42 protein-coding genes (1 of these 42 cut by a window edge) are annotated in these 45,598 nt (G+C 45.7%); 7 read left to right on the forward strand and 35 right to left on the reverse strand.

Annotation, left to right across the window (positions count from 1 at the left end):
- The 4 genes from ACFQ3W_RS06335 to ACFQ3W_RS06350 form a co-directional block, all read right to left on the reverse strand.
- Positions 1-1,013, reverse strand: the 5' portion of a protein-coding gene (locus ACFQ3W_RS06335) for a nitrate reductase subunit alpha (protein WP_379317770.1). It extends 2,662 nt beyond the left edge of the window; only the first 1,013 of its 3,675 coding nucleotides appear in the window; its start codon is at positions 1,011-1,013; its stop codon lies off the left edge, out of view.
- A 202-nt stretch (positions 1,014-1,215) separates the two neighbouring features.
- Positions 1,216-1,599 (reverse strand): DUF488 domain-containing protein, encoded by a 384-nt coding sequence (locus ACFQ3W_RS06340; protein ID WP_379317772.1) that lies wholly within the window; start codon positions 1,597-1,599, stop codon positions 1,216-1,218.
- A 17-nt stretch (positions 1,600-1,616) separates the two neighbouring features.
- Entirely contained in the window at positions 1,617-2,330 is a 714-nt protein-coding gene (locus ACFQ3W_RS06345; RefSeq protein ID WP_379317774.1) for a YwiC-like family protein, read from the reverse strand.
- 141 nt (positions 2,331-2,471) lie between these two features.
- Positions 2,472-2,972: a DinB family protein gene (locus ACFQ3W_RS06350; RefSeq protein ID WP_379317776.1), complete on the reverse strand. Its 501-nt coding sequence runs from the start codon at positions 2,970-2,972 to the stop codon at positions 2,472-2,474.
- A 100-nt stretch (positions 2,973-3,072) separates the two neighbouring features.
- Between ACFQ3W_RS06350 and ACFQ3W_RS06355 the strand changes: the two genes are divergently transcribed.
- Positions 3,073-3,462, forward strand: coding sequence for a hypothetical protein (locus ACFQ3W_RS06355; protein ID WP_379317778.1), 390 nt, complete (start codon positions 3,073-3,075; stop codon positions 3,460-3,462).
- 22 nt (positions 3,463-3,484) lie between these two features.
- Here ACFQ3W_RS06355 and ACFQ3W_RS06360 read toward each other — a convergent pair whose 3' ends face one another.
- From ACFQ3W_RS06360 to ACFQ3W_RS06390, 7 genes are all read right to left on the reverse strand, one after another.
- Positions 3,485-3,907 (reverse strand): hypothetical protein, encoded by a 423-nt coding sequence (locus ACFQ3W_RS06360; RefSeq protein ID WP_379317780.1) that lies wholly within the window; start codon positions 3,905-3,907, stop codon positions 3,485-3,487.
- Positions 3,897-4,697 (reverse strand): hypothetical protein, encoded by an 801-nt coding sequence (locus ACFQ3W_RS06365; RefSeq protein WP_379317782.1) that lies wholly within the window; start codon positions 4,695-4,697, stop codon positions 3,897-3,899. Before ACFQ3W_RS06365 ends, ACFQ3W_RS06360 begins: the two co-directional genes overlap by 11 nt.
- Positions 4,698-4,723: 26 nt before the next feature.
- On the reverse strand, positions 4,724-5,185 hold the full coding sequence (locus tag ACFQ3W_RS06370; RefSeq protein WP_379317784.1) for a GNAT family N-acetyltransferase: 462 nt from the start codon (positions 5,183-5,185) through the stop codon (positions 4,724-4,726).
- Between the two features lie 276 nt (positions 5,186-5,461).
- The gene (locus tag ACFQ3W_RS06375; protein WP_379317786.1) at positions 5,462-6,052 is read right to left on the reverse strand and encodes an AAA family ATPase; all 591 of its coding nucleotides are present in this window, start codon (positions 6,050-6,052) and stop codon (positions 5,462-5,464) included.
- Positions 6,053-6,083: 31 nt separating this feature from the next.
- Positions 6,084-6,551 carry an NUDIX hydrolase gene (locus ACFQ3W_RS06380; protein WP_379317787.1) on the reverse strand — a complete coding sequence of 156 codons (468 nt, stop codon included), beginning with the start codon at positions 6,549-6,551 and terminating at the stop codon, positions 6,084-6,086.
- Positions 6,552-7,116: 565 nt separating this feature from the next.
- A complete protein-coding gene (locus ACFQ3W_RS06385; protein WP_379317789.1) occupies positions 7,117-7,713 on the reverse strand; it encodes a histidine phosphatase family protein in 597 nt (198 codons plus the stop codon).
- 15 nt (positions 7,714-7,728) lie between these two features.
- Positions 7,729-8,040, reverse strand: coding sequence for a GNAT family N-acetyltransferase (locus ACFQ3W_RS06390; protein ID WP_379317964.1), 312 nt, complete (start codon positions 8,038-8,040; stop codon positions 7,729-7,731).
- 139 nt (positions 8,041-8,179) lie between these two features.
- Between ACFQ3W_RS06390 and ACFQ3W_RS06395 the strand changes: the two genes are divergently transcribed.
- Together ACFQ3W_RS06395 and ACFQ3W_RS06400 are read left to right on the forward strand one after the other, a co-directional pair.
- Positions 8,180-8,884 (forward strand): M50 family metallopeptidase, encoded by a 705-nt coding sequence (locus ACFQ3W_RS06395; RefSeq protein WP_379317791.1) that lies wholly within the window; start codon positions 8,180-8,182, stop codon positions 8,882-8,884.
- Positions 8,885-9,154: 270 nt separating this feature from the next.
- Positions 9,155-10,729 carry an FAD-dependent oxidoreductase gene (locus tag ACFQ3W_RS06400; protein WP_379317793.1) on the forward strand — a complete coding sequence of 525 codons (1,575 nt, stop codon included), beginning with the start codon at positions 9,155-9,157 and terminating at the stop codon, positions 10,727-10,729.
- 521 nt (positions 10,730-11,250) lie between these two features.
- On the opposite strand, the gene ACFQ3W_RS06405 is transcribed toward ACFQ3W_RS06400, so the two are convergent.
- The 5 genes from ACFQ3W_RS06405 to ACFQ3W_RS06425 form a co-directional block, all read right to left on the reverse strand.
- Positions 11,251-15,906, reverse strand: coding sequence for an S-layer homology domain-containing protein (locus tag ACFQ3W_RS06405; RefSeq protein ID WP_379317795.1), 4,656 nt, complete (start codon positions 15,904-15,906; stop codon positions 11,251-11,253).
- 100 nt (positions 15,907-16,006) lie between these two features.
- Positions 16,007-17,536, reverse strand: a complete 1,530-nt coding sequence (locus ACFQ3W_RS06410; RefSeq protein ID WP_379317797.1) for an extracellular solute-binding protein — start codon at positions 17,534-17,536, stop codon at positions 16,007-16,009.
- Between the two features lie 72 nt (positions 17,537-17,608).
- Positions 17,609-18,526 carry a carbohydrate ABC transporter permease gene (locus ACFQ3W_RS06415; RefSeq protein ID WP_379317799.1) on the reverse strand — a complete coding sequence of 306 codons (918 nt, stop codon included), beginning with the start codon at positions 18,524-18,526 and terminating at the stop codon, positions 17,609-17,611.
- 18 nt (positions 18,527-18,544) lie between these two features.
- Complete coding sequence (locus ACFQ3W_RS06420) at positions 18,545-19,513, reverse strand: ABC transporter permease (RefSeq protein WP_379317801.1); 969 nt, start codon at positions 19,511-19,513, stop codon at positions 18,545-18,547.
- Positions 19,514-19,754: 241 nt separating this feature from the next.
- On the reverse strand, positions 19,755-21,698 hold the full coding sequence (locus tag ACFQ3W_RS06425) for an FAD-dependent oxidoreductase (protein WP_379317803.1): 1,944 nt from the start codon (positions 21,696-21,698) through the stop codon (positions 19,755-19,757).
- A gap of 154 nt (positions 21,699-21,852) precedes the next feature.
- On the opposite strand from ACFQ3W_RS06425, the gene ACFQ3W_RS06430 reads away from it, so the two are divergent.
- Entirely contained in the window at positions 21,853-22,683 is an 831-nt protein-coding gene (locus tag ACFQ3W_RS06430; RefSeq protein ID WP_379317805.1) for a MerR family transcriptional regulator, read from the forward strand.
- Between the two features lie 209 nt (positions 22,684-22,892).
- On the opposite strand, the gene ACFQ3W_RS06435 is transcribed toward ACFQ3W_RS06430, so the two are convergent.
- The 3 genes from ACFQ3W_RS06435 to ACFQ3W_RS06445 are packed head-to-tail and all read right to left on the reverse strand — an operon-like array spanning position 22,893 to position 27,907.
- Positions 22,893-24,512, reverse strand: a complete 1,620-nt coding sequence (locus ACFQ3W_RS06435) for a response regulator transcription factor (RefSeq protein ID WP_379317807.1) — start codon at positions 24,510-24,512, stop codon at positions 22,893-22,895.
- 18 nt (positions 24,513-24,530) lie between these two features.
- Positions 24,531-26,315: a sensor histidine kinase gene (locus ACFQ3W_RS06440; RefSeq protein WP_379317809.1), complete on the reverse strand. Its 1,785-nt coding sequence runs from the start codon at positions 26,313-26,315 to the stop codon at positions 24,531-24,533.
- Positions 26,316-26,347: 32 nt separating this feature from the next.
- Positions 26,348-27,907 (reverse strand): extracellular solute-binding protein, encoded by a 1,560-nt coding sequence (locus tag ACFQ3W_RS06445; protein WP_379317966.1) that lies wholly within the window; start codon positions 27,905-27,907, stop codon positions 26,348-26,350.
- Positions 27,908-28,185: 278 nt separating this feature from the next.
- Here ACFQ3W_RS06445 and ACFQ3W_RS06450 point away from each other — a divergent pair, with 278 nt between their 5' ends.
- Positions 28,186-28,842 (forward strand): HD domain-containing protein, encoded by a 657-nt coding sequence (locus ACFQ3W_RS06450; protein WP_379317811.1) that lies wholly within the window; start codon positions 28,186-28,188, stop codon positions 28,840-28,842.
- An 86-nt stretch (positions 28,843-28,928) separates the two neighbouring features.
- On the opposite strand, the gene ACFQ3W_RS06455 is transcribed toward ACFQ3W_RS06450, so the two are convergent.
- The 15 genes from ACFQ3W_RS06455 to ACFQ3W_RS06525 form a co-directional block, all read right to left on the reverse strand.
- Entirely contained in the window at positions 28,929-29,897 is a 969-nt protein-coding gene (locus ACFQ3W_RS06455) for an ABC transporter permease (protein WP_379317813.1), read from the reverse strand.
- Between the two features lie 219 nt (positions 29,898-30,116).
- A complete protein-coding gene (locus ACFQ3W_RS06460; protein WP_379317815.1) occupies positions 30,117-30,932 on the reverse strand; it encodes an ABC transporter permease in 816 nt (271 codons plus the stop codon).
- Positions 30,929-31,951, reverse strand: a complete 1,023-nt coding sequence (locus ACFQ3W_RS06465) for an ATP-binding cassette domain-containing protein (protein ID WP_379317817.1) — start codon at positions 31,949-31,951, stop codon at positions 30,929-30,931. The genes ACFQ3W_RS06460 and ACFQ3W_RS06465 overlap by 4 nt, the downstream gene beginning before the upstream one ends.
- Positions 31,952-32,184: 233 nt before the next feature.
- Complete coding sequence (locus tag ACFQ3W_RS06470; protein WP_379317819.1) at positions 32,185-33,222, reverse strand: Gfo/Idh/MocA family protein; 1,038 nt, start codon at positions 33,220-33,222, stop codon at positions 32,185-32,187.
- A gap of 16 nt (positions 33,223-33,238) precedes the next feature.
- Complete coding sequence (locus ACFQ3W_RS06475) at positions 33,239-34,207, reverse strand: sugar phosphate isomerase/epimerase family protein (protein ID WP_379317821.1); 969 nt, start codon at positions 34,205-34,207, stop codon at positions 33,239-33,241.
- 16 nt (positions 34,208-34,223) lie between these two features.
- Positions 34,224-34,934 (reverse strand): ThuA domain-containing protein, encoded by a 711-nt coding sequence (locus ACFQ3W_RS06480; protein ID WP_379317823.1) that lies wholly within the window; start codon positions 34,932-34,934, stop codon positions 34,224-34,226.
- Entirely contained in the window at positions 34,931-35,680 is a 750-nt protein-coding gene (locus ACFQ3W_RS06485) for a sugar phosphate isomerase/epimerase family protein (RefSeq protein ID WP_379317825.1), read from the reverse strand. The genes ACFQ3W_RS06480 and ACFQ3W_RS06485 overlap by 4 nt, the downstream gene beginning before the upstream one ends.
- An 11-nt stretch (positions 35,681-35,691) precedes the next feature.
- Complete coding sequence (locus tag ACFQ3W_RS06490) at positions 35,692-36,765, reverse strand: Gfo/Idh/MocA family protein (protein WP_379317968.1); 1,074 nt, start codon at positions 36,763-36,765, stop codon at positions 35,692-35,694.
- Between the two features lie 161 nt (positions 36,766-36,926).
- Positions 36,927-37,793 carry an AraC family transcriptional regulator gene (locus tag ACFQ3W_RS06495; protein ID WP_379317827.1) on the reverse strand — a complete coding sequence of 289 codons (867 nt, stop codon included), beginning with the start codon at positions 37,791-37,793 and terminating at the stop codon, positions 36,927-36,929.
- A 177-nt stretch (positions 37,794-37,970) separates the two neighbouring features.
- Positions 37,971-38,165 carry a hypothetical protein gene (locus ACFQ3W_RS06500; RefSeq protein ID WP_379317829.1) on the reverse strand — a complete coding sequence of 65 codons (195 nt, stop codon included), beginning with the start codon at positions 38,163-38,165 and terminating at the stop codon, positions 37,971-37,973.
- A gap of 54 nt (positions 38,166-38,219) precedes the next feature.
- Positions 38,220-38,879 (reverse strand): hypothetical protein, encoded by a 660-nt coding sequence (locus ACFQ3W_RS06505; protein WP_379317831.1) that lies wholly within the window; start codon positions 38,877-38,879, stop codon positions 38,220-38,222.
- 372 nt (positions 38,880-39,251) lie between these two features.
- Positions 39,252-41,561: an FtsX-like permease family protein gene (locus tag ACFQ3W_RS06510; protein WP_379317833.1), complete on the reverse strand. Its 2,310-nt coding sequence runs from the start codon at positions 41,559-41,561 to the stop codon at positions 39,252-39,254.
- Positions 41,558-42,241 carry an ABC transporter ATP-binding protein gene (locus ACFQ3W_RS06515; protein ID WP_379317835.1) on the reverse strand — a complete coding sequence of 228 codons (684 nt, stop codon included), beginning with the start codon at positions 42,239-42,241 and terminating at the stop codon, positions 41,558-41,560. Before ACFQ3W_RS06515 ends, ACFQ3W_RS06510 begins: the two co-directional genes overlap by 4 nt.
- 64 nt (positions 42,242-42,305) lie before the next feature.
- Positions 42,306-43,343 carry a sensor histidine kinase gene (locus ACFQ3W_RS06520; RefSeq protein ID WP_379317837.1) on the reverse strand — a complete coding sequence of 346 codons (1,038 nt, stop codon included), beginning with the start codon at positions 43,341-43,343 and terminating at the stop codon, positions 42,306-42,308.
- Positions 43,344-43,352: 9 nt separating this feature from the next.
- Positions 43,353-44,051, reverse strand: a complete 699-nt coding sequence (locus ACFQ3W_RS06525) for a response regulator transcription factor (protein ID WP_379317839.1) — start codon at positions 44,049-44,051, stop codon at positions 43,353-43,355.
- A gap of 142 nt (positions 44,052-44,193) precedes the next feature.
- On the opposite strand from ACFQ3W_RS06525, the gene ACFQ3W_RS06530 reads away from it, so the two are divergent.
- Together ACFQ3W_RS06530 and ACFQ3W_RS06535 are read left to right on the forward strand one after the other, a co-directional pair.
- Complete coding sequence (locus ACFQ3W_RS06530; protein ID WP_379317841.1) at positions 44,194-44,436, forward strand: hypothetical protein; 243 nt, start codon at positions 44,194-44,196, stop codon at positions 44,434-44,436.
- Between the two features lies 1 nt (position 44,437).
- The gene (locus ACFQ3W_RS06535; RefSeq protein ID WP_379317976.1) at positions 44,438-44,590 is read left to right on the forward strand and encodes a hypothetical protein; all 153 of its coding nucleotides are present in this window, start codon (positions 44,438-44,440) and stop codon (positions 44,588-44,590) included.
- Here ACFQ3W_RS06535 and tnpA read toward each other — a convergent pair.
- A complete protein-coding gene (gene tnpA, locus ACFQ3W_RS06540; RefSeq protein WP_379317843.1) occupies positions 44,519-44,941 on the reverse strand; it encodes an IS200/IS605 family transposase in 423 nt (140 codons plus the stop codon). The genes ACFQ3W_RS06535 and tnpA overlap by 72 nt on opposite strands.
- Positions 44,942-45,598 lie beyond the last annotated feature (657 nt).

Below are 45,598 nucleotides of genomic sequence, written 5' to 3' on the forward strand. Positions count from 1 at the left end.
AGAAACGGCATGTCCGTATACTGTTTGGCATAGTTCAGGAACATCGGTTCCTTGCGGTCCTGATAAAATTCATCCAGAATGACGTGAGTCATCGCTTGGGCCAGCGCCGCATCTGTGCCAGGGTTCGGTGCCAGCCAGTTGTCCGCAAACTTGACGTTTTCCGCCAGGTCAGGAGCGACGGACACCACCTTTGTTCCTTTATAGCGAACCTCGGTCATAAAGTGGGCGTCCGGCGTACGGGTCAGGGGCACATTGGAGCCCCACATAATCAAATATCCGGCATTGTACCAGTCGGATGATTCCGGTACATCGGTTTGCTCGCCCCAGATCTGCGGAGATGCTGGGGGAAGGTCAGCGTACCAGTCATAGAAGCTGAGCATCTCCCCGCCCAGCAGTGAAATAAACCGCGCCCCTGAAGCATAGCTGACCATGGACATCGCCGGAATTGGGGTGAAGCCGGCAATCCGGTCAGGGCCGTATTTGCGAATCGTGTAGATCAGCTGGGCTGAGATGAGTTCCAGCGCATCCTCCCATTTCACACGCAGGTGTCCGCCCTTACCACGGGCAGATTTGTAGAGCCCTGCTTTCTCAGGGTTTTCAACGATACTCGCCCAGGCTTCTACCGGATTGTCATGCTCGCTCAGAGCCGCCTGCCAAAGCCGCCACAACTGGCCCCGCATATACGGATATTTCACGCGAAGCGGACTGTATTCATACCAGGAAAAAGAAGCCCCACGCGGGCACCCGCGCGGCTCGAATTCCGGCATGTCGGGGCCGCAGGATGGATAATCGATCTGCTGATTCTCCCAGGTAATAATTCCGTTTTTGACGAACACCTTCCAGCTGCAGGAGCCGGTACAGTTGACGCCGTGCGTCGTCCGGATTACTTTGTCGTGAGACCAGCGCTCGCGGTATACGTTTTCCCAATCCCGGTTTTTCTCCTCGAGAATGGACCAATTATCGGAGTAGCTTTCAATCGGCTTGAAGAAATTTAGCTTTCGTTTTCTTTTCATGAAGGTTAGACGCTCCTTTACAGATATAAATTCACGTAGACGTGAGAGAGCCTCAAATGTATACCTCCATTATGAGATTGCCTCTGCATCTGTTCCCATTAGGGAATATCCTAAAGCCTTCGGGAAATTCCCTCGTTCTTATAAAAATGCAAAAAGGCCTCCCTCTTATAGAGAGAAGCCTTTAAGCGTTGTTCTAAAGCCATCACATGGGGCGGGATTTCAGCCAATTTTGCAAAACGTTTGCATGGTTATGGACAGGATCCTTGGCAGCATACACAAGCGTGACCGTCCGGTCGATGGCCATTTCGCAGATGCGATCAGCGAGCAGCCAGCAACGTGGTTTTTGTTCCAGTTCGCGGACATATTTTTCTGCAAATGCCTCAAAAAACTCCGGCCGATGACCAAACCACTTGCGCAGCTCGGAGCTCGGCGTGATCTCCTTCATCCACTCATCAATGGCAGCTTGTTCCTTGGAAACCCCGCGCGGCCATATCCGGTCAATCAAAATCCGGTACCCATCCTCGGTTAACGGCTCTTCATAAACCCGCTTGATTTGAATATGGGCGGAAGTATCTGACTTGCTCATGAGCGGAAACCTCCATTTTAAAAGAAAAACACCAGCACGGAAACATACAGCATAAGGGAAAATCCGATTTCGGCTATCCCGCTTTGCTTCGCCTTAATACCTAGCTTAGGCAGCCAAGCCGCACGGAGCAACAACACAATCGCCGGAATGAGCAAATAGATATTGATTGATGCAGCGATCCCAATGTAAATAAAGTGATAGATCACCGAAGCCAGGTAGAATTTTGGGTTGTTTTTTTCGCGAATGACCGTTTTGACATATAAAGCCGTCCCGATAAAGTAAGCGGTCATAAGCGCAAACAACTGCGTTGCTGTCCACCAGTCGCTGCCTCCCCCCACATAAACGACCGGGTAGATGAAGGAGCAGAATACAGCAATAGCGAGTATATCATTCACTAATGCCCGCTCATTTTTCGTTTTGGCGAAATAGATATTGGGTAAAAAGAACAGCAACAAAATAACGCCATACCCTATTAATGCCGGGTCGTACCAGACCAATAATCCGAGTATCGGTAGTAACAATATTCCGTAAAGAAGCGCTGGTTTGAAGTATCGATCTCTTTTTCCGGTTTTGATCCATTGTAGTACGGGAAAGCTGAACAAATAGATGCATAACCAGCCGATAAACAGCGGAATATGCATAGGGTGTCCCCCGGTGACGGCCAGTCCTAGCAAAAAAGGGAGAATGAGCATCGCCCATGCCCCATGCTGATTTGGGATGTATCTGTTCATTACATGACGCCCTTCCTTCTAAGATGCGGGTCAGACTAAGCACTTCTGCTCTCCTTATTGTAGGGTAAGCGCAAGTTTTGAACCAATCAGGGAGTTCCCTTTTTTTGCGGATGAAAAGCACCTGGCTTGGTAGATCACAATTCAGACGGTATATAGGTAAAACATGTAGTCCGTCGGAACTCCGGGATGACCGCATTGACGGAGCATAGCTGTCAAGTTCCCCCGGTGGTAGGTTCCGTGATTGACGACGTGCTGCACTAATTCGGATATCGGCGTTTGTACTGAACCGTATTGGGGATGGGCAACGGCGATCGCTTGATTGGAATCGAGCGAAGCCAAAAAATTACGATAGTCCTCGGCTGTTCTCTCGAACCGCTCTTGAAGTTCATCCAGTGTGACCTCTTTCGTTTCCTCCAGCAGCCTCATTAACAATGCTCTAGCCTCATCAAACGGAGCCTCTTGCATTACACTAAGCCACATGCCGTCCATAGCATAGATATGCGACATCAACGCGCCAACCGATGGAAAGACGCTAGTCGTCTGCTGGCTCCATACCTCTTCCGGCAATTGATGTAAATGTTCAAAAACGCGGCGGTTAGCCCATACATGGTACTCGTACAACTTCAAGGTTTGATTCGTCATCTTATCACTCCATTTTAAATTTTGGTGGTTCCCATATCATATATATTTAAAAATTTGTTATGATTATCTTATGGTTTTAATTGATTAGGGGGTTGGTTCTATGAACTACAGGGATTACAAAAGGTTAAAACTAGGACCTTATCAAAGTGCAGGAATGATCGGCGATGTTTATGCATTTGAAATCTTGACAGGTATTGCGGATACACCGGAATACTATCAAATTACGAAAGAAGAATTTGATTCTTACGAGGACTGGTCAAAAGAATTTATAACGGATCTGAAAACCCTCTATACTGTCGTTAATCGTAAATGCATATGTAGTGGCTATCTCAAGACCAGCGATTATCGACGTAATTATCATTTCGATGTAGCCAAATGCCCTGAATGTGGGTATGAATCAGTTCATCACGTCGGAGAAATCAAATTAGATATGAAGTACGAGGTAAAATGCCCGAGCTGCAATAATGCGTTTTTTAAGATCAAGGATTAGCGAATGTCTTCAACATGATGATCTATACAACAGTCGCACAATATCCCGTGTCCCTCCCTTTTTTCACGGCTTCAATATAGCCATCAAAGTAAAAAGGAATACTATCTTCCTTGCCATTTTGAACTCTGCCCTTTACTTTTTCAAAAGCTAATATCGATACTGAAAAATCGGGTTGACCTGTGACGAGTACGGGTTGTTCGGTTTCCTGAATCCAATAGTATTGGCCGCCGTAATTTCTTCTAGCTACTTCGAAAATATAGCATCCTACCATGGAAGAGATCGACTCCAAATGGTCTTCATCTATTTCAAAATCACTTATTTCATCTAGTAAATCATCTACGCCCTTAAGGCTCTCAACGCTAAAGTCAAAATTTCCTCTATCTGAGAAATTGGTTGTAAAGCTCTCTGCTGTTGAACGGATGTCTTGTTCAAGTTTATTTTGCATATTTATCCCTCCCGTAGCTATTTACCGCTCCTTCAATACAATCCATCATGGTTTCATATAGGGTATCCGAGAATAAGGAAAACTCTTTTTCTTTTCCATGGAGTTGCGCTGAGTAGGGTGGACTATCGTTCCACGAACCCATGCCGCCGAATACCCAAGAGCTGTAGACTGCATTAATAATTCTCTGTGCTTGATCCGAGTAAATGTCAGGTAGTTGATTTTCCTTAACTAACTTCCCTTCAACGATTTGTAAAGCCTTATCGAAAAAGCTCTCCTTCCAGAACTCCTCATCAATATCTTCTGCCAATTGACTAATGTTGGATAATGCGTTTTTTAAACGGTCTGATAATTCATCCAAGTTTACATGATCGTTTTCTAAGTTAATATCTAAATCCGGGTCAAGCAAATTATATGTAATTTGCCACTTCGTATTGGGCGGTTTGTTCTCCAACTCCCAGCTTGGCAGCCATAGTTCTTTCGTATTATCGAATAAGCAAATAAGGCTCCATTTACGTCCGCCACCCACAAACGCACTTGTGATTCGTTCATCTTTACTTTTCGAGTTATTAAGAATCATAACTCCTTTGCAGTCACGGTTTTTCAAATCCTGCAACCAAGAGATTGTATTGTATTCTGTTTGAGTGCCTTTCAACATATTGTTAGGCTTAATAAACTGAACTCGATAGTGTTTATCATCGTCGTAAGGTTTAAGTTTTTCTAATTGTTTGTCTACCAAGCACCTATTCGCATGTGAGGCTATTAGCATGAGATGATGGATTTCCCCATTCATATCTCTATCTCCATTCAAATGTAGAGTTAACTCTTTATCGTATCAATAACATAGATTTTGGACTCACGGTTCCATACATGATAGCCGTGTGTATAATGTTTCCATCCATACTTTTCATAGTAATTAATGTGATCGGTACATAAATACAATTTTTCAAAACCTAGTCTATATGCTTCATTTCTGGCATGCTCTAACAGGACTGAGCCCAGCTCTTTTCCTCTTTCTGTTTCCTCGATATATAAATTAGAAAGGTAAGTCCATAGATCCTGTCTGCTTACAAAATCATTGGTCATAAGCGAATAGCTGCCAACAATTTGTTCCCCTTTCATCATAAAATACCATCTTGGCAAAGGATTGCTCGTAGTCATACTGCATCTTATACATTCATCAAATATCCTTCGATGTAATCCCCATCTTTGCGAAACATACTCGATACTTGCCTCTAATAGGTCGGGTACATCTCTTAGGTTAGTGATTTTATAGTCCATAGAATCCCTCCACTTATAGTGTTTACGAATGAAAAAAAACAACCAAAGACAGTTCTGATCTCGGGTTGGGGGCCTGTTGTCTGCGCTTATTCCATTATTATACATCTGGTGAATTATTCTTACCTCGTACTTATTATTCAATCCACGTCTGGGACCTTATTCCCCTTGTTTATTTTCAAACAAACCTCCCACTGCAACGATATGTACAGGCATTTCCATCGTTATTTTCCTCCATAACCATAATAGTTGTTCGCCCGGCACAGCTACGTTGATGTCTTATATTCTTATATGTTTTATTTTTGTGATCAATCGGTCGATCCTCTTTCTAAGGTGCCCTCTATTGTCCGACTGCAACTCAATATTACACTCCTTGGCCACCCGGTCCATAATTTCTTCTAGTTTTAAGTTGTCGGTTTGAATATGTATTTTAAAAGTATCTTGAGATAAGCTGGCAATACATCGATCAATTTGTTTGGCAGGCCAGGAGTTCTTACCATCCCCTCTACTTTTCAATCGCCGCAGTAGTGTTTCTCGATTTGCAAGTAGAGTAAAATGATGAACTTCGGCACCATTAGTTCTCAGCCTAAGTATGATTTCATTAAAATACTGAGGGTTAACGATGGTCATGGGAACGATAATAGTATCACTGAAATCATTGTCTATTGTCTGAAGCATTGAGAAATTGATTTCTCTCCATATCACATGATCTTGAAAATCTTCTTTCAAAATTGACTTTGGAGCGTTTTTTCTAATGAAGTAGCCGACATTTTCGGGATCATACACAAATGAATTTGGAATCCTTCTATTTAATTCATAAGCTAATGTTGTCTTTCCAGCTCCAAAAGCACCATTTATCCAAATAATCATATGTTTATTTCGCCCTCACCTCACTGTTTTTCTACTCTCTTTCTGAAAAATCCTCTCTCAATAGCCTTTGATTCAGCTCCCAAATGGCAGTTTTATTACTGTCCCATTTGAGTATGTTGATTGCCTCTTCATAGGTAACCCACTTAAATTCCTTGTGTTCACTTGATAATAATAACTCTTTTACTCCAACTTCAACTCCAAAGGAGTATTCTGGTACTACATAGGTATCCAATCCCCACAAAAAATCACTGACAACATCAATGACAGGTAACATTGAGCTTGAATCAAGTTTTTTGTATTTACAAGATGTTGGTATTTCAGCCTCTTCAAAAGCCTCACGTTTCGCGGCGTCTAGTATGGTTTCCCCTTCTTCACCGCCTCCGGCAATGCCTTGCCAATAACCTTCTTGTGACCGTCTAAATACTGCATACAAAATGGAGTTTGTTTCAGATATTTTGATATAGGGAAAAACTAATATCTGAAAAGGAGCACGGGCCATATAAGATCCCTTCATTCTTTTCGAATTTTTAACCATGAAAAATCCCAGCCTTAGATATAGTAAATTTTACTAGGCTGGGGTGCTTATTGTCTAAACTTTTTGAGTTCTATTTATCATGAGTTTAACTAATTGATTTAATTATGATGTCACCGAAACTAACCACTCGTTCTGTTATTATCGGATAGATTTCATTCCATATGATAGTACCTACAAATAATGTTAGTAAGATGTATGGATATCTTTTCTTCAAGTAACGAGCCGTTTGAATCATGCTTAGTAGCAAAAGAGGAAGTGTTATCAAAGACGTGATATGCCACCCCATTTGCCCTTCTACTGTCCAGCTGCCAATCCCAATGGAATCCAGAAAACCGTCCAACAATGAGTACCCGTATAAGTGGTTACATCCTAAGATCAGAACCATAAACCAAGCTAACATCCATGCCAAGCCAACCGATACCTTGTTTACTTGTCTTAACATAAGGATATATCCTCCAACCTGAGATATTGATTAACAAATTTACAACACATTCACTCATGAATATTTGATGCTAATTAAATAATATGGTCAATCTCGATCCGCAATATTTTCCGTCTTAAGGTGTTGAGTACAGTTATATAATTGACAATCCCATCGATCGTCGACTTTATTTAATATAGTTAAGGAAGTGTTCTCGATGTGTTCTTCTGTATCAACGTGGGGGATGAGTTTTTTTAAGGTAAGTCCGAGCAGAGCACCATGGCTGACTATCAGTATTTTTTGATTAGGGTGTCTTTCGGAGATTTCCGTAATACAACTCATTCCTCTTATGAAGATGCTATCCGTTGATTCAATACCAAGGTCCAGCTTAGACCATGCATATCCCCATTTACCGACTCGATCTGCTTCAGTTGTCCCCTCGATCAGTCCGCAATCCATTTCTCTTAGTCGTTGATCCGTTTTCACTTCAATATTTTTAACTCTGCCGATGGCCCTAGCTGTTTGAAGAGCTCTTGTTAAATCACTTGAATAAATATAATCCCATTCCTCGTTCTTCATTCTCCTAGACAGTAATTCAGCTTGTCTGAGGCCCTCATCATTTAAAGGGATGTCAGCTTGTCCCTGCGCTCTATACTCAAAATTCCAATCGGTTACACCATGCCTTATAAGACCGATCATTGTCATGCTAATTCCCTCTTTTCACAAGATTTTGTGCACTCCATAAAAATACGCATCTTTTAAAAGGCCGTAATATCCGGCTGTTCGTGTTGTCTCAAAACCTGTATCTTCCAAACATCTAATGCTCGGATCGTTATCGGAATCCACCCAGGCCTCAAAACAATGAATGCACGATAATTCCTTGAGTTCGAGCATTTCCTTCAACATTCTCTTACAATACCCTTGATTCCTCTTATGCGGGTTAACAACATACGATATCCCTACGGTCTGATAATCGATCATTTCAGCGCATAGCTCGCCGATTAATTCATTTTCATCGTATACTGCCCATATAAAATAATCTCAATATCCATAATCATCCAATATATTTTTCATCTTAATCGATATTTCAGGTACTTACCAGCTTTTTTGAACGTTGTTCTAATCTCCATTATAATGAAATCAATTGCTGTGTAATGAAGGAGACATTTTTATGAATAAATGGCTGAAGGTCTTGTTATATCTGGTAGGAGCCGCATTTTTGACAAGGCTGATTCCGTTCTCCGACTGGTTCCGCATGCTGGACACGATGGTTCATGAGCTCGGCCATGCCGTAGTGACCTTATTAGTGTCCGGCCGTGTCTTAAGCATTGAGCTTAATCCGGACCACAGCGGAGTTACGTACTCCGTCCTGACTTCTGGCTGGAGTCAGCTCGTCGTTTCCCTTGCCGGCTATATTTCGGCCTCGCTTTTTGCTATTGTGTTATTTTACGGCTATTACAAGCAAAAACAAGCGGCAGGGCTTGTCGTCATCAGTGTGCTCGCACTTGCGTCGCTGCTATTATTTGTGCGCCTCGGATACGGACGTTGGTGGCTAATCCTATTCATCGGAATTAATGTGATCTTTTATTTCATCGGTGGTTGGGTTCGTAATTTTTATTACCTGCTGCTGGCATTTTTGTGTTTGGAAGAGTCGGTGATGGGGCCGATCACATTGCTGCTGCGATCCGTAACCTACCCGAGCCAAGCCGGAGATGCGACCAATTTGGCAGAGCTTACGAGCATACCTTCTATTGTATGGGCGCTATTGTTCCTCGGAATTTCCCTTCTCTGTGCCTTGACGGCTTTGAAGTTTTTTTGGAAGGATCGAAGTCAGAGTCGGCAACGAAATGTTCGTAGTACGAGTACGTTCAATTAGACAAATCATCGATGCGATGATTTGAGGTTTCATTTTCAAGCTAGCCATTAGGAAACCCACCTTCAGTCACAACCTTGAGGTGGGTTTCTCTTATCTGCAGTCGAGGTACAGTCACAATTCAGCCTGCCAATGATATTACACATCATTTTACCAAAAAAGGTAACCTCCTTCTCGTACATTTCCCCTTCTGAACCATCTACAATGTAGGCAAGTCTAGTCATTTTCGATCAGCTATCTTACTCCAAATGAATCCAAAGGAGAATTTATGAAATGATACGAGAAATGAAGGCCGATCTTGTCATTCTTGGGGGCAGTACGGGCGGAACCGCTGCTGCGCTGGCCGCTGCATCATCAGGAAAAACCGTAATCATGACAGAAGAGACCTCCTGGATTGGTGGACAGCTTACCAATCAAGCGGTACCGCCTGATGAACACCCGTGGATCGAACAATTTGGCTGCACAAGAAGCTACCGAAAGTTTCGAGAAGGCGTTCGTCAGTATTATCGGGATCACTTTCCGATGACCTCGAAAGCAAGGAACAATCCTTACTTAAATCCCGGTAGTGGAATCGTCAGCCGACTCTGTCACGAACCTAGGGCCGCATTAGCTGTATTGCATCAGATGTTGGCTCCGTATATTCACAGCGGAAGATTAACTATTTTGCACAAATATCGGGCTGATCAGGCCGAAGTAAGCGGTGATCGCGTTGACTCCGTGACGGTACGGCATCTTGAAACCAATGAAAAAATCGTGCTGCAGGCGCCTTTTTTTGTAGATGCCACAGAGCTCGGAGACTTGCTTCCACTTGCGGGTATTGAATATGTTACCGGTGCGGAGTCCAAAGCACAAACCGGAGAACCGCACGCCATAGACGGAGATGCAGCACCGCAGGACATCCAGAGTTTTACTTATTGTTTTGCCATAGACTACGAGGAGAATGAAGAGCATATCATCGACAAGCCTGCGACATATGATTTTTGGCGCCAGTATAAGCCTGATTTCTGGCCGGATAAGCTGTTAAGCTTAACCGGAGTTAAGCCTTCCACGAATGAGCCGGTAGAGTATGAAATTTTTCCAGGCCATGAAAAATTCCCGCTGTTTCAGTACCGCCAAATTATGGACCCCGTGCATTTTGACGACAGCTTGTCCCTTCGTCCGGTCTCCCTGGTCAACTGGCCGCAAAACGATTACTGGCTCGGTTCCATCATTGATGTTCCGGAGGAAGATGCCGCCCGGCATCTTTATCAGGCCAAACAGCTCAGTCTATCTCTACTTTACTGGCTGCAAAATGAAGCTCCACGGCCGGATGGCAAGCAAGGCTACCCAGGCCTACGTCTTCGTCCAGACGTCGTTGGTACGGAAGACGGGCTGGCGATGTACCCGTACATTCGGGAGTCTCGAAGAATTCAGGCTGAATTCACGGTGCTCGAGCAGCATGTAGCTACGGCGTCTCGCCCGGATGGTACCGCTGAAGTCTTTCATGATTCAGTAGGTGTTGGTTGCTACCGAATCGATCTGCATCCGAGTACAGGAAATCGACCATATATCGATATTTCTTCACTGCCCTTCCAGATCCCACTCGGCAGCCTAATCCCGAAACGGGTAAAAAATGTGCTGGCCGCCAGCAAAAACATCGGAGTTACTCATATTACCAATGGCTGCTATCGCCTTCATCCCGTGGAATGGAACATCGGTGAAGCTGCCGGATATTGCGCCAGCTACTGTTTGGACCACAATGTGCTGCCTACGGATGTGCGCAATCATCATGAAACTTTAACAGACTTCCAGCAAAAACTGGTCGGCCAAGGTCTTGAGCTTCAGTGGCCTAAGCTTCGTCCGGTGTGAGTTCTTTTCAGAAGGACGCCTCACAGCGCCATTTGGGTTGGTTTTAACTTCTAACTTCTATATTGGTGTAATGAGAGGAATGAGGGATGGGTGGAGAAGATCTATGGATAATTCGAGGTGTGAATTACATCGCCTGCACCAATTGTTGTAATTCATACAACAATTTTGACCTGAAATGGCCATTTCACCGCAAATTGTTGTATTTCGTGCAAGAAATTTAGCGTTAATTGGCCCTACTACTGCAATATTGTTGTACATTTTACAACAATCCGGCCTGGACCGCTCAGGATCCGTTTAAATTGTTGTATAGAATACAACTTTCCTCCCTACCTTGTGGTTCGTTTTTCGGTTTTGTAACATGAATGAAGCAGAGCAAACAAATAAACGGCCAGTCGCACTTTGTTCAGATGTGTCAATCGTTCGACTCCGTTGAAATTTTTGCTCCTAATACAACAAAAGTAATGCCAGCCTATAGACGGTTTCTTCCGTCTATAGGCTGGCATTTTTACATGTTGCTTATTTTAGTTAATAAATCCTGCAGTCCGCAGCAACCTTGTAATGGCTACTGCCCCCTCTGCACGGCTGGATGATGCGCCTGGGGAGAACAAGTCAGACGAGCGGCCTTTCATGAGTCCGGACTGGACCGCCTCACCCACGGCTTCTTTTGACCATGTTGCCATACGATCACGATCTTTGAAGCCTGTGAGCGCAGAACCCTGGTTTTCTGTCGCTGCTTCCTTTCCGGTTAGCTTCAAGGCGCGTACGAGCAGGACGCTCATCTGCTCCCGAGTGATTTGATCACGCGGACGGAACTCTCCGCTGCCAACGCCTTCGATTAGTTTATTTTTCACCGCAGTCGCTACTGCAGATGCATACCAATCATTTGCCTCCACATCCGTAAAACCCGTAACGTTCCCTTGCTCCTTGAGTCCAAGCGCACGGACGAGCATGGCCGTAAACTGTGCTCTCGTAATCGGATCACTCGGACCAAAATGAGTATCACTGAATCCTTCTATCACTTTTTTTGAAGCCAGCAACGAGACTTCTTCGCGAGCCCAATGACTGCTCATATCCTTAAACGTCTTTTCATGTGAAATTACGGAATAAACGCCGCCCTCTTTAAATCTGAATTCTGCCACAAATTTTCCATTAACATTCTCAATTCGTGCAGGCATAAAAGCCACTTTATTGGAAGCCAAATCCGCTCGCAGAACCGTTGTTGTAGCCTGACTCACCGTACTCTCCAGTGCTTTGGCAAACTTCGCATAAGCTCCCTTGAACATCGGCAAAGCAGATAAGCTCCCACCTGACTCCCAGTCAAAGGAGATCGCGAGCGCTGCCCCAAGCTTAGAAGCACGATCCGGCAGCAAGACATTCACCCTGTCTTCCCGTTCTTTCGACGCAATACCAATACGAATCCGCAGCTGATCGGTGGCACCTCGATTCTCTAATGAGTCAATCAGCGCTTGAAGTGGAAATTCCAAACGTCCTAAGGAAGACTCCAATACAACGGCGCCCCCCGGCAAGTTCTTCACGGCTGAGCGAAGACCCTGCACAGGTAGGTGGAGTGCGACTACATCAGACTTTTCATTTATGCCATATTTAAGCACATGCGAGGCTGCTGGCAGCTTGCGAAGGGTTTCTACCTCCTCCAGCATCCGCGACTCGCTCACAACTCCGTCAACGCTGACCTCCCCATTCCCCTTTGTTTCTTTCTTGATACTCAAACGCTCCGGCTCAGCCGGCTTGGCTGGAGTTGGTGCCCCTCCGGAGCTGCCGCCTGTGCCGCCCGGTGAACCTGGATTGCCGGAACCAGGATTTCCGCCGCCGGTAGAGGTCCGAATGACCTGCACTGTTTTGCTATTCGTCTTGAGATCATCGACATAAACATCTACCTTAATCGGATTAACGCCTGTATTTAATGCTACATTCGCCTTAAAGCTTCCGCCCGGAGATAATTCCGCCGGTTGCCCGTTGACCTTCACAGCAGCCTTACCCGGTCCGAGCACCTCTACCAGGCCTTGCAAAAGGAACTGACTCTCGTGCGTCTCCCGCTCTTCGTCATCCGTAAGCTCGCTTAACACCGCAGAACGAACCTGATCCCCCGTATTATAGGCGTTGGCTACAAGCTGGCGGTTGGTTCTCACCCCAGAGGGATCCATCGCCGATATCACGAAACCTCCTGGGGGGATAACACTATTGTTTTCTTCCGGAGAGCCCCAGCTCCATTTGATCGCTTGATTTCGGTTAACAACACGGGTCACATGCCCTGTATCATCGACTACCACCTCAACTCCAAAACGATTCGTGCCAGTGGAATAACCGAAAGCCTCCGTCATTACGTTAATGTTGCCCTCAACCCGGTTCACATTATGGTAGTGCCCTTCCAGAAATGAATCCGGGCTTCCCGGCAAACTCATCCCGAGCTGGTAGTCTTTCACCCATTCGCGATCCTGAAGTGCCGCCTTGGCGACAGCCCAGTTGATTTGCGAAGCGTCAAACAGCATCAACCCGTTCGTGGATTTGAGGCCCGCCTGGAACACCTCGCGCTGTACAGCTGGCGTCTGCACATTATTCAGCGCAATTCCCGCATACAGCGGAATTTCCCCATTGGTTACGATATTGCCAAGCGTAATGTATTTCTGAATCTCCTGACTGGTCGTTTGATACGCGCCGATCATGAGAAAATCCAAAAATTCAATATACCCGGTATTGTAATATTCCGGTGTATACACGGATTCATCCGGCATGCCCAGCGCGGGACTAAACCGGAAGTTCTTACTCCCCCAGTTCACCCCATTCAAATAGTACGTTTCATACCAAGATCCCACATAAGAGGATACCTCGATCTTTCTACCGGTCTGAGCTTTATAAGAATCCACAAGCGACTTCACTTCAGTAAAAAAGCTTTGAATGATGCCTGACCGGAATTCCCACCAATCCTGAACGAGCGGCCCGTTTTTCCTCACATTATTTTCATAGTAAAAAATATCGTTTGGCCAATTGACCAATGTCTTACCCCGTTTTTGCAAAAATTGCTCAAACTTTACTCTTGTCTCCTCGCTGAAATCGGCGCCTTCATTGTCATAACGACTGCGGTCGTGTACGACGCCGTCCACATCATAGTTTTTGATGATTTCCTCAAAGGTCTTGAGCTGGTATTCGCGAACCTCATCGTTCGCCGGATTGACAAACGCCACAAGTCCCTTCTTCGCACTCTCACGCAGACGCTTGATCTCCCCGTTGTTTTCCGCGAAATACACGCGTTCCTCCCAGTCCAGATGATCGTTCAGCACGGCAAACTCGTTTCTGGCTAAGGACCCTTCGGCGAACACATTAACCGCCGCATGAATCTTTAAGCCCAGCGCATGGCCGTGGTCAATGAACTCCTGCAGCAAATCCAGGTCCGGACTGGCGCCAGAAGATGGGAGCGTACCGATATACGGTCTGCCTGTTAAGTCATTCTTCTTATATGAAACATAACCTTCCACTCCCTTCACATCAAACGCCACTGATGTAATGCCGGTGTCCTTGGCTTTTTGAAGGAAGGCCCGAACTTGCTCGCTGGTTTTGAACTTTTTGGCATTGGAAGTCTGGTCTACCCAAAGAATGGCCTCTTTTTTCGAGGACAGGCTTTCTTTAACAAACACGGCGAGATAACGTCGATCCTGCTCTATGTCATTTTTCAGCACTTTAACATCGATATAATTTGTACCCTTGGTCAAAGTGTACGTATAAGAGAACGAACCATCGGCATTAAAAGGAACTTCCCTATCGTTCATGAGTAACTTGATAACTGCAGTATTGTCCATATTGTCGATTTTCCCCGAGATGACAGTACTGCCTTCCGTAACGGTATACATGGGCTGGTTATCCAGCTTAAGTCTGGCGATGAGGCCGTTCCCGCTCATAATATCCCGAACCGGCACGGCTTCTCCGTTCTTGCGCAGCTTGATCATATCTCCAGCCTTGAAGTTTTCAGCCAGGAAGCGCTTGATGTTGTTGCCGGTGTAGCTGTTATCCTGAGCCATCAGCACATAGCCGCCTTCCGGGATTTCCAAATTAGTCGGCCCGGTCCATACCGGCGGCTTGCCGTTGATGGATGGGTTGATTACCTGCAACACCCGGTTGTTCTCGTCGACCTGTACAGCTACATTCGTCTGAGGAATCACGATGCTAGAACCATAATCTCTCGTAAATATAGCTACAATGTTCGGAACGCCTGTTACATCCTTATCTACATAGTCTATTTTCTTGCGTGGGCCCTCAATATCAACGGTTATGTCCTTTGGGGCGGCCTCAACCTCAATGTAATCCTGGTTCTCAATCGGTTCATAAGTAACACGGAGCGTCTCTGAATCCAGTTCATCCCCGGCTTTCAATAACTTGATTGTGATTGTGTTCTCACCGGATGTTAAGTACACATTCATTCCGAAAACCCCTTCTGCCGAAAGTTGGGTCGCTTCCCCATTAACTAACACGCTGATATCCAGTTCCTTGGCGTAATTAGCCACAAAGCCGGAAACCTCAATTACCGGAATATTGACGGTTGTATCATTCTTCGTAATGAGATACAGCTCTGGGGATGTTGGTTCCGGGTCGGGATCTGGATTTGGCTGTTTTGGGAGAAAATCCACCGCAGTAACCTCTACTCCGGACCGCATCAGCTTCACGCGATCTCCCACCTTATATTGCCTAAAGAGAGATTGCTGATATGGCGAGTCATCCCATGTACTTTTGCCCCCAGCCAAAACGACATAACCTCCTTCCGGAATCTTTAGCAGTTTGCCCGGGTCCCAGCCTGTTGGAGGGTCGTCTTTCGGTCCAACCACATGGTGTACATTACCGCCGCCATCTACAGCAACGGCCACTTGACGTTCCGAGACCCATACTTCATTGGGATATACGGAGTTGGTAACCGTTGCGCCGCTGGTGTACAAAGCCAGAAAATCATGTTTTCCTTCCAAAGGCTCACCCGTCACATTAATGTCTGTGAATTCAAGAGATGTGCCGCCGTCCGCGGAAATGAATTTAACGGGCTCTTGATCCGACACGCCATTGCTTTGATCCGAAGGCAGCCCATGATCAGCAAATACAGATGTTGTAGGAACGATTAGTGCAATAATCAAGGAGATGCTTACAAATAAGGATAATCGCTTCAGAAATAAACCTTTCACCAAGGATCACCCCCCCTTTTTTACTAAATAAGCTCGACTGAGAACATGTCTTTTGAAAAAAAAGCAGCTGCTAAGGCAACTGCTCTTCATCATTTATCTTTTACTTCGTTGATTTAAACCACTCATTCGCTGCGGTAATCATATCGGCCCCGCCTTCTGCCTTCCATTGAGCTAAGAACTGATCATATTGATCAATCGGTTTAGCTCCGGAAATGAACTGCAGCACAGTATCATCCAGCAGCTTTGAAAGTTTCAGCAGGTTTTTAGAAATGGCATCAATCGGCGGCGCAGTCGACATGGGATCAATGACTATAAGTCCTTCAGCGTTTTTCTGATATGCTTCAAAATGAGCTTGAAGAATCGGATCTTTACGAACACGGGCCTGCCAGTAGATAGGATATTTCTCCTCATCGACACCCGTTAAGAAATTACTTGCATTGCTTAATTCATCATTAAAAATCGGCAGGATCGGGTAATACTTATCGTCCTTCACTTCATAGTGAACGCCTTCTTTGCCTAGCGCAATCCCTTTAAAAGTCTCTGGCTCCAGTTTCGCATTCAAAAACTTCATGGCTGCTTCTTTATTCTTGGATGATTTCAAAATACTTACATACCAACTTGTATTGGCAACGGCTCCAACTTTTGCTTTGCCGTCCGGTCCCTTTAAATAGGGAATAATCGTCGTCTTGGCATCCGGGAAATTTTTCTGCAATGCCGCGATCGTAGTTCCAGCGTTCCACCAAGCAAGCTTATACATCGCCGCCTGACCGCCGGAGAATTTCTCAATCGATTTCTGTGCGATGTTAATCGGCATCTCGGTATCGAGTAGGCCTTCTTTGTACAATTTGTTCATGTAGGTGATGAACTCTTTCATTTCGGGCAGCTCAGCCCGATGCACCAGCTTACCGTCCACTTCCTTCCAATCCGTTAATATGCCAAAGGTCGTGGCGATATCCCCGTAAATGGAATCCTTGCTTAAGGTCAGTGGAATCACTTTTTTCTTCTCTTTAATGGTCTTCAGCACATTGTAGAGCTCATCTCTGTTGGTAGGAACGGACAGACCCAGCTCATCCAGCCAGTCCTGTCTCACCACAAGCTCTTCACCAATGGTTACACCCGCCCCGGTTTCAGGAATTCCATAAATTTTGCCATCGATCATTGCGCTTTTGAAAGATTCCTGTTTAATTGACTGTTTAATGTAATTGCCTTGAGACTCCAATAGCTCATCCATGGGCTCGAGCGCTCCTGCAGAGGCCAGGTTGTAAAATTGGGCCGCATTCAGCTTGACGATGTCATAATTATCTTTGCTGGACACCAGAAGGTTCAGCTTCTCATCGGCATTCTCCGCCGGCAGCAGCTCATACTCCACATTAAAGCCGGTTCTTTCCTGAATGTATTTGGCTACATACTCGGTTTTCGGATCAAATAACCCGTACTGCATAATCATGCGCAGGTCCGCTTTTCCCTCAGTTTTTCCTTTATTTGTCCCTTCAGACGTTGTAGTGGAAGCACTGTTCGAAGGCTTTTCCGCCTTATTTTCCGCATTGTTTCCTCCTCCACCGCAACCGGATAAAATCAGGGTGAAACCGAGAATGGTGGCGAGAACTGCAGATTTTTTCAATTTAATCATGATAACCCTCCTTGAAATTGTTGAGTCTTTGCCGATCCGAGCGCATCACCCCCTTTAAGAAGTGCTATTGGATCAGCCCTTGATCGAACCGACCAGCACACCTTTCACAAAATACTTTTGCAAGAAGGGATAAACCAGCAAAATCGGAATGGTTGCAAGTAAAATCGAGGAGGCTTGAATGGACTGTGGTGTGGTGTTAATCGCGGCATCCACGTTATTTTTCAGAAAATCTCCGCTGGATGAAACAAGAAGCTCCTTCAAATAAAGCTGCATCGGCTTGATCGTCGGATCGGTAATGTAAATCATCGCTGAAAAATAATCGTTCCAGAAGGCCACCGCAAAAAATAGTCCAATTGTGGCCATCACCGGCAGGGACAAGGGGAGCATCACCGATATCAATATACGGATATTTCCCGCACCATCGAGCTTGGCGGACTCCTCCAGCTCATCCGGAAGGCCTTCAAAATAATTTTTAATAATCAGCATGTTGTATACATTGACCATCGCCGGCAGGAACAAAATCGGGAAGGAGTTTACCAGGTTCAGGTTCTGCATCAGCAGATAGGTCGGTATCAAACCACCGCTAAAGAGCATAGTGAACACGAAGAATAGCAATAGTCCCTTCCTCCCGCGAAGCCGCTGCTTGGATAACGGATATGCCGTCAGCGTGGTGACAAGTAAGCTGCATACCGTACCGATCACGGTAAGAAATACCGATACCTTTAGTGAATTCAAAAACATCGAATCCTGAAGCACGTATTTAAACGTCTCAAATTGGACTCCTACCGGAAGCAATCCTACTTTGCCAGATATAACAGCGCTTTCACTGCTTAAGGATTTGGCAAGCAAATTGACAAAAGGAAGCAGTGTTGTTAATCCCAGAAGAATGAAAAAAACATAATTGAATACGGAAAAACATTTCTCTGCAAACGAGGTTTTTATAACCCCGCGTTTGGTATTGATTCCTGCCAAAGCTTGTTTGTGATCCATATTTTTCACTCCCCCTTCTTACCAAATGCCGCGCTGTAGATACTTTCTGCTCATGGCGTTGCCTGCGATCACTAACGTGAAGGAGATGACGGCTTCAAATAGACCTACTGCTGTCGAAAAGCTATAGTCCTGACTGCCAAGCCCCATGCGGTAAACGTAAGTTCCAATGACATCCGACACTTGGTAGACCACCGGATTGTACATGACTAATATTTGCTCAGTCCCGGCCTCAAGGATGTTGCCGAGCCGCAGAATAAACATCAGAATGATAATTGGCGCGATGCCAGGCAGCGTAATATGCCACAGCTGCTTCCATCTTCCGGCTCCGTCGATTTTTGCGGCTTCATACAAGAGTGGATCAATGGTGGTAAACGCCGCCAAATACACAATGGTGCTCCAACCGGTTTCCTTCCAGCCTGCGGAGGTGATCAGAACACTTCGGAACACGCTGTTATCCAGAAAGAAGGCGATTTGCTCTAGTCCCATAGCAGTTAAGGCTTTGTTTACAATCCCGCCGTTCGTCGATAGAAGATCAATAAACAACCCGCCAACGATAACCCAAGACAGGAAATGCGGAAGATAGATCACGGTTTGTACCGTACGCTTAAAAATCATATTCCGGAGCTCATTAAGCATCAGGGCGATTAGAATGGGAAGTGGAAACAAGATCACAATTTTCAAAATGCTGATGATGACCGTATTCTTGAAAACTTGCGCGAAATCCGGAGATGTAAACAGCTTCTCGAAGTGCTTCCAGCCAACCCACGGGCTGTCGGCAAACCCGGTGAAGATGTTGAAATCCTTAAAAGCGATCGTGATTCCGTACATCGGTGTATATTTGAACAGCAAAACAAACAAGATCCCCGGAATGAGCAGCAGATAAAGATCCCATTCCTTCCGAATGTCCATGCCCAAGCGGCTCCAGAAGCCTCGTTTCCCCTTGATGGCTTCGCGCGGCGCCGGTGAGGGTTCTATCGTGGGTTTCATCGGCCCCCCCCTTCCTTTTCATTCATCTCCTTGTTATTTCAAATTTTAATGATGGATGGGATTGCTGAGTAGGCGAGGGTAATTACCTTTTTTGGTAATATGATGTTTGAATGCTTAGGCCGATCTCGAGTGTAAAGCTTGCGGAAGGCTAAAAAAGAAGCCGATTGCTATAGCAATCGACTTCTTTTACCATAAACTCTGGCTCCCTAACAGGACTCGAACCTGATATCCTTCAACTGCATTATTTTTTATTGCTTAGCGCTTTTGCCGCATGTTCACCAGCAATATATCCTGAGCCATACGCATAACCTAACGTACCACCTTCAAAATATACATAGCTGTCATTGTATACACCGCTTGAGTCAGATCCGACAGCATATAACCCATTTATAGCCTTGCCCTCTTTATTTAGTACTTGTAGATTGTCGTTGACTCTAATACCACCTAATGTACCTAAAAATACAGAAGGTGTGATTTTGACCGCATATACAGTGCCTTCTACATTATCTAAATATTTAGCAGATTTAAAGTGGTCCGTATCTTTTCCTAGAGCGCATAACTCATTATACCTTTTTACGGTGCTGACGAGGTTGGTCATGTTTAATTTTTGTTCCATTTCCTCCACAGAATCTGCTTTAATGATTTTGCCTTCAGATACTAATTTTTCAATATCTTTTGTTAAGTCTGTAGGGGTATGACTTAGCTTGTAGTTTTTGGAGGTATCAATCTCATGACCAACTTCTACAAATTTAGTTGGATTATCTGCTAAGTCTCCAGCATAAATGTCTGTAATCCCAGCAAATCCTTTTGCCTTCACCACATCAATCATCGTTTGGTCAAATATTTCATATGCCGTTTTTTGTGGAAGTGAACTAATGACATTCGCAGACTTGATAGGTTCAAAAATAAAATCCTCTTCGTTCATAAACCGATTTCCATCCACGTCTACATGTAAAAAAGGATTTAGTAAGGCAGAATTAATTACAGTTCCCCAATCGGTTCCTCCTCTGGATACACCATAATGCATCATAATTGCTTTATTATAATCCGCATCTCCCCCAGCGGTCTTCGCCATAGCAATTCCTGTCCCAATATTCGTTGCTACTCTGCTTCGTCCATACCCTTCTCCAAACGTTTCTTTAACGAGCTTCTCATTGCCGCCAAAACCACCTGTTGCCAATATGACTTTATCGGCTTTAATAGTTAGCGTTCCTCCATCTTCTTTCTCAGCCTTAATTCCTGTGACTTTCTTTCCATCCATTATCAATTCCGTTGCTTTAGTGTTGTATAGAATTTTACCGCCCTTATCTTGAATCGTTTGGTGCAAAGCAGTGATTGTCTTTGCGCCACCTTCGGTATAACCGTGCAGAGTTGAATTAGGGTGAGTTAGCACGTGCTCATAATAAGACCCCGTTCCGGGATGTGCCAGTGTGAATTTACCGCCATTTTGCTCTAGCCAGTCCACCACATGTCCCGAATTATTAATAACTTTGGATAATAGTCCTGCATTAACCATATAATTTCCTGTCTTCACATATTGCTCATAAAACCATTTTGGATCTACTGTCTTATTTTGTTTGATTTGCTGAGAAGAATTTGCTGCAAACATCCCTCCTGCCATGGTTCCTTGTCCCATCGGGCTAGCTGTTGTCTCTACAACAACAACGTCACCACCGAATTCTACAGCTTTTAATGCAGCCGCCGTACCTGAAGCTCCTCCGCCGACAACAACAATTTGTGTAGATATTTCTTCATCTTTTCCTTCTTTGACAATTTTGTTTGACTTCAAATTTTCTACATTGCCGCCTGCTTGTTTTACAGCGTCCTCCACTGCTGCTAAAATCGCTGCGCTCACCTCTGATGCACCTGAAACGGCGTCTACAGCAAGGGATTGATGATCTACGATTTGTTTAGGTATCTTTTTAATCGCCCCCTCAGCGATCGATTCGGTTTCATTTTGCTCAGTAACTTCAATCTTAGTAATTTTTGATTTCGTAAATGTTACCTTGACTTTTACGGGACCATTATGACCTTTTGCTGTCCCCGTATAAGTACCGGCTGTGTAGGAATTTTTTGCTCCCGCTGATTGGTGAGATGGATTACTCATGTACACTTGGTCTTGTGCGCATCCCGTAAGCAATGACGCAGCAAGAATAATAATGAGAAAAATTTTGCTGAATTTCATCACGTTATCCCATTTGTTATTTTTTTCACAAATTCATTTTAAACCTGCATGTTAGAATCACGTAAAGGGCTCCTATGAGGAAAACAACAGTAAAAATAAAGTGAACATGCTATATTGGGGGCTTCCAAACACAATTTCAAGGGGGGATTTGAGGATGGCAGAGTACAAAATCGGTACATTTGCTAAAAACTTAGGTGTAACCACCAGCTTACTAAAGCATTATGAGAAATATCATTTGATAACAAGTAACAAAAATGAAATTAACGGCTATCGCTATTATGGCTTTACACAAACGCCAACAATTTTAAGAATAAAACAGCTACAAAAATTAGGATTTACGTTACGAGAAATCGCTAGTATGCTCAAAAACTGTACGACAGAGGAAATGAGCATTAAAATACAAGAAAAAATAGAGGATATCCATACTGAACTTTTCGAAAAACAACTTTTATTAAAAGAAGCCGAGCATATACAAAAACACTTGCATCAAATTAATCAAGATCAGTTTGAAGGTAATTGGACCATTGAGGAAACACCAGCCATGTATTTTCTCCCTCATTCTAAACAATTGGATTTTGTTGAATTAGACGAAACAAAGAGTGAACAGCTAAAGAGCTGGATCGATCATTTTCCTTTAACTAAACAAGCCACATTAGTGTCTAATCATACAGATGAATATCAATATGGACTGGCTATTGAACAACAGATTGCTCATCGATTAAATTTACCAATGCAAAGTTCAGTTCCTATCGTTATAGAAGGTGGAAAATCTCTGATCTATCCTGTCATTTGTAGTTCTTTTGATGAGCATGGAAAGGAGTTCGTGAGGCGGTTATTACAAAAACCGATTGCATTATTAAGTCGAATGGGGATTCAAGCTAAAGAACACGCGCATATTGAAACGATATTAGAAATTACACAAAATCAAAAGAGAGTTGTTTATTATCAAATTTACATCCCATTATATATCATTAATCCAAAATGAAGGTACCATCATCCTTTTATAAAGAAATTGGATTCTTATGCCGAATTCTCCACAGGATTGAATAATTTGGGTTCATGCTGGTAGCCTTCTTTGGCAAGTGCTTGATACGAATGATACTTTCTCACTCGAGATCATCGAACCCGAATCGATCGAAAAAAGTAAGCGTTGTGATGCTCCACAATCCCTGCCAGCGTGTTGCCACCCGATGGTTACCCGCTTTGACCCTTAAACTCTCCGGGGTTAACCCCCCAATATTTTCGGAACACCTTCGTAAAATAACTGACATCACGATAACCCACCAAGCGTGCGGCGTCGTAAACCTTATGCCCTTCCTGCAGCAAGGACTTGGCCCGCTCCATCTTACGCTCCAGCACATAATTGGAGAAGGCGACTCCCATCTCTTGCTTGAACAGACGGCTGAGGTACGAGGAATTGATATATAGTCGGTCAGCCACTGTATGCAGGGTCAGTTCTTGATCCATTTCCTCGTTCAGCAGGTTAATAATATCCTTTACCACCTGATTGCTGCTTGTTTTCCGCTGTTCCTCCATATAGGTCACGATATGCTTAACTGTTCTAACCATGAACGACCAGGTTTGCGTTTTGGTGGTGAGCAGATTCACATTTTGGAAAAACTTAGCATCCTCACCTATCACCTGCTTGATCGTCCAGCCCCGTTTTTGAATCAGCCGGGTAAAGAAGCTGTTCATGAAGAGGACCGCCTCTTGAAACATATAGGAGCATTCGGTCTGAGAGAAAGTCTCTTCCCATAATCCCCTTAACGCCACCATCGCTTTGATTTCATCCGCGGTCTCCAGAGCAATTTCCAGCTCCTTTTCCACATGCTGCTTGACTACGATAATCTGGGCGTCCTCTTTGTGCAAATCCCGATAAGAGATGACAATATTATGCCCATAGACAATGCGCTCCTGAAGAGCTAGGCAGGCCTGCTCATACAATACATTCATATCCTCTAACGCTCCAAGAGAAGCACAGATTCCTGCACTAGCTGTTATCTGCAGCACTTCTTTACTCTGCGAAAGAAGCTTGGATAGATCGGCATTTATTCGCAGTAGTGCTTCTTTTGGCTCCTGATCCGAACTTACGACAAAGATCAGCAGCAGCTTTTGATCTGAATCTGAAGTGACCCAGCAGGGTGGAGACCATGGCAATTCCAACGCCAGACACTGCATCGTGAATTTCAGCATCCCTAGCTCCTCTTTCTCGAGATGATGCTCATCCTCAAGTAAAGGATCCAGATCCACTACCGCAACCGCAATGCGGTCTTCCCCATGCAACTGGATATGTAATTCCTTACTCTTGCTCAAAATCTCCTCACTTGTATGCTTTCCGTTAACCCACTGGAGAAAGAACAGGTTCTGCAGATGCGGCAGGTTGTTCTCCCATTGCATCTCCAGCGCAGCATTTCGCCGCCACTGCTCTAACTCGCTATGGAGCTGCCGTCTTGCTTCGAGCACAGCCTCTAGAATTTCTTCCTCTCCGGCTGGCTTAAGCAAATACCGGAAAACGCCCTGTTTCAGAGCAATTTGAGCAAATTCAAAGCTGTCATGTCCGCTTAAAATGATAAATTTCATCAGTTTGCTCATCTCGTGGCGGTCTCTGAGTTCCTTCAGCATGGTAAGTCCATCCATCCCGGGCATTTGCAAATCCACTAGGATGATATCCGGCTTTTTAAGCTCGATAAGTCTTAACGCCTCCAGACCGTTTGACGCGAGTCCAACCATTTCAATTCCGTGCTGATCCCAAGGAATATTAAAGCCCAGCGCATGACGCAGCCGTGGCTCGTCCTCCACAATCATCAGATTCATCGGTTTGGTGCCCCCCTTTTACAATTCATCATTAGTTCCCCTGCAGCGTTCTAAAGGAATAGATATCGTAACAGCCGTCCCCTCACCGGCAGCACTTTGAACGATGAGTTTTGACTCCTCGCCGTAATAAAGCTTCATTCGACTAAGCACATTTCGCAAGCCAAACAAATCCTTCGCGTTTTCCTCGTCAACGGAATAAACCGGAACCCTATGGTAGTCCGTGTTATCCAGCTCTTGCTGAATATAAATCAGTCGTTCTGCCTCGATTCCCGGGCCGTTGTCTTGGACACGAATCATCACCGTATTTCCCTGATCAACCCAGCTTGATATGATCACTACTCCACCCGATGACCTTCCTTCCATGCCGTGAATGATCGCATTTTCTACTAATGGCTGAAGAAGCAGCTTCAGAAGCGGAATTTGTTTGCTATCCTCGGAAATCCGATATTCCACGCGGAAATTATCCATAAATCGAAGCTGCTGAATCCGTAAATAATAGTGCAAATGAGCTATACTTTCCTCCATCGTGAAGAGCTGTCGGCCTTTGTTTAGACTCAAACGGAAAAACTTAGAAAGATTCATCACCATCTCGCTAATTTCCGCAGCGTCATAATTTTTGGCCATCCAATATATCGAATCCAGCGTGTTGTATAAAAAATGCGGGTTGATCTGCGATTGTAGAAACTTGAGCTCGGTCGTTTTTAAACGCAGCTGCTGCTCATAATGATCCTCGATCAAATGCTTTTGCACCATCGCCATCTTGTTGAACGATTGGATCAGAAAACCGAACTCATCCTTCCTACTTGTATCTACAAGAGTATTCAGTTCTCCCCTGCTCAGCCGCTTCATTCCCTTGGACAGTTTAAGGACAGGAGACGCAATTCCACTATAGACAACCCATGAAATAATGAAGGCAAGCAGAATACTGAGTCCAATAATGGTTATCGTAAAAAGCCGCAGTTGGTCCGTCTCCTTATACAATTCACGCTTTGGTTGAATCAGGGTAAGTCGCCATGAAGAATAATCGGAGGCTTTCGTTACGGTCATATCCTGATCGGATACACTTTCGTCAGGGGCTCTGCCTGCTTCAAGCAGCACATCTCCCCGATCATTCGATAAAGCGATCCGGCTATGCTCGGAAGGCAACAGTGCCTTAATAATATTCATTAATTTATTCTTGCTAAAGGTAACTACCAGCAAATTGGCTTGCCGGTCGCTGTTATATAAATCCATCGCTCGCAGGAGCGAGATGCTGTCAATATTCATGAGCTGTCCGAAAGTCAGCCCTTCGGTTACCGGATAATCCGACTTTATGTAGGAAATACCTGTGCCGTTTTTTCGGGCAGTTTCCACAAACCACTCTTTTTGCGCATCGCCTATCAATCTCTTGCCGCCGTAATGCGTGGAAATCACCATGTTAGTCGCCTGATGGTATAACGAAATCTGAGAGATGTATCGATTGACCGAAACGGAGTTGGATAATTGCTCCAATATATAAGAAAAACCCATGATCGACTGCGGGGTGAAGTCACGGCTATTGCTGTTCAGCAGGTCATTGATTTCCGGATCGGCTGCGATCAGCGTTGAAATCTCTTCTACATTTTGAAATACCAGATCAAAGTGGTTCATGGCCGAAGCGAGAGCTATTTCCGTACGTTCCATCGCCTGTTCGTAAAGAATATCTCTTGATCGTTCAATGGCAAACAGACTAATGAGAACAAGTGGCAGCAGGATTAGCAAAAAATAACCTGTCAAACGGATTTGAATATGCTGCGAAAACCGGCCTACGATCCATCGAATCACCGTACTCCTCCTCCACTCCCCGGATACTGCCTTTATCTTTGCTTGTCATACCAATGGTTGACCTCCTTCGTAATTTCATCTCCGCCCTCCTTTTCCCACAACTCGACATATTGGTCAAATGCATCAAGCGGTTCAATTTCCAAAATGATCTTCTCAAAAACATCTTCTAATTTATCGAGCTTCTTGCTGTACTTGCCCATAGCAGGAGTAGGAATTCCATAAAATGCGTTTGGGATAATATTCTGATTTATGGTCTGTATATTGTTGTACAGATTGAAATTCCCAAGAGAATCAAGCCGTTCCTTAAACAACACCTCATCCGGAACATCCACCAGCGATTGATAGATTCCTCGATATAAATTTTCATCATGCCGGGCAAAATCCGTAACGATCGCGCCGTCCTGCCACCACCAAATTTCATTTTCAAAGCCCAGCTTCAACGTTTTATAGTCGGCTGCAATAAAATCGAGCAGCTTAATCACTTCCGCCGCATTCGCTGATCCGGCAGGAATTACATTGTAGCCGCGGATGATATCTTTTCCATACACTCCCTTCTCCCCTCGAGGTCCTGTCGGATATTCCAGAGGAATCCACCTGGCATTTGGATCCTTTTTCATATTGGCCGCAATCGGCCCGCGCGTATCATACCAAGTAGCCGAGAAGAGACCCACCTTTCCATTTTCAATCTTTTCAAATAGATTCGCTTGCAGATTTAAGGGGAATTCACGCTCCAGCAACCCCTCTTGATACAACCGGGACAGAAACCCGAGCGCCTCTTTCGTTTCAGGCAGAACATTTCCGTTCACTAACCTCCCATCTCGCTTAAACCAGGTGTTCAGTTGGGTGCCGAATGCGCCGAAAAACGGGGATGAACGTCCGAGATTTGTAGTAAATGTCAAACCTGTTGTGTCCTGTTTGCCATTGCCATCCGGGTCTTCCAACGTGAAAGACCGAATGACTTTATAGTATTCGTCGAGCGTTTTCGGAGGCTTCAATCCCAGTCGATCAAGCCAGTCCTTTCTTGCGTACATTAGCTCAACGCCTGTGACTTCGTTAAGGCTTGGTACCGCGTAGATTTTTCCGCCGTATTTGACCCTGTCCCATATTTCAGCGGGAATTTTCTGTTTCAGATGAGGGCCGTATTGATCGATCAACTCGTCCAGAGGCTTGAAAGCCCCTTGCTTGACATAATTATCGAACCACACCGGCTCATAGACGTGCAGTAGATCGGGGAGATTACCGGAAGACATCATGACATCAAGCTTCTCATTGTATACCTCGGGAGGGGGTGTGTTGACCTGAATATCGAGCCCAGTCCGCTCTTCTATATAATTCAGATAGCGGTTGTCGTTCTCGTCCATTCCGGCTGGAAAGGTCATGCCAAGACTGGAGATGACAATGCTAATCGATGGGGAACTATCACCAGAAGGCGTCTCTTTTTTTTCGGCCTGATCTAAATGAAAACACCCCGTGGCACTTCCCAGAAGAAATACCGATATTAGAAGCTTCAAAAGCACATTCCCTTGAGCTTGTCTCAATCGCTTCCTTTCTCTGCGGAAAAAGCCATTACTGCTCCTGTCCTTAGTCAACATCATTTATCGAAGCACTCCCTCCATCCAGTTAAGTAAGCAAAGCTAATATAGACAGTATATTTAAGGGTGGGTGAAATCTTTCTGTCACTCTGGTTCTATTTTTAGATAAATCCATAGTAATGTAAGCGCTTACTATTTACTTCGCAACAGAATCATATTATGATTGGCATGCCCATACAAGTGACTTACCTACCACAAGTTTATAAATTACTAGGTTTGAGGTAACATGAAGATCGATGCTTTTTGAGCGCAAAACTACGGAAAGGCAGTGAATTAAAATGTCTGAGCAGCAAAAATCTATCATCGAACAGGCAGAACGTTTTGTTCAGGAAGCGCATGGCAGTGATGGCAGCGGCCACGACTGGTGGCATATACATAGGGTTAGAAATTCGGCACTTGCATTGGCTCGTAAAGAGCAAGCAGATTTGTTCATCTGCGAGTTGGCGGCTTTACTGCATGACGTGGCGGATGAGAAGCTCAATCCATCCAAAGAAGCCGGTCTGGCAAAAGTTCGCGACTGGTTGGACGAGCATGTCTCCGATCAATCCGTGATTTCTAAGGTGTTGGAGATTATTTCAACCATGTCTTACAATGGCGGAAAGAACCCTCCTATGTCTACACTGGAGGGGCAAATCGTTCAGGATGCGGACAGACTTGACGCGATCGGGGCAATCGGCATTGCGAGAACCTTTGCTTATGGGGGATCAAAAGGTCGGTCCATGCACGAGCCGGGGCGTGATTTTTCGGAGGTCGACTACCGCAGCGCAGACAACACTTCCATCCATCATTTTTACGAGAAGCTGCTAAAGCTGAAAGACTTGATGAATACCAAGCATGCCAAAGAAATGGCGGAAGCCAGACATGAATTTATGCTGCAATTTCTGGAGCAGTTTTACAGAGAATGGGATGCCGCTGACGATGAGGAGATAAGATAAGTATAATGATCTGGTAATCGCGTAGAGCCCCAACCTTAAACAGTTCTTATGCTAGGCTGGGGCGTTAATTATTCGGGGGTTGTATTTCATATGTCACTTATCTTTCGGCTTAGCTTTACGCGAGGATCGACAATAACATATAACATATCAGCCAGCCAATTGGCTAGAACCACAAATGTAGCAATAATCAATATGATGGCAATCAATACTGGATAGTTCCTCTGGGAAACGGAATGTACCATCAGCGTCCCAATGCCATTCCAATTAAATACATTTTCAACAACCGCAGAGCTGGATATTAAAGTTGGGAAATCAAGCATGATTACGGTAATAATGGGGATTGAGCCGTTTTTCAAGGCATGCCGATACGTCACACGTTTTTCAGATACGCCTTTGGCACGGGCAGCTATTAAAAAACTAGACGGAAAAATTCCCACCATGCTTTCACGGAAAAATTTTAAGTAGTATGCAAGGAGGCCAATAGTTAACGTGGAAACCGGAAGAACCATATGAACTAGCAAATCTGTGAACTCTCCCACCTTGGAGGGGTCATGCATGCTACTCGGCGGAAGCCATAATAATTGAAATGAGAATACAGCTTGAAGCCAGTGTCCAAGCACAAATACCGGGATACAATAACCAATCAAGCTAAGAACAAGACCTATTTTGTCGGAAGCACCATTCGGTTTCTTACTGTTGTGGATACCCCACGGAAAAGCAATGGCTAAAGTGAGGATAAAAGCCGTGCCTAATAGGATCAAGCTGTTCGAAACATACTTCCAAATGTAGTTATTAATAGGTATATAATTAAAATCGATTCCTAAGCTACCGCGAAGTAGTTGTTTCATCCACACGAAATACTGTTTGAAGAAAGGCTGATCCAATCCGAAAAGGTGCTTCTGTTGATTGGCATATATGATATCCTCCTCTGTTAAACCTGGAGCCTGCATCCAAAAATTACCGGGCATGAGACGCATAGCACAGAAGCACAAACTAGTAATGATAAATAATACGATTAAAGAATGGACACTGCGGCGTATCAGATAAGACCACACATAAATCCCTCCGGTATGAACTGATAATGGTGTTCCATTTACCATATATCAACTATACAAGATACATCCTGGAATGAATACTCCCTATTTATTAGCCCAAAACACAAAATTGCTAGAGTAGACGTTTCTAAAATAGTTTCCAGCTCTGTGAAAATAGAAAAGGCTGCCCTAAAGGCAGCCTTCAATATTCGTACGATAGCATCTGACTTTCAGCTAAATTCATGTCCGCCGCATATAAGCACGTACGGTGATTGGAGCAAAAATCGCTACGATCACAGCGGCGCCGATCAGAGTATAGGTAAGGTCCACTCCCGCAGTTCCGGCATTAACGAGATCACGAACGGCGCTGACTAAATGCGAGACGGGATTGACGTTGACAAACCACCGAAGCCAATTCGGCATCGTATCCACCGGCACAAACGCGTTGGAGAGGAACGTCAGCGGAAACAGCACCAGCATGGAAATTCCCTGCACGCTTGACGCAGTGCGAGCAATGACGCCGAAGAAGGCGAAAATCCAGCTAATCGCCCAGGAACTCGCAATGACGAGAACCCCGGCGAGCGCCACGTATCCGATGCCGCCTTCTGGCCGGTAACCCATAATGTACCCCATCAGAAAGGTTAGCACGGTGGCGATCAGATATCGAATCGTATCGGCAAGCAGTGCTCCTGCAAGCGGAGCGATTCGGGAAATCGGCAGCGACTTGAAGCGGTCGAATACGCCCTTCTCCATATCCTCACGCAGCTGCACACCGGTGACGATGGAAGTCGATATGACGGTCTGCACCAAAATACCTGGAATGATAACCGGCAGATAGCTCTGAACGTCTCCGGAAATGGCCCCGCCAAAAATGTAGGTAAACATCAAGGTGAAAATAATCGGCTGTAGGGTAACGTCGAACAACTGCTCCGGAGTTCGCCGGATTTTCAGCAGCCCCCGATAAGCCATGGTAAGCGAATTTCGTACCGATTGGCCGAAGCCGGTACGGTTTTTTAAGGCGCGCACGGCGCCGGGTTTGATGGTTGTCGTATTCATGCTCTTAACGCCTCCACTTGTCTTGATTCATCCTTGGATGTTTCATCTTCCTTGACGCCATGACCTGTGATGGTTAAAAATACTTCGTCGAGCGTCGGCTTCTGCACGCTCACCTCGGCAAGCGGAATCCCCGCCTCGCGGAGAGCGATCAGCAGATCGGTGACTCGGTCGGCATCCCCCATCGGCGCGGTGATTTTCCCCGCTTCGGCCGATATATTGGATCGGACCTCAAGCACCCGTTCGATGATCCGGCGGGCAGGCTCGATGTCCTGCGGGTTTTTGGCCCTTAATTGCAGCGATGAAGTTCCGATAGACGTTTTCAGTTCGTCCACAGTGCCTTCGGCAACGACATGGCCGCGGTCGATCACCGCAATCCGGTCGGCCAGCTGATCGGCCTCATCCAGGTATTGCGTCGTTAACAATACGGTGGAACCCGTATTCACCAGGCGGCGAATCGTCTCCCACATTTGCGTCCGCGTACGAGGATCCAGCCCTGTCGTCGGTTCATCCAGAAAAATGAGCGGTGGCTGCGCAATCAGGCTGGCAGCCAGATCCAGCCGGCGCCGCATTCCGCCGGAGAAATTTTTCAGCGGACGTTTGGCCGCTTCCGAAAGGCCGAATTCCTCCAGCAGATCGGCGGCCTTGCGCTTCGCCTCCGTGCGCCCGAGCCCGAGCAGCCGAGAGAAGATCACCAGATTCTCCGTCGCGCTGAGCGACTCATCGACCGACGCATACTGGCCGGTCACTCCGATCAATTGCCGTACAATTTGCGGCTCCTTCACCACATCATGCCCGAAAATGCGCGCCGATCCGGCGTCAGGCCGCAATAAGGTGGCCAACATGCGGATGGTAGTCGTCTTCCCCGCCCCGTTCGGTCCGAGCACGCCATAGATGCTGCCTGTACCAACCTTCAGGTCGACCCCGTCAACCGCACGGTTGCTTCCGTAAATTTTCACGAGTCCTTGCGCCTCGATAGCCCACTCCCCGGCCCCAGGGGCCTTGTTCGTTTTCTGTGCCATATGTAATTCCTCCTAAACATTGAATAGTCCAAGTTTACTGCTTCCACGCCTCTCGCAAAACCTGCGCGAGATGGAAATCGTCATCCGTCGGGAGACTGAGCTTAACTAGAACTATGGGCGTATAGAGGGAACGATTTATCTGACGTGTATAAAAAACCGCCAAACCCTATAAAGAGTTTGACGGTTCTATAATTAAAAGTTTCTATTCACCAACCGGGAATGAATCCATCAAGTTAGTTATTATGACTTACCATAAAGATTTCTTCGATCACCTTCATTACATTACGAACCTCATGATTTTTCACAATCGGCTCCGCACCTTCACGAACGACCTCATAGAAGTTTTGATAAAAAGGAACAAAATCGGCTTTCGGTTCCGGGAAGGCGATTTTTTCGGTTGCCTCTTCGGAAGGCGGTGCCATCGTTTTGGTTAACCCCACACCCGCTTGGATCGGCGTCGGGGCCTGGATATCCTTACGGCCGGTAGCGGCAATGATCTCGCCGGACAAATCCCAATCGTTTATTTTTGCTGTACCTTCCAGCCCTTTCACGTACCAGCGAGGAAGCTTGGTATAGTTGGTCGTGCCCACCTCAACCAAGGCCTTTACCCCATTTTCAAAGGTAATGTAGCTCATAAATCCATCATCGACTTCATCACCTAAAATATAGCTTAAATCGGCCTGAACGCTCTTGATGGGACTGTTTACCAACCATAGCAGCTGATCCAGCAAATGGACTCCCCAATCCAGCAGCATGCCGCCCCCATGTTTCTGCAAATGGCGCCAATCTCCCGGAATGCCGTTGGCACCTTGAACACGAGATTCAATTTGGAATATATCCCCTATTCTCTTGCTTTGATACAGCTGCCGAATGATAAGAAAGTCCGGGTCCCAGCGACGATTCTGGTGAACCATGAATACATTTCCGGTCTCTTCAGCAATCGCCACAATTTCATCGAGTTCCTGGGTGTTCATCGCCACAGGTTTTTCGCAAACCACGTGTTTTCCAGCTCGCAAAGCCTGGATCGCGATTTCTTTATGAACATCGTTCGGTGTAGCAATCAGGATGGCATCGATATAACTGTCACTAAGCACCTCTTCAAGACTACCATAAACCTGGAAACCCTTATCTTTGGAAATATGCTGTCTTTCTTCGGAAATATCATAGGTTCCCACAACGCGAACCCGATCCTTTTCCGACGGTATAAGATGGTGAGCATGGTAGGAACCCATGCCGCCATAGCCTACTACAACAAAATTAATGATTGACATAATTCCTGATGCTCCTTTACGCCCACCACATCGCTGAGGGCTGTTCATGAATCATAATCGATTTTAAGTTGGTGATCGCTCGAGTCAATCCTTCATCGATGGACATAATCGGATCCTCATGCTCGATACTTAGAACATAGTCATAGCCGTGTACACGTAATGCGGAAATAATGTCGGACCAAACCTTCAAGTCATGGCCACAGCCAACGGAGCGGAAGGTCCATGCGCGAGTCTTCACATTACCGTAAGGCTGCATATCGGTTAATCCGTACATATTGATATTGTCCTGATCCAAATAAGTATCTTTGGCGTGGAAATGGTGGATTGCACCGGCTTCTCCAAGTATTTTGACAGCAGCTACCGGATCAATGCCCTGCCACCACAAATGGCTTGGGTCCAGGTTGCAGCCTATGGCTTTGCCGGTCGCTTCCCTCAGCTTCAGCATGGTATAAGGGGTATGGGCCAGGAAGCCGCCGTGCAGTTCAATGCCGATCTTCACACCGGCCGCTTCCGCTTCTTTGTTAATGCCTTTCCAGTAAGGGATCAATTTATGTTCCCATTGATAGGTATAGCTATCATCGTATTCGGTTGGCCAAGGCAATACCGGCCAGTTCACATGGGTATCGGTGGCATTCCCGCCGGACACCCCGGAGAAACCATTCACAACCGGAACGTTCATCAGGCTGGCCAGTTTGATCGTCTTGCGCAGTAACTCATCCGCCTCCGCAGCTACTTCTTTCACGGGTGAAATCGGGTTATTATGACAGCTGAGTGCGGAAATCTCCAGCCCTTTGTCGGCTAATTTGGCCAAGTATTCCGCTCTCGCCTCACTGCTTGCCAGTAGTTTATCAATGTCCAAATGTGCGTTGCCCGGAGAACCGCCGGTACCAATTTCTACCGTCTGCAAGCCTTTCTTGGCAACCTCCTCAATCATCTCTTCAAAGCTTAAATTGTTAAACAATGGAGTAAAAACACCCAGTTTCATTGACTATCACTCCTTTTTATTTTTCACGTGCTTCATAATGACCATAAGTCGGGTACATATTTTGGGTTGGTGCGCACCAACGTATGGCATTTTTGATGACCTTTTGCACCTTTTCATTGTAATAGCTCGGATAGGTCTCATGTCCAGGTTGGAAATAAAAGATCTTTCCGTTTCCTCGGCGGTAAGTGCAGCCACTGCGGAACACTTCTCCCCCCGGGAACCAGCTGACAAATACTAATTCATCAGGTGCCGGAATATCAAAATGCTCGCCATACATCTCTTCTTTTTCCAATTCGATATATTCGCCGATTCCCTCAACGATCGGATGACTCGGATTGACATTCCAAATGCGGCAGTGCTTGCCGTCCTCCCGCCACTTCAAATCGCACGAGGTGCCCATCAATTTTTTGAAGATTTTGGAAAAGTGGCCCGAATGCAGTACAACGAGCCCCATTCCTTCAAGAACACGCTTATGCACGCGTTCCACAATCTCATCCCTGACTTCGTCATGAGCCATATGTCCCCACCATATCAGGACATCGGTATCCTCCAATGTTTCTTCCGTCAAGCCATGCTCCGGTTCATCCAAGGTGGCTGTTTTCACCTGGAACTGATCTTCGGACAGGAATTTGGCCAGTTGGCCATGAATTCCCTCCGGGTACATTTCCTGAACGGCTTTATCGGTTTTTTCATGACGAAATTCATTCCATACGGTGACTTGAATCATGAATAGACCTCCTCAACAATTGCACCCAGCTGCCGACAATTTATCGCCGCTGCTCCCAGAGGCTGATATTGTTGAAACGCTTCTTGTTCCACAATCAACCACGGCAAATCCAGCTGCTTCGCCATTTGGGCGTACTCTTTCATCGGCAATATGCCAGAGCCAATCTCCGTGCTTTCCCGTGGGGAGTCTTGCATATCTTTCATATGGAAGAGCCTGATGCGATCCTTGTGTTCCTCTAGCCAAGGGAGTACGTCCGTCCCGGAATAGGCCAGCCAGTAAAGGTCCGTTTCCAGATGGATATGCTTCGTATTTTTAACCATGTAATCCAGAATGTCCTGGCCGGGAATTTCCGTGAATTCATGCGCATGATTATGATAAATCAATTCCATGCCGTCCTTAGCCACTTTCTTGGCAATCTCCTCCAGCTCGGCAATGAAGCTTTTCCATTCTTCAAAGGTTTTGAAGGTGGCGTAAGGGACCACGATGCGAGTATTTCCAATCGTTTTCTCGAAGGCTACCGTTTCTTCAAGATTTGTTTGCAGTGCTTCATAAGGGATGTGAGAAGCGGCGACCTTAAGGCCTAATTCGTCCAGGTAACCTTTCACTTCAGCAGCGCTTTTACCATAGTACCCGGCAAATTCGACGCCTTGATAGCCACTTTTTTTCACCTCTGTTAACGCCGCAAAAAAGTTCTCTTCACAAGCTTCTTTCACGCTCCATAATTGCAGGGCAATTTGGGGTTTCATCTGATCGCCTCCTAGAAATATACCGGCTTTCCTGTCTTTGAAGATTCATAGATGGCTTCCAAAATGGCAGTAACGATCAAGGCTTCCTCAGGTTTCACGACAGGCTCGGTATCATGGAGGATGGCATTGACCCAGGACTTCGCTTCAAGAATTTCCGGCCGCTCGCCCGCACCATCGTAGAAGTCGACACCACCCGTTTGCAATTCTATTTTTTTCTCATACAGTAAGCTGTGGTCTTCGCCATTGATGGTCAAGCCATTGTTCATATCGGCACCTGCTTTGGTTCCACACAAGGTGGTTTTAGCTTCTTTCACGTCCAGGCTATTTATTGCCCAGCTTGATTCCAGAAAGATCGTCGCGCCATTTTCCATCATAATGAAACCGAAAGCGGAATCTTCTACGGTAAATTTAGCAGGATCCCAAGGTCCCCAAGCATTCGCGGCCTTTTCGGTTTGGGATAATTCATGATAGGTTTTTCCAACCACATATTTAGGTTTATAGTTATTCATCATCCAGAGCGTTAAGTCCAGAGCATGGGTACCAATGTCAATCAATGGACCTCCGCCTTGGGCTTCTTCATCCAGGAAAACACCCCATGTCGGTACAGCCCGGCGACGAATCGCATGAGCTTTTGCAAAGTAAATATCCCCTAATCCGCCTTCCTCGCAAAAATTATGCAAATATCTTGAATCGGTCCGGAAGCGGTTCTGATAGCCGATCGTTAATTTTTTACCGGTACGCTTGGAAGCTTCAATCATGCTTTTTGCTTCTTCGGATGTTTTCGCCATCGGTTTTTCACACATCACATGGCAATCCGCCTCCATGGCAGCAATAGACAACTCGGCATGAGATGAGTTAGGGGTACAAACATGAACCACATCCAAATCCGTGTTCGCCAACATTTTCTTGTAATCATCAAAGACCTGCGCATCCTGGGTGCCGTATTTCGCTTTCGCTTCTTCGGCGCGTTCCACGATGATGTCGCAGAATGCCACCATTTCTACCTCTTCAACCTTTGAAAGTGCTGGCATATGCTTGCCATTGGCGATTCCGCCGCATCCAATAATTCCAACTTTTAATGTCATGTCCATCCTCCTGAAAGCGTTTTTAATGGTTGAGTTCATTATAGCCAAACCGGAAGACACTTTCTTCCCGCTTTCCCTTCAGAAAATTCCCGAATATTGCGCCATCATGAATAAAAAATGGGTTACAAACCAAAAACTTCTGGTTCATAACCCCGTTAACGCTAATGGTTATTTAAATTTTTCCGGTACTGCAGCGGCGATTGCCCAACCGCTTCTTTAAAAACATGGTGGAACGTTTTCACACTGCTAAAGCCGGCCTTTTCAGCAACTTCAACCATGGGAATTTTCTCGTTCGCTAATATAAACTTGGCTTGATTAATCCGATATTCCGTCAGGAACTGCATAAACGTTTGCCCCGTATTCGTTTTGAAAAAACGAGTAAAGTAGTACGGGCTAAAGCCTACAAATTTGGCTACATCCTCCAATACAATGACTTCCTGAAATCGATCCTCCACATATTCAAACACCTGGTTAAGCAGATCTAGCGTTTCTTTATATTGAATGGCCGAGCGTTTGGTTTGCGCTTTTTCTGCGATGCGCCGGGGTAAATGCAAATATAATTCCCCAATCAATTGATACAGATAACCTACTGACATATATTTCATGCCAGCGGGTTTTTGCTCCTCGACCCCATAAAGCTGAACCAACAGCTCTGTTGCTTTCTGCGTAAGCTCCTTGGGCCAATACCGGCTATGCGGTTCTCCGGATGCAAAGAGACTTATCAACGAGTCCTCGGAGGTTCTTAATATTTTCTCATCAAACAGCTTCAGATTAAACTGATAAACATAACGTTCACTATCCGGGGAAGCCAGGAAGTAATGGGCTTCTCCACTTGGGAAAATATAAATTTCCCCTTTCTCCAATTGAACGATGGTATCATCAACCCCGATGTTTACCTTTCCTTTTCGCGAATAGATGATTTCGATCTCTGTATGCCAATGAGGATAAACAATCGTCATACCGTCATTTAAGAACATTCTAAACGGAATGGAATCTTCAAACTCCGGAATTTCCAGATAATTACTCATAACACATAGACTCCCTGTTCGTTGGATAAACTGCTTTCTTTTCTATCATAACGGGAAAATCGTTGAAATGCATCAGTAGGGCTCACCTTCTGATTTCCGAAGAAGATCTGTAAAAGAAAAAAGGCTATGATCACAACGGATCATAACCGAAACCCTTTTACGCCAGAGGCAGCAACGTTACTTGAGCAATAAGAAGATAAGCAGAATCCCGATAATGACCAAGGTTGTCACGATTCTGACCAAACAGCCCCCTCTTGTAATGGCTCCCCAATCGCCGATCACAGAGCGGTTAATCGAATCGGCAAAATTAATGAAGGGCTTCTTCTTATACTCGTCGATTTGCTTTTTTTCTTGTTCATCCCTGTTGTCCACGCTTTGCCTCCATTGCTATAAGTTTTCCTGTATTAATCTACTATTTGTTTTATATTAAATTTTTACATTCAATTCTATATTATAATATGCGGTCATTCCACTTACCCGTATAGTTGCCCAAGAAAAAGCGCCTGTGGAAGAGTAAGCCGTATTGGGATAATACAGAACGTTTCCCCAACCCGGATAATAGTTAAAAGAGTTCGAGGTTGGCGATTTTTTTTCTACTTTTCCGGCAGTAATAGAATCGGCTCTGTAAATGACCTCTCGATCCGTAAGGTAATACAGGCTGTTCTCAGGTGTCCATCCGCCATACACTCGTTGAATATCAATGAGATCTCCGTTCTTATTGTAGATGATTGTGATGTTAGCCGTAGCGCCTACTTCTCCTTTACTGCCTCCCTGTGAACTTGACGGTGTAATTGGTGAGGATGATTGCTCGCTTCTTGGAATAATATAGCTAACTTTATATGATTTAATGATTTGATCTTCACTTGATGTACCAAAAAGCCTGTTGTCTACCGGCTCCTCCTCGATAACAGCGTTAACGGATTCATTAGGCAGGCTGCTTTTTATGGATGCTTCCACCGTAACTCCGTCAATGGACTGTGCGGTAACAAAACCCTTGTCGCTCTTGCTTTCTGCTGCATATGAAGGCGTGGTCAAAAAAATCGGAATTACTAGAATAGCTAACAAAGAAGCGATGAGTTTTTTCATCTTTGTTCCTCCTTAGAATAAGCTAATTTTCGGATTCCTCTACGATCTCCCAGCACAGTCAGCAACGTCACTTGCCTCAAGAAATTTGGCTAAAATGACCTCCTCCTCCACGGATTCCTTCATCCCAGTGCAATTCCGCGGTAATCACAGCTTGGATAAAGGTAGCGACAGACAACACCGGCGTCAAACCAACTAAAGATAATTATTCTTACAGATTTAATGTATATTACCTCCTAATTTCTGTCAATATAAATGCTATTATTTCTCATTCCTTCCATGACAATGAAATAATTGTAATCGAACTGCTTATCCAAAAAAAATGCCCCAAACTCAACAGGAGTTACGGAGCATAATGATATTAATTGGTATACATCACTGCGCATTCACCACATTGACGATGCTCGTTTCTTGAACCTTCTTGGTCGGTGAGATCACCGCCACAAACGTCGTGAGGATTGCCGCTAAAATGGAGACCGCCAAAACCGTGATCGGCGGCTGCCAAGGCTCTCCCCAGTTGGAGGTAATCATCATCCCAAAAAAGAATCGATGCAGAAGCAGTCCCAAAATACCGCCCACCACACTGCCTGATAGCGCATATGCAGCGGCTTCGGCCGTAACCATCCTTTTCAGTTGCTTGCCGGACATGCCTACCGCACGCATCACGCCATAGTTGCCCATACGGCTGGAAACGCTGGCGTTTACCGTATTCAAGATGTTAATCAACGCAACCAGCGCAATGACCAGCAAAAACCCGTAAACGAATACCGCCATGGCGTAATAGGCCGCGCGAGTTTCACGGTTGGCCTGCTGTTTGTCGAGCAGCTGCATTTGCGGCGTGATCAGGCTTCTGACCTGGTCGGAAATATCTTCATTGACTTGCATGTCGATGATGGTATAGTCCGAAATTCCGGTCAGCGCGGTAAAGGTGGCTTCGGAGCATATCAAGATCGATTCGCCTTTCGTGGCCACAAACGGTGTGTCGGAGAGGATCCCAGCCACTTGGACCTGATGGGTTCCTCCCGGCAAATTTAGGGTGATGGTGTCGCCTATCTTCCACTTGAAATCTTCCGAATAACTGACGAATACCCCGTTGCCGTTCTGCACCTGATCCCTGTTTCCGGAAATCAGCTTGTCATTCGCCCATTTAAATTGCGGTTCGTCATAGGAAATCAACGTAACCTTATTATCCTTCTGTCGGTGGCTGGCCGGAATATTACGAGAAACCATCCGTCCATAGATATTTTTGATATGCGGAAGCGATTTTGCTTGTTCCATCAGGGAATGGTCAAGCAAGGTGGAATCCTGCACGCCCATGATGGAAATATCAGGCGCGTAAGGTTTCAACGGCCTTAAGGCATTGCCCATGAAGGTGATCAAAACCGTGAAGCACAAGAACAGGATGATGCTTAGCGCAAAAGATCCCGATATCAGCACCATGCTCTTTTTATTGGAAAAAGCGTGCCTAAACCCCATCGCCGTGTCCACGCGAAACCATTTGGTATTCGCAGCTCGATTGACGGGCTGATGATTCGCATGATTGATATTTCCGGTTACGGCCGCTTGCGGAGATACCTTCGCTGCTTTTTTGGCCGGCGACCTCGAAGCGAGCATGACCACTAGTAACCCGATCGCCGTACCGGCAGCCATACTAGGCCAGCTGATTTGAAACACCGGCATTTCCGGCAAGTACTTAGAATTCAAGGCATTCAGGAATAAAACCGCCACCCACATCACGCCACATCCGGCCAATAGCCCAATCGGGATCCCTTGCAGGCAATATCGCAAACCCTCCAGCCGAATATACCGTTTGATTTGCTTTTTTGTAGCGCCAAGACAACGCAGCAGGCCGAAAAATTGCGTCCGTTCCAGCACGCTCATGTTAAAACTGCTGGCGATCATAAACGTAGCGGCCATCGTAATCAGGATAAAGAGAATTCCTGCCGTAAGGTAGAGACCGATCATCGAGCTGTCGTTGCTTTGACCCATCAAACCCAGCAGGATCAGGTTCGTGGAGACCTGTTTATCGGTCAGGCCATGCTCCGCTTTAATGTCGGATAGCGCCCGGTTAATGTTCACGTTACTTTTAAACTGGACATAATAATATTCTCTTTTTTCGGATGGAAGCGCACGAATCCCCTCCGTCGACAGATACAGGCCGTGGGAGTCCGTTCCTTTTAAACTGGAAAAATCGTTATACGTCCCGGTAATCTTATATTCCCGCTTTTGCCCATCGCCCAAAGCAATTTCGATCGTATCCCCAATGGACAAGCCGAATTGCTTAAGGGCCGGCCGGTCAAGCAAAACCTCCCGTTCGGAAGCTGGATACGCTCCCTCGCTCACGGCCAGGTTCATTTGTTCGGCGATATCCTGTTCGCCGCCCTGAATGAGCAGTTTTTTTCCTCGAAAAACCGTGTCCTCGGCCATCCCGACCCAACCCGATACTTTCACATCGCTCCGGCCTGCGATTTGCCCGGCGGTGCCGTCCGATATCCCCGCAATCACGGCATGGTAATTCCCTTTTTGCCGGATATTCTCGTTGATTTGGGCTTTCACGCTCATGTCGGCCATGCCGAATACGGCCACGACCAGCATTACGGATATAGCAATGCAGACCACGGTGAGCCGGTTTTTCTTCCTGTGCACTTTGGCATATTCCGATACCAAACCCAGATAGCTTTTCATTCGGTGTACACCCCTAAATCGGTAAGCACGCCGTCCGACACCTGCAGCACCCGATCCGCCGTCGAAGCCACGCTCCGGTTATGCGTAATCATGACAATCGTCTGCTGGAAGCGTTTGGAGGCCGTTTTTAGCAGGGATATGACCTCGTTGCTGTTTTGACTGTCCAAGTTACCGGTAGGTTCATCCGCAAGGATAAGCATGGGGCGAGTAATCAAAGCGCGGCCGATCGCCACGCGCTGCTGCTGTCCGCCGGATAACTGGCGAGGCAAATGCTTACGCCGGTCCGTTAAGGACAGAACTGCAAGGATTTCTTCCACATACGCCTGATCTGGCTTCTTATAATCGAGCAGCAAGGGAAAGGTGATATTCTGCTCCACATTGAGTTCCGGGATCAGGTTGAACGCCTGAAAGATAAAGCCGATATTCCTGCGGCGGAAAATGGTCAGTTTTTCGTCTTTCATGTGAAAAATATCGTTCCCGTCGATCCTCACATTGCCGGACGTGGGCGTATCCAGGGCCCCGATCATGTTCAGCAGCGTACTTTTTCCGGAGCCGGACTCCCCGACAACCGCAACAAATTCGCCTTTGGGCACGGTAAAGCTTACATTTTTCAAGGCGTTAACGGCCGTTTCGCCGATTCCATAGGTTTTGCATACGGAATCCACTTCTAGTAAATTCAAATTCGCTCACTCCTTTCTATCACGGAGTTTACTATCTGCGGCTTACGCTCACATGAATGCCGGCTTACGGTTTTGTAAGGTTGAGAAAACTCAGCACAAAGGCGCTGCCCTTCCCTAACACGCTATCCACCGTTATATTGCCGTCATGCGCTTCAACAATGGCCTTAGTCAGCGGCAGGCCCAGGCCAACGCCTTGCGTATCTTTCGAAAAACGGCTGCGATAAAACCGCTTGAAAATATGGTGGATATCCTCCGGGTGGATGCCGCTTCCGTCATCCTTAACCGTAATCTGCGTCATGGAAGGCAGCTCGTTCCACGCAATGGTGATATGACCGCCTGCTTCCGTATGGTCCAGGGCGTTTTTCACCACATTGCTTACGGCTTCCAAGATCCAGCCCCGGTCACAAACCAGCTCGGCCTGCGGCGGCCCCGACAGGGTCATGGTTTTTCGCTCCAGATCGACGCGCGTTTCAAAATGCAGCCGGAGGTCGTTCATCAGATCAGCGATGTTTTCGGGGTACTTCTCAATCTGAATTGAACCGGCATCCCATTTGGTAATCTTTAAAAGACTCTGCACCAGCGCTTCGATCCGGTCGATTTCCCGTTCCGACTTGACTGCAAATTCCCGCATGACGGCCGGATCCTCGCTATCGTCCTGCAAAAGCCCATTGTAAATATTGAGGGCGGCAAGGGGCGTCTTAAGCTGGTGGGAAATATCGGAGATCGTGTCTTTCAGGAACTCCTTCGTTTTTTGCTCCTTGGCGGCATGCGCGTCCAGCGTCGTAGCCAACGTGTTCACCGCGTGAAAAAGCTTATAAAGGCTCCCCTCGCTATCGCATTCGATCCGCGCATGAGTATGGCCCGTCATGAAACGGGAGATTTGAGCGATGGCCTCCTCCATCATGCGATCCTGTCTTTTAAAATATATGAAGCAGCTGCCCAATACCCCTGCGGCGATCAACAGTGAGAGCACGAAAAGGCCCAGACGCAAAGAGCCGCTGGACGGCCAGATTAAAAGCTGGGACAACCCCATAAACAAAACGAAGATACAAGATAATGAAAGGAACAGCTTTTTAATATCCTGGTTAGTCAAAATGCGCATCGTCCCACCTCAATTCGTCACCTTCCACTTATACCCCATGCCTCTGACCGTCAACAGGATTTGCGGATGATTGGGATCTTCCTCGATCTTCATGCGCAGCCTGCGAATATAAACTGCCAGCGTATTGTCATCGACATAACTTCCTTGCCCATCCCACAGTTTGTCCAGGATCATTTCTTTGGAAAGAACCTGATTCGGATGACTCATAAGCAAGCAAAGCAGCCTATATTCCGCTGCCGTTAACGCCAGGGCCATCTCGTCCTTATATGCTTGTCCCTGCAACAGCAGCACCTTGATGCCATTCGACGCCATCTCCGCCTCCGCCGCTCCAAAATCCTTCGCCCTCCGCAGCACGGCATTGATCCTCGACACCAGCACCCCCAGCTTAAACGGCTTGGTGATATAATCGTCGCCGCCCATATCCAGTCCCATCACCATATTCACTTCCTCGTCCGACGCCGTCAGAAAGACAATCGGCACCTTCGAAACCTGCCGCACCTTCCGGCAAAACTCAAACCCGGAACCGTCCGGCAAGGACACGTCTAATATGAGCAAATCATATCTTCCGTCCGCGTTCCCTTCCGCAAAAAGAGCCTCCGCCTCCCTCACCGTCCGGGCAATATCCAAATCAAACCCTTGCTTCTTCAGCGAATACGAAAGCCCATCAATCAGGCTCAAATCATCCTCCAGCAGTAGGATCTTGTTCATTTTTTCACTTCCTCTTGTCTATCTTAGGTCTATTATGATTCGAGATGGTGGGGGAATTCAAGGAGGCTACGGGAGGACCTCTCCTATTTCTCAAAACATGATATAATTTTTAGAGATGAAATACTAAGAATGGGGTGATTTTATGCAGTGGCAGGAAGTTCGTACGGTTTATCCCGATCAATATGTACTGCTCGCAATTCTCGACTCCTATACGGAAGATAACATTCAGTACGTTGAAGAGGTTGCCCTGGTTCGAGCCATTCAAGACCCCTCCGAAGCGACCAAAGAGCTCCTAAAATGCAAAGACAATAACATCGTTTACCACACCGGCCAAGAAAAAATTGCGATCGAGCTAAGAAAACCTCCATTCTATAGGAGCCGATAACATGCGGATCAAATATATCGATAACCTGCTGCAAACCTCCATGACGATCCGTTATAAAGGACGCTCCCTGACCATCGATCATCTAGTCATCGATACCGGAGCAGCCATGTGCCTCTTGTTCACGTATATATTTTGCGACGGTTGCTTCATTTAAGCCTACTGAGCTGACGTAGTATCCCTCCGCCCAAAATTTTCGATTGCCATATTTATACTTCAAGCTGGCATGCTTCTCGAATATCATCAGTGAGCTTTTTCCCTTCAAATATCCCACAAATGATGATACTGAGATTTTTGGTAGAATCGCTACTAACATATGTACATGATCTGGCATCATGTGGCCTTCTAATATCTCCACTCCCCTGTATTTACATAGACGTTTGAAGATTTCGATCAAGTCTTTCCTCACTTGATTATAAATCTCTTTCCGTCTATACTTCGGGGTGAACACAATGTGGTATTTGCACATCCACTTCGTGTGAGCTAGACTATAGCTCTTGTTTGCCATCTAAGACCATTCCTTTCATTATTGAGCCTGAACATCTCAATTTTATCGGTATGGTCTTGTTGGTCAAACCCTCAATCCCTCCACCCGCATAGCGAGTGGTTTTTTGTTCGCACGTTTCACGTGCTCAACCGGCTAAAGCCCATAATAAAAAAAGAGGGGATCTCCCCCTCTAAAAATTAAAAGATTAAGCGTAAAATAACCCCTGCAGTAACACTTACAACGACACCAATTGTTACACGTGTAAGAAGTACAAACCAATAACTCGGTTTACTAACACGTCGCTTAGCAACGCGAACAAAATCTAGCATAAAAAAGCACCCTCCATCCTTATAACTGGAAGTGGTAGGAGGAGGGATAAACAAGACTAAGTCACAGAATTTCGCATGTTATTCTTAGTCATATTAACCTCTTTTAGTTTCTTATTTACATGTTCTCTTTTAGTTTCTTATTTAATGTTCTCTTTTAGTTTCTTATTTACATGTTCTCTTTTAGTTTCTTATTTAATGTTCTCTTTTAGTTTCTTATTTACATGTTCTCTTTTAGTTTCTTATTTACATGTTCTCTTTTAGTTTCTTATTTACATGTTCTCTTTTAGTTTCTTATTTACATGTTCTCTTTTAGTTTCTTATTTACATGTTCTCTTTTAGTTTCTTATTT

Origin of the sequence: Paenibacillus puldeungensis, from assembly GCF_042678945.1 — a bacterium.
GTDB classification, from domain to species: Bacteria; Bacillota; Bacilli; order Paenibacillales; family Paenibacillaceae; genus Fontibacillus; species Fontibacillus puldeungensis.

What these genes read in the sequence shown, in the direction of transcription:
- ACFQ3W_RS06340 (WP_379317772.1), bottom strand. Translation starts at nt 1,599, where the DNA reads ATGAGCAAGTCAGATACTTCCGCCCATATTCAAATCAAGCGGGTTTAT.
- ACFQ3W_RS06345 (WP_379317774.1), bottom strand. Translation starts at nt 2,330, where the DNA reads ATGAACAGATACATCCCAAATCAGCATGGGGCATGGGCGATGCTCATT.
- ACFQ3W_RS06350 (WP_379317776.1), bottom strand. Translation starts at nt 2,972, where the DNA reads ATGACGAATCAAACCTTGAAGTTGTACGAGTACCATGTATGGGCTAAC.
- ACFQ3W_RS06355 (WP_379317778.1), top strand. Translation starts at nt 3,073, where the DNA reads ATGAACTACAGGGATTACAAAAGGTTAAAACTAGGACCTTATCAAAGT.
- ACFQ3W_RS06360 (WP_379317780.1), bottom strand. Translation starts at nt 3,907, where the DNA reads ATGCAAAATAAACTTGAACAAGACATCCGTTCAACAGCAGAGAGCTTT.
- ACFQ3W_RS06365 (WP_379317782.1), bottom strand. Translation starts at nt 4,697, where the DNA reads ATGAATGGGGAAATCCATCATCTCATGCTAATAGCCTCACATGCGAAT.
- ACFQ3W_RS06370 (WP_379317784.1), bottom strand. Translation starts at nt 5,185, where the DNA reads ATGGACTATAAAATCACTAACCTAAGAGATGTACCCGACCTATTAGAG.
- ACFQ3W_RS06375 (WP_379317786.1), bottom strand. Translation starts at nt 6,052, where the DNA reads ATGATTATTTGGATAAATGGTGCTTTTGGAGCTGGAAAGACAACATTA.
- ACFQ3W_RS06380 (WP_379317787.1), bottom strand. Translation starts at nt 6,551, where the DNA reads ATGGCCCGTGCTCCTTTTCAGATATTAGTTTTTCCCTATATCAAAATA.
- ACFQ3W_RS06385 (WP_379317789.1), bottom strand. Translation starts at nt 7,713, where the DNA reads ATGACAATGATCGGTCTTATAAGGCATGGTGTAACCGATTGGAATTTT.
- ACFQ3W_RS06395 (WP_379317791.1), top strand. Translation starts at nt 8,180, where the DNA reads ATGAATAAATGGCTGAAGGTCTTGTTATATCTGGTAGGAGCCGCATTT.
- ACFQ3W_RS06400 (WP_379317793.1), top strand. Translation starts at nt 9,155, where the DNA reads ATGATACGAGAAATGAAGGCCGATCTTGTCATTCTTGGGGGCAGTACG.
- ACFQ3W_RS06410 (WP_379317797.1), bottom strand. Translation starts at nt 17,536, where the DNA reads ATGATTAAATTGAAAAAATCTGCAGTTCTCGCCACCATTCTCGGTTTC.
- ACFQ3W_RS06415 (WP_379317799.1), bottom strand. Translation starts at nt 18,526, where the DNA reads ATGGATCACAAACAAGCTTTGGCAGGAATCAATACCAAACGCGGGGTT.
- ACFQ3W_RS06420 (WP_379317801.1), bottom strand. Translation starts at nt 19,513, where the DNA reads ATGAAACCCACGATAGAACCCTCACCGGCGCCGCGCGAAGCCATCAAG.
- ACFQ3W_RS06425 (WP_379317803.1), bottom strand. Translation starts at nt 21,698, where the DNA reads ATGAAATTCAGCAAAATTTTTCTCATTATTATTCTTGCTGCGTCATTG.
- ACFQ3W_RS06430 (WP_379317805.1), top strand. Translation starts at nt 21,853, where the DNA reads ATGGCAGAGTACAAAATCGGTACATTTGCTAAAAACTTAGGTGTAACC.
- ACFQ3W_RS06435 (WP_379317807.1), bottom strand. Translation starts at nt 24,512, where the DNA reads ATGAATCTGATGATTGTGGAGGACGAGCCACGGCTGCGTCATGCGCTG.
- ACFQ3W_RS06445 (WP_379317966.1), bottom strand. Translation starts at nt 27,907, where the DNA reads ATGTTGACTAAGGACAGGAGCAGTAATGGCTTTTTCCGCAGAGAAAGG.
- ACFQ3W_RS06450 (WP_379317811.1), top strand. Translation starts at nt 28,186, where the DNA reads ATGTCTGAGCAGCAAAAATCTATCATCGAACAGGCAGAACGTTTTGTT.
- ACFQ3W_RS06460 (WP_379317815.1), bottom strand. Translation starts at nt 30,932, where the DNA reads ATGAATACGACAACCATCAAACCCGGCGCCGTGCGCGCCTTAAAAAAC.
- ACFQ3W_RS06465 (WP_379317817.1), bottom strand. Translation starts at nt 31,951, where the DNA reads ATGGCACAGAAAACGAACAAGGCCCCTGGGGCCGGGGAGTGGGCTATC.
- ACFQ3W_RS06470 (WP_379317819.1), bottom strand. Translation starts at nt 33,222, where the DNA reads ATGTCAATCATTAATTTTGTTGTAGTAGGCTATGGCGGCATGGGTTCC.
- ACFQ3W_RS06475 (WP_379317821.1), bottom strand. Translation starts at nt 34,207, where the DNA reads ATGAAACTGGGTGTTTTTACTCCATTGTTTAACAATTTAAGCTTTGAA.
- ACFQ3W_RS06480 (WP_379317823.1), bottom strand. Translation starts at nt 34,934, where the DNA reads ATGATTCAAGTCACCGTATGGAATGAATTTCGTCATGAAAAAACCGAT.
- ACFQ3W_RS06485 (WP_379317825.1), bottom strand. Translation starts at nt 35,680, where the DNA reads ATGAAACCCCAAATTGCCCTGCAATTATGGAGCGTGAAAGAAGCTTGT.
- ACFQ3W_RS06490 (WP_379317968.1), bottom strand. Translation starts at nt 36,765, where the DNA reads ATGACATTAAAAGTTGGAATTATTGGATGCGGCGGAATCGCCAATGGC.
- ACFQ3W_RS06495 (WP_379317827.1), bottom strand. Translation starts at nt 37,793, where the DNA reads ATGAGTAATTATCTGGAAATTCCGGAGTTTGAAGATTCCATTCCGTTT.
- ACFQ3W_RS06505 (WP_379317831.1), bottom strand. Translation starts at nt 38,879, where the DNA reads ATGAAAAAACTCATCGCTTCTTTGTTAGCTATTCTAGTAATTCCGATT.
- ACFQ3W_RS06510 (WP_379317833.1), bottom strand. Translation starts at nt 41,561, where the DNA reads ATGAAAAGCTATCTGGGTTTGGTATCGGAATATGCCAAAGTGCACAGG.
- ACFQ3W_RS06520 (WP_379317837.1), bottom strand. Translation starts at nt 43,343, where the DNA reads ATGCGCATTTTGACTAACCAGGATATTAAAAAGCTGTTCCTTTCATTA.
- ACFQ3W_RS06525 (WP_379317839.1), bottom strand. Translation starts at nt 44,051, where the DNA reads ATGAACAAGATCCTACTGCTGGAGGATGATTTGAGCCTGATTGATGGG.
- ACFQ3W_RS06530 (WP_379317841.1), top strand. Translation starts at nt 44,194, where the DNA reads ATGCAGTGGCAGGAAGTTCGTACGGTTTATCCCGATCAATATGTACTG.
- ACFQ3W_RS06535 (WP_379317976.1), top strand. Translation starts at nt 44,438, where the DNA reads ATGCGGATCAAATATATCGATAACCTGCTGCAAACCTCCATGACGATC.
- tnpA (WP_379317843.1), bottom strand. Translation starts at nt 44,941, where the DNA reads ATGGCAAACAAGAGCTATAGTCTAGCTCACACGAAGTGGATGTGCAAA.